The 57,671-nt window shown below is 43.8% G+C and carries 60 protein-coding genes and 1 riboswitch (1 of these 61 running past the window's edge); of the genes, 15 read left to right on the forward strand and 45 right to left on the reverse strand.

Annotated elements, in window-relative coordinates; all coding sequences use genetic code 11:
- On the forward strand, nt 1–470 hold a 470-nt coding region (locus BN3456_RS06495; protein ID WP_141654503.1), incomplete at its 5' end, for a transposase.
- A 257-nt stretch (nt 471–727) separates the two neighbouring features.
- Here the strand turns inward: BN3456_RS06495 and trmD are convergent.
- The 7 genes from trmD to BN3456_RS06530 all read right to left on the reverse strand — a co-directional run bounded on the left by trmD (nt 728) and on the right by BN3456_RS06530 (nt 5,377).
- On the reverse strand, nt 728–1,411 hold the full coding sequence (gene trmD, locus BN3456_RS06500) for a tRNA (guanosine(37)-N1)-methyltransferase TrmD (RefSeq protein WP_089983332.1): 684 nt from the start codon (nt 1,409–1,411) through the stop codon (nt 728–730).
- A 16-nt stretch (nt 1,412–1,427) separates the two neighbouring features.
- The gene (rimM, locus tag BN3456_RS06505; protein ID WP_089983333.1) at nt 1,428–1,934 is read right to left on the reverse strand and encodes a ribosome maturation factor RimM; all 507 of its coding nucleotides are present in this window, start codon (nt 1,932–1,934) and stop codon (nt 1,428–1,430) included.
- 83 nt (nt 1,935–2,017) lie between these two features.
- Entirely contained in the window at nt 2,018–2,248 is a 231-nt protein-coding gene (locus BN3456_RS06510; RefSeq protein WP_089983334.1) for a KH domain-containing protein, read from the reverse strand.
- Between the two features lie 24 nt (nt 2,249–2,272).
- Nucleotides 2,273–2,518: a 30S ribosomal protein S16 gene (rpsP, locus tag BN3456_RS06515; protein ID WP_089983335.1), complete on the reverse strand. Its 246-nt coding sequence runs from the start codon at nt 2,516–2,518 to the stop codon at nt 2,273–2,275.
- Between the two features lie 82 nt (nt 2,519–2,600).
- A complete protein-coding gene (ffh, locus tag BN3456_RS06520; RefSeq protein ID WP_089983336.1) occupies nt 2,601–3,959 on the reverse strand; it encodes a signal recognition particle protein in 1,359 nt (452 codons plus the stop codon).
- Nucleotide 3,960: 1 nt separating this feature from the next.
- Nucleotides 3,961–4,311 (reverse strand): YlxM family DNA-binding protein, encoded by a 351-nt coding sequence (gene ylxM / locus BN3456_RS06525; RefSeq protein WP_089983420.1) that lies wholly within the window; start codon nt 4,309–4,311, stop codon nt 3,961–3,963.
- A 151-nt stretch (nt 4,312–4,462) separates the two neighbouring features.
- Complete coding sequence (locus tag BN3456_RS06530; RefSeq protein ID WP_089983337.1) at nt 4,463–5,377, reverse strand: S8 family peptidase; 915 nt, start codon at nt 5,375–5,377, stop codon at nt 4,463–4,465.
- Nucleotides 5,378–5,511: 134 nt separating this feature from the next.
- Between BN3456_RS06530 and BN3456_RS06535 the strand changes: the two genes are divergently transcribed.
- On the forward strand, nt 5,512–5,739 hold the full coding sequence (locus BN3456_RS06535; protein WP_089983338.1) for a chorion class high-cysteine HCB protein 13: 228 nt from the start codon (nt 5,512–5,514) through the stop codon (nt 5,737–5,739).
- A 150-nt stretch (nt 5,740–5,889) separates the two neighbouring features.
- Here the strand turns inward: BN3456_RS06535 and BN3456_RS15865 are convergent, their stop codons facing one another.
- Nucleotides 5,890–6,033, reverse strand: coding sequence for a hypothetical protein (locus tag BN3456_RS15865; RefSeq protein WP_176699123.1), 144 nt, complete (start codon nt 6,031–6,033; stop codon nt 5,890–5,892).
- Between the two features lie 192 nt (nt 6,034–6,225).
- Between BN3456_RS15865 and BN3456_RS06540 the strand changes: the two genes are divergently transcribed.
- On the forward strand, nt 6,226–6,810 hold the full coding sequence (locus BN3456_RS06540) for a hypothetical protein (RefSeq protein ID WP_176699124.1): 585 nt from the start codon (nt 6,226–6,228) through the stop codon (nt 6,808–6,810).
- Nucleotides 6,719–7,000 carry a hypothetical protein gene (locus tag BN3456_RS06545; RefSeq protein ID WP_089983339.1) on the forward strand — a complete coding sequence of 94 codons (282 nt, stop codon included), beginning with the start codon at nt 6,719–6,721 and terminating at the stop codon, nt 6,998–7,000. Before BN3456_RS06540 ends, BN3456_RS06545 begins: the two co-directional genes overlap by 92 nt.
- Here BN3456_RS06545 and BN3456_RS06550 read toward each other — a convergent pair.
- The gene (locus BN3456_RS06550) at nt 6,997–7,470 is read right to left on the reverse strand and encodes an acyl-CoA thioesterase (RefSeq protein WP_089983340.1); all 474 of its coding nucleotides are present in this window, start codon (nt 7,468–7,470) and stop codon (nt 6,997–6,999) included. The two genes, BN3456_RS06545 and BN3456_RS06550, sit on opposite strands and share 4 nt — an antisense overlap.
- A 214-nt stretch (nt 7,471–7,684) precedes the next feature.
- Between BN3456_RS06550 and truA the strand changes: the two genes are divergently transcribed.
- Nucleotides 7,685–8,419: a tRNA pseudouridine(38-40) synthase TruA gene (truA, locus tag BN3456_RS06555; protein ID WP_089983341.1), complete on the forward strand. Its 735-nt coding sequence runs from the start codon at nt 7,685–7,687 to the stop codon at nt 8,417–8,419.
- 63 nt (nt 8,420–8,482) lie between these two features.
- Nucleotides 8,483–9,397 carry a putative ABC transporter permease gene (locus tag BN3456_RS06560; protein WP_089983342.1) on the forward strand — a complete coding sequence of 305 codons (915 nt, stop codon included), beginning with the start codon at nt 8,483–8,485 and terminating at the stop codon, nt 9,395–9,397.
- Between the two features lie 23 nt (nt 9,398–9,420).
- On the opposite strand, the gene BN3456_RS06565 is transcribed toward BN3456_RS06560, so the two are convergent.
- The 6 genes from BN3456_RS06565 to BN3456_RS06590 form a co-directional block, all read right to left on the reverse strand.
- Nucleotides 9,421–10,449: a LacI family DNA-binding transcriptional regulator gene (locus BN3456_RS06565; RefSeq protein WP_089983343.1), complete on the reverse strand. Its 1,029-nt coding sequence runs from the start codon at nt 10,447–10,449 to the stop codon at nt 9,421–9,423.
- The gene (malQ, locus tag BN3456_RS06570; protein ID WP_089983344.1) at nt 10,436–11,980 is read right to left on the reverse strand and encodes a 4-alpha-glucanotransferase; all 1,545 of its coding nucleotides are present in this window, start codon (nt 11,978–11,980) and stop codon (nt 10,436–10,438) included. Before malQ ends, BN3456_RS06565 begins: the two co-directional genes overlap by 14 nt.
- A gap of 36 nt (nt 11,981–12,016) precedes the next feature.
- Nucleotides 12,017–12,889, reverse strand: coding sequence for a carbohydrate ABC transporter permease (locus BN3456_RS06575; RefSeq protein ID WP_089983345.1), 873 nt, complete (start codon nt 12,887–12,889; stop codon nt 12,017–12,019).
- Entirely contained in the window at nt 12,889–13,731 is an 843-nt protein-coding gene (locus BN3456_RS06580; RefSeq protein WP_089983346.1) for a carbohydrate ABC transporter permease, read from the reverse strand. The genes BN3456_RS06575 and BN3456_RS06580 overlap by 1 nt, the downstream gene beginning before the upstream one ends.
- Before the next feature lie 77 nt (nt 13,732–13,808).
- A complete protein-coding gene (locus BN3456_RS06585) occupies nt 13,809–15,146 on the reverse strand; it encodes an ABC transporter substrate-binding protein (RefSeq protein WP_089983347.1) in 1,338 nt (445 codons plus the stop codon).
- A gap of 203 nt (nt 15,147–15,349) precedes the next feature.
- Complete coding sequence (locus BN3456_RS06590; protein WP_089983348.1) at nt 15,350–17,602, reverse strand: glycogen/starch/alpha-glucan phosphorylase; 2,253 nt, start codon at nt 17,600–17,602, stop codon at nt 15,350–15,352.
- 124 nt (nt 17,603–17,726) lie between these two features.
- Between BN3456_RS06590 and BN3456_RS06595 the strand changes: the two genes are divergently transcribed.
- Nucleotides 17,727–18,611, forward strand: coding sequence for a helix-turn-helix transcriptional regulator (locus BN3456_RS06595; protein WP_089983349.1), 885 nt, complete (start codon nt 17,727–17,729; stop codon nt 18,609–18,611).
- 11 nt (nt 18,612–18,622) lie between these two features.
- On the opposite strand, the gene BN3456_RS06600 is transcribed toward BN3456_RS06595, so the two are convergent.
- Both BN3456_RS06600 and BN3456_RS06605 read right to left on the reverse strand, forming a co-directional pair.
- Nucleotides 18,623–19,102: a prepilin peptidase gene (locus tag BN3456_RS06600; protein ID WP_176699126.1), complete on the reverse strand. Its 480-nt coding sequence runs from the start codon at nt 19,100–19,102 to the stop codon at nt 18,623–18,625.
- A gap of 86 nt (nt 19,103–19,188) precedes the next feature.
- Nucleotides 19,189–20,007, reverse strand: a complete 819-nt coding sequence (locus BN3456_RS06605) for a PHP domain-containing protein (RefSeq protein WP_089983351.1) — start codon at nt 20,005–20,007, stop codon at nt 19,189–19,191.
- Between the two features lie 292 nt (nt 20,008–20,299).
- Here BN3456_RS06605 and asnA point away from each other — a divergent pair, with 292 nt between their 5' ends.
- Nucleotides 20,300–21,310, forward strand: coding sequence for an aspartate--ammonia ligase (gene asnA / locus BN3456_RS06610; protein ID WP_089983352.1), 1,011 nt, complete (start codon nt 20,300–20,302; stop codon nt 21,308–21,310).
- 33 nt (nt 21,311–21,343) lie between these two features.
- Here the strand turns inward: asnA and BN3456_RS06615 are convergent, their stop codons facing one another.
- The 8 genes from BN3456_RS06615 to BN3456_RS06650 form a co-directional block, all read right to left on the reverse strand.
- The gene (locus BN3456_RS06615; protein ID WP_089983353.1) at nt 21,344–22,330 is read right to left on the reverse strand and encodes an inorganic phosphate transporter; all 987 of its coding nucleotides are present in this window, start codon (nt 22,328–22,330) and stop codon (nt 21,344–21,346) included.
- Between the two features lie 13 nt (nt 22,331–22,343).
- Entirely contained in the window at nt 22,344–22,958 is a 615-nt protein-coding gene (locus BN3456_RS06620; RefSeq protein ID WP_089983354.1) for a DUF47 domain-containing protein, read from the reverse strand.
- A gap of 169 nt (nt 22,959–23,127) precedes the next feature.
- Nucleotides 23,128–23,862 carry an ABC transporter ATP-binding protein gene (locus BN3456_RS06625; protein ID WP_089983355.1) on the reverse strand — a complete coding sequence of 245 codons (735 nt, stop codon included), beginning with the start codon at nt 23,860–23,862 and terminating at the stop codon, nt 23,128–23,130.
- 26 nt (nt 23,863–23,888) lie between these two features.
- Complete coding sequence (locus tag BN3456_RS06630; RefSeq protein ID WP_089983356.1) at nt 23,889–24,881, reverse strand: ABC transporter substrate-binding protein; 993 nt, start codon at nt 24,879–24,881, stop codon at nt 23,889–23,891.
- Between the two features lie 26 nt (nt 24,882–24,907).
- Nucleotides 24,908–25,693: an ABC transporter permease gene (locus tag BN3456_RS06635; RefSeq protein ID WP_089983357.1), complete on the reverse strand. Its 786-nt coding sequence runs from the start codon at nt 25,691–25,693 to the stop codon at nt 24,908–24,910.
- A gap of 22 nt (nt 25,694–25,715) precedes the next feature.
- On the reverse strand, nt 25,716–26,012 hold the full coding sequence (locus BN3456_RS06640) for a thiamine-binding protein (RefSeq protein ID WP_089983421.1): 297 nt from the start codon (nt 26,010–26,012) through the stop codon (nt 25,716–25,718).
- Nucleotides 26,013–26,133: 121 nt separating this feature from the next.
- Nucleotides 26,134–26,245, reverse strand: a riboswitch (TPP riboswitch).
- A 79-nt stretch (nt 26,246–26,324) separates the two neighbouring features.
- The gene (locus BN3456_RS06645; protein WP_089983358.1) at nt 26,325–26,582 is read right to left on the reverse strand and encodes a heavy-metal-associated domain-containing protein; all 258 of its coding nucleotides are present in this window, start codon (nt 26,580–26,582) and stop codon (nt 26,325–26,327) included.
- Nucleotides 26,583–26,816: 234 nt separating this feature from the next.
- The gene (locus BN3456_RS06650) at nt 26,817–28,295 is read right to left on the reverse strand and encodes an aldehyde dehydrogenase family protein (RefSeq protein ID WP_089983359.1); all 1,479 of its coding nucleotides are present in this window, start codon (nt 28,293–28,295) and stop codon (nt 26,817–26,819) included.
- A gap of 293 nt (nt 28,296–28,588) precedes the next feature.
- Here BN3456_RS06650 and pepI point away from each other — a divergent pair, with 293 nt between their 5' ends.
- Nucleotides 28,589–29,470, forward strand: coding sequence for a proline iminopeptidase (gene pepI / locus BN3456_RS06655; protein WP_089983360.1), 882 nt, complete (start codon nt 28,589–28,591; stop codon nt 29,468–29,470).
- Nucleotides 29,471–29,536: 66 nt separating this feature from the next.
- Here the strand turns inward: pepI and BN3456_RS06660 are convergent, their stop codons facing one another.
- Nucleotides 29,537–30,415, reverse strand: a complete 879-nt coding sequence (locus tag BN3456_RS06660; RefSeq protein ID WP_089983361.1) for a DMT family transporter — start codon at nt 30,413–30,415, stop codon at nt 29,537–29,539.
- Between the two features lie 23 nt (nt 30,416–30,438).
- On the reverse strand, nt 30,439–31,338 hold the full coding sequence (locus tag BN3456_RS06665; RefSeq protein ID WP_089983362.1) for a LysR family transcriptional regulator: 900 nt from the start codon (nt 31,336–31,338) through the stop codon (nt 30,439–30,441).
- Nucleotides 31,339–31,521: 183 nt separating this feature from the next.
- Between BN3456_RS06665 and BN3456_RS06670 the strand changes: the two genes are divergently transcribed.
- Complete coding sequence (locus BN3456_RS06670) at nt 31,522–32,529, forward strand: YeiH family protein (RefSeq protein ID WP_089983363.1); 1,008 nt, start codon at nt 31,522–31,524, stop codon at nt 32,527–32,529.
- Here BN3456_RS06670 and carB read toward each other — a convergent pair.
- The 6 genes from carB to BN3456_RS06700 form a co-directional block, all read right to left on the reverse strand.
- Complete coding sequence (gene carB, locus BN3456_RS06675; RefSeq protein WP_089983364.1) at nt 32,501–35,725, reverse strand: carbamoyl-phosphate synthase large subunit; 3,225 nt, start codon at nt 35,723–35,725, stop codon at nt 32,501–32,503. The two genes, BN3456_RS06670 and carB, sit on opposite strands and share 29 nt — an antisense overlap.
- Nucleotides 35,725–36,795 carry a carbamoyl phosphate synthase small subunit gene (locus BN3456_RS06680; protein WP_089983422.1) on the reverse strand — a complete coding sequence of 357 codons (1,071 nt, stop codon included), beginning with the start codon at nt 36,793–36,795 and terminating at the stop codon, nt 35,725–35,727. Before BN3456_RS06680 ends, carB begins: the two co-directional genes overlap by 1 nt.
- Nucleotides 36,796–37,126: 331 nt before the next feature.
- Complete coding sequence (locus BN3456_RS06685) at nt 37,127–37,888, reverse strand: ABC transporter ATP-binding protein (protein WP_089983365.1); 762 nt, start codon at nt 37,886–37,888, stop codon at nt 37,127–37,129.
- On the reverse strand, nt 37,885–40,338 hold the full coding sequence (locus BN3456_RS06690) for a hypothetical protein (RefSeq protein WP_141654504.1): 2,454 nt from the start codon (nt 40,336–40,338) through the stop codon (nt 37,885–37,887). The genes BN3456_RS06685 and BN3456_RS06690 overlap by 4 nt, the downstream gene beginning before the upstream one ends.
- A gap of 250 nt (nt 40,339–40,588) precedes the next feature.
- On the reverse strand, nt 40,589–40,840 hold the full coding sequence (locus BN3456_RS06695; RefSeq protein ID WP_089983367.1) for a hypothetical protein: 252 nt from the start codon (nt 40,838–40,840) through the stop codon (nt 40,589–40,591).
- A gap of 257 nt (nt 40,841–41,097) precedes the next feature.
- Entirely contained in the window at nt 41,098–42,330 is a 1,233-nt protein-coding gene (locus BN3456_RS06700) for a transglutaminase domain-containing protein (protein ID WP_089983368.1), read from the reverse strand.
- Nucleotides 42,331–42,447: 117 nt separating this feature from the next.
- Between BN3456_RS06700 and BN3456_RS15870 the strand changes: the two genes are divergently transcribed.
- On the forward strand, nt 42,448–42,624 hold the full coding sequence (locus tag BN3456_RS15870) for a hypothetical protein (RefSeq protein ID WP_176699127.1): 177 nt from the start codon (nt 42,448–42,450) through the stop codon (nt 42,622–42,624).
- Nucleotides 42,625–42,707: 83 nt separating this feature from the next.
- Here BN3456_RS15870 and BN3456_RS06705 read toward each other — a convergent pair whose 3' ends face one another.
- From BN3456_RS06705 to BN3456_RS06750, 10 genes are all read right to left on the reverse strand, one after another.
- Nucleotides 42,708–43,964 (reverse strand): peptidoglycan-binding protein, encoded by a 1,257-nt coding sequence (locus BN3456_RS06705; protein WP_089983369.1) that lies wholly within the window; start codon nt 43,962–43,964, stop codon nt 42,708–42,710.
- A gap of 89 nt (nt 43,965–44,053) precedes the next feature.
- Nucleotides 44,054–45,088: an RIP metalloprotease RseP gene (rseP, locus tag BN3456_RS06710; RefSeq protein WP_089983370.1), complete on the reverse strand. Its 1,035-nt coding sequence runs from the start codon at nt 45,086–45,088 to the stop codon at nt 44,054–44,056.
- A gap of 3 nt (nt 45,089–45,091) precedes the next feature.
- Nucleotides 45,092–46,234, reverse strand: coding sequence for a 1-deoxy-D-xylulose-5-phosphate reductoisomerase (gene dxr / locus BN3456_RS06715; RefSeq protein ID WP_089983371.1), 1,143 nt, complete (start codon nt 46,232–46,234; stop codon nt 45,092–45,094).
- Nucleotides 46,235–46,256: 22 nt separating this feature from the next.
- The gene (locus BN3456_RS06720; RefSeq protein WP_089983372.1) at nt 46,257–47,066 is read right to left on the reverse strand and encodes a phosphatidate cytidylyltransferase; all 810 of its coding nucleotides are present in this window, start codon (nt 47,064–47,066) and stop codon (nt 46,257–46,259) included.
- Entirely contained in the window at nt 47,059–47,775 is a 717-nt protein-coding gene (locus BN3456_RS06725) for an isoprenyl transferase (protein WP_089983373.1), read from the reverse strand. Before BN3456_RS06725 ends, BN3456_RS06720 begins: the two co-directional genes overlap by 8 nt.
- 136 nt (nt 47,776–47,911) lie before the next feature.
- Complete coding sequence (frr, locus tag BN3456_RS06730; RefSeq protein ID WP_089983374.1) at nt 47,912–48,463, reverse strand: ribosome recycling factor; 552 nt, start codon at nt 48,461–48,463, stop codon at nt 47,912–47,914.
- A gap of 13 nt (nt 48,464–48,476) precedes the next feature.
- On the reverse strand, nt 48,477–49,172 hold the full coding sequence (gene pyrH, locus BN3456_RS06735) for a UMP kinase (protein ID WP_089983375.1): 696 nt from the start codon (nt 49,170–49,172) through the stop codon (nt 48,477–48,479).
- Between the two features lie 33 nt (nt 49,173–49,205).
- Nucleotides 49,206–50,777, reverse strand: coding sequence for a ClC family H(+)/Cl(-) exchange transporter (locus BN3456_RS06740; protein WP_089983376.1), 1,572 nt, complete (start codon nt 50,775–50,777; stop codon nt 49,206–49,208).
- A gap of 35 nt (nt 50,778–50,812) precedes the next feature.
- On the reverse strand, nt 50,813–51,490 hold the full coding sequence (locus BN3456_RS06745; protein ID WP_089983377.1) for an LrgB family protein: 678 nt from the start codon (nt 51,488–51,490) through the stop codon (nt 50,813–50,815).
- Nucleotides 51,490–51,855 carry a CidA/LrgA family protein gene (locus BN3456_RS06750; RefSeq protein WP_347457931.1) on the reverse strand — a complete coding sequence of 122 codons (366 nt, stop codon included), beginning with the start codon at nt 51,853–51,855 and terminating at the stop codon, nt 51,490–51,492. The genes BN3456_RS06745 and BN3456_RS06750 overlap by 1 nt, the downstream gene beginning before the upstream one ends.
- A gap of 215 nt (nt 51,856–52,070) precedes the next feature.
- Here BN3456_RS06750 and aroF point away from each other — a divergent pair, with 215 nt between their 5' ends.
- The 4 genes from aroF to pdaA all read left to right on the forward strand — a co-directional run bounded on the left by aroF (nt 52,071) and on the right by pdaA (nt 56,007).
- Nucleotides 52,071–53,084, forward strand: coding sequence for a 3-deoxy-7-phosphoheptulonate synthase (aroF, locus tag BN3456_RS06755; protein WP_089983378.1), 1,014 nt, complete (start codon nt 52,071–52,073; stop codon nt 53,082–53,084).
- Between the two features lie 81 nt (nt 53,085–53,165).
- A complete protein-coding gene (gene aroB / locus BN3456_RS06760; RefSeq protein ID WP_089983379.1) occupies nt 53,166–54,221 on the forward strand; it encodes a 3-dehydroquinate synthase in 1,056 nt (351 codons plus the stop codon).
- Nucleotides 54,222–54,252: 31 nt separating this feature from the next.
- Entirely contained in the window at nt 54,253–55,077 is an 825-nt protein-coding gene (gene aroE / locus BN3456_RS06765; RefSeq protein ID WP_089983380.1) for a shikimate dehydrogenase, read from the forward strand.
- Nucleotides 55,078–55,179: 102 nt separating this feature from the next.
- A complete protein-coding gene (gene pdaA, locus BN3456_RS06770; protein WP_089983381.1) occupies nt 55,180–56,007 on the forward strand; it encodes a delta-lactam-biosynthetic de-N-acetylase in 828 nt (275 codons plus the stop codon).
- A gap of 97 nt (nt 56,008–56,104) precedes the next feature.
- Here pdaA and BN3456_RS06775 read toward each other — a convergent pair whose 3' ends face one another.
- Complete coding sequence (locus BN3456_RS06775) at nt 56,105–57,091, reverse strand: diaminopimelate dehydrogenase (protein ID WP_089983424.1); 987 nt, start codon at nt 57,089–57,091, stop codon at nt 56,105–56,107.
- Between the two features lie 72 nt (nt 57,092–57,163).
- Nucleotides 57,164–57,671 carry the 3' portion of a ketopantoate reductase family protein gene (locus tag BN3456_RS06780; RefSeq protein ID WP_089983382.1) on the reverse strand. 410 nt of this gene lie beyond the right edge of the window, so only the last 508 of its 918 coding nucleotides appear in the window; its start codon lies off the right edge, out of view; it ends in the stop codon at nt 57,164–57,166.

Raw genomic sequence — 57,671 nt, forward strand, 5'->3', positions numbered from 1 at the left:
AATTTCGAATTGTCCGTATCCTTCTTGATAACGGAACCTATATTTGTATTGCAACCAATCTTTCTGAGCAAGATTTTCCTTTAGAAGAAATCAAAAAACTTTATCGAATGAGATGGAGCGAGGAAACAAGTTTTCGAGAGCTTAAATATACGATTGGTCTGATCAACTGGCACAGCAGTAAGTATGATGGAATCCTTCAGGAAATCAACGCACGCATGATATTATACAATTTCTGTGAGCTGGTAACAGCTCATGCAGTGGTAAAAACAAGGGATAATACCAAACACACTTATAAAATAAATTTCGCCACCGCAGTCAATATATGCAGAGCATATTTAAAACATGGCAGTGACGAAACAGAGACCATGCTTCTCATACAAAAGCACCTGACACCAGTCAGAGGCAACCGTAAATATCCTATCAACCTCCGTCCAAAGAGAAATAGGGATTTCATGTATCGAGCCGCTTAAATCTCGTCACTATTATACTTCTATTTTAGGCAGGTTGACAATCTGTCTTTTTGGTATACGCAAAATTATTTTTTGTAATTCAGAGTCTGTTCTTTTTGTTCAAAATTCAAAAATATTCGTGCGGGCTTTCTTAACTAAACAGTGTTTCAATGATTTACAGTATATGATATACTGCTTTCATCTAGAAAAGGCTTAACTAAATGACATTGAATATAAGATATGTTGTAAAACAATTCTGAAAACGGTGCCCAAAAGGGTCAGTCCCCTTTTAGTAAATCTGGGCGCCGTTCTTTTGTTCTCAGAAGAGACTGCTCCCGACGCCATTTTTCTATATTTGCATGGTGTCCGGAGAGCAGTACTTCTGGGACTTTTTTCCCATGCCACTCTTCCGGACGGGAATACTGGGGATATTCCAGCAGGTTGTCCTGAAAGGATTCAAATTCGGCTGACACGTCATTGTGGAGTACACCCGGCACAAGGCGGGATATTGTATCTACCATGACCATAGCGGGGAGTTCTCCGCCGGTCAATACATAATCTCCTATAGAAACATAGTCAGTTACAATCTCCTCAAGCACGCGCTCATCAACGCCCTCATAATGTCCGCAGAGAAGAATCAAATCCTCTTCCTGTGCCAGTTCTTCTGCCATTTGTTGGGTGAATGTCTGCCCCTGGGGTGACAGGTATATCACTCTGGCTCTGTTCTCCAGTTTTTCTGCAACTGACTCATAGGAAAGGTAAACCGGTTCAGCCTGCATCAGCATACCAGCTCCACCCCCGTAAGGGTAATCATCCACACTTTGATGCTTATTGAATGCATAATCACGGATATTTACAGCTTCAATAGACAACAGGCCGCTGCTGATGGCACGTCCTATAATACTCGTGTTCAATCCGTTCATTACCATATCAGGAAATAGTGTTAAAATATGAAAATTCATGCCTCTTTTGCCCTTTCTAGGAAATCAGACCCTCCAACAGGTGTACCTTCATCACCTGCTCTTCTATATTAATATCAAGAATGCACTGTCGTATGGCGGGGATCAGTACCTCACCGTACTTATCCGAATCCACCACATAAACCTCATTGGCACCGGTCTCAAGTACATCCTTTAAAACACCCAGTTTTTCCTCTTCGGTAAACACCTGCATGCCTATTAAATCAGCAATATAATATTCACCCTTTTCCAGACTGACTGCATTTTCTCTGTCTACAAAAAGACCTTTTCCTTTATATTTCTCTATATCATTTATATTATCAATTCCCTTGAATTTTAAGATAACAAACTGTTTGAAAAACTTTACATTCTCTATGTCCAGAGGAATCTGTTCTTTTCCCGTATTCAAAATGATTTTCTTTAGTCTTTTAAATCTAAGTGCATCATCCGTAGTGGGAAATACTTTGACCTCCCCACGGATTCCGTGGGTAGAGGAAATAACCCCTACTTGTAAAAACTGTTCCATCTTTTTCCTCCGCAAACAATAAATATATAAAAGAAAAGGGCAGACCCTTTATGCAGCTGCATAAAGGCTGTCCCTTTGTCCTGCTATTGCACAATGTCAACAACAACTCTTTTATCTTCCTTGGCAGCCGCCGCTTTTACTACAGAGCGGATTGCCTTTGCAATACGGCCCTGTTTTCCAATAACCTTGCCCATATCGCTGTCGGCCACACGTACTTCAATCACAGTGGTCTTGCCGTCCTGTCTCTCAGAAACGACAACGCTGTCAGGATCGTCAACTAATGCTTTCGCAATTACTTCAACTAATTCTTTCATCTAAGCCACCTCCACAAAAACAGCTTATTTCTCAACCCCTGCTGCTTTTAAGATTTTACCTACTACTTCTGTAGGCTGAGCTCCGTTGTTTAACCACTTCTTTGCGGCTTCCTCATCAACCTTAATTACGCTTGGCTCCATGTTCGGATCATAAGTTCCAATTTCTTCGATAAATTTACCGTCTCTTGGAGATCTGGAATCTGCAACTACGATTCTATAGAAAGGAGCTTTCTTCTGTCCCATTCTCTTTAATCTGATTTTTACTGCCATCTTTTTCACCTCATCTTTTCTTTTTTATTTATATTGTAGTTCCTTTCGCTAAGCTCGAAAAAACCTTGCTAAGTACTACCGGTCAAAAAGGAAGTTTAAACTTACCTTTCTTACCACCTCTGCCACCCATCATGCCCGGAAGCTTCTTCATCATCTTCCTGGCTTCGTTAAATTGTTTTACCATGCGGTTCACTTCAGAGATATCCACTCCTGCACCTCTTGCAATACGGTGCTTTCTTGATGGATTGAGTAAATCCGGATTGCTGCGTTCTTCCAACGTCATAGACTGAATCATAGCTTCCATCCGTGACATTTTCTTCTCATTTTCTTCAGAATCGAAGTCAGGCATCTTACCACCGCCTATGCCGCCTAACCCCGGCATCATGTTCATCACACTTGACAGACCGCCCATCTTCTTCATCTGGCTCATACTCTCCAGATAATCTTCGAAGTCGAACTGGGCTTTTTTCATCTTCTCTGTCATCTTTTTAGCTTTTTTTTCGTCCAGCTCTTCCCCTGCCTTTTCAATCAGGGTCAGAACATCCCCCATTCCAAGAATACGGGAAGCCATTCTGTCGGGATAAAACTGTTCCAGATCAGAGAGCTTTTCTCCCATACCGACATAAAGCACCGGTCTTCCTGTCACGGCTTTAATTGACAATGCAGCGCCGCCCCGGGTATCACCGTCAAGCTTTGTAATAATTACTCCATCAATACCTATCTTCTCATGAAAACTTCCTGCAACATTAACTGCATCCTGCCCGGTCATTGCATCCACTACCAATATGGTCTGATGCACCGTAACCGCTTCTTTGATTTCCTGAAGCTCTGCCATCATGTCTTCATCAATATGAAGACGGCCGGCTGTATCTAATATAACAATGTTGTTGCCGTTCTTCACAGCATGCTCATATGCTGCCTTTGCGATATCCGCAGGTTTGTTCTTATCTCCCATGGAAAATACTTCCACACCCTGCTTCTCTCCATTAATCTGCAATTGCTTTATCGCTGCAGGCCTGTATACATCACATGCAACAAGCAGTGGTTTCTTTCCCCTGAGCTTAAACTTTCCGGCAAGCTTTGCGGTCGTCGTTGTCTTTCCGGCACCCTGAAGACCGGCCATCATAATAACAGTAACAGCACTTCCGGGCTGTAATGTAATCTCGGTAGTCTCTGAACCCATCAATCTGACCAGTTCTTCATTTACAATCTTGATTACCATCTGCCCCGGGTTCAGGCCATTCATTACATCCTGACCAACCGCGCGTTCCTGTACATCTTTTATAAAGCCCTTAACTACCTTGAAGTTGACATCCGCCTCAAGCAATGCCATCTTTACTTCCTTGAGTGCCGCCTTTACGTCATCCTCCGTTAGCCGCCCTTTACTGCGGAGATTTTTAAATACATTCTGAAGTTTTTCACTTAAGCTGTCAAATGCCATTCTACAACTCCTCTATTATTGTATGAGAAATCCGTCTGATTTCCCCGACCATTTCGATAATGTCTGTACCTTGCTTCTCATAAGCGTCCAGTACCTCATTAATCTCCTGCACTTTCTCTTTCACAGAAAGGAACTTCTCCACAAGATGGAGCTTCGCCTCGTATCCTTCCAGAATCTTCTGGCAGCGTCTTATCAAATCATGTACACCCTGCCTGCTGATTCCTTCCTCCTGGGCAATTTCGCTTAAAGATAAATCCTCCAGCATAAACTGCTCATAAATCTCCTTTTGGTGATCTGTGAGAAGTTCACCATAAAAATCATATAATAATGTATGTTCTAAAATCTCATTCACATTTATCACCTCAGCTATTATACTAAAAAAAGGAGCGGGTGTCAAGTATTTTTTCTTGACAGCCGTTCCTTTAAAGAATAATGTAACAAAATTATATCGATTTTTTATTTGAATTTGAATCATAACAAAATTTGCGTGGGAAGATCAAAGATCAGGGAGAAAGAAGTTTTCCCACATTGAGCAAGCCCCAGCCCTGACTAGCGTACATTGTCCTGACACAGGAACTTCTCAGTTTCAGTTTCACCTCCACATTATCCATGTCCGGATATTTTGAGAGCAGACAGGCAATAGCACCGGATACAATGGGCGTTGACATAGATGTGCCGCTTTTCATAATATAAGGCTTTTGCCAACGGTTCGTGTAGTCACCATTGCAGCTCATAATATTTGTCCCCGGCACCAGTACATCAGGCTTCACGACGCAGTCCCCGGTAGGACCGTTTCCCGAAAAATTCCATTCTCTTCCGGCACTTCTGTTGCTCACAGCTGTACCCCGCTCCGCCAGAGCCCCTACTGTAATAACTTTTCTGCTTGTTCCCGGAACAGCTACCGTCCCCACCCCGGGTCCGTAGTTTCCCGCTGACACTACAACGACCAGTCCTGCATCCCATAGTTTTTCCACAGCATCTGTCAGCCGGTTTTCCTGTCTTTTCTCTACTCCAGGCTGAGTCCCCACAGAAATGTTTACGATCCGCACCCCTGTTTTTTTGTGCACATTCAGCAGCCAGTCAATTCCTTCAACCACCGTGTTCACAGATCCGTTCCCCTTATTGTCCAGCACTTTGCCCATCAGAATTTCCGCCCTGGGTGCCATGCCTGCATACACACCGTCCGACAGTTTCCCACTGCCTGCCAGGATGCCTGACACATGGGTTCCGTGTTTTCCGTCATCGTATATGTCTTCTTTATAATTTATAAAATCCCGAAAGCCTATAATTCTTCTATCAAAATCAGGATGAAGAGTAATGCCTGTATCTAATACAGCTATACAAACACCCTGCCCCATATATCGATTAGATATGATGTCTCCGCACCAATAACCTACTGTCTGTTTTACCCATTTCATATAATTACCTTTTTTACTATAGTATTCATGGAAACGGGTTTTGCTTACTTTAAAATTTTTTCTAAAATCTTATCACACTTTTCCTCCTAACACATATTATGAACTGTAATCAAACATAATATGGAGGATTTAACATGAGTGAATTAAGTGCTACAAATTGCGGATGCGACAATAGTTGTGGGGGATACGGGAATAATGGTATGTCTTCGTGCCTTTGGATTATTGTTTTGCTGTGCTGCTGTGGAGGCGGATTCGGTAATAGCGGCGGCGGCTGCGGTAATAACGGCTTTGGTAATGACAATTGTCTCTGGATTATTGTTCTGCTGTGCTGCTGCGGCGGATTCGGTAGTGGCGGATGCTAATTGTCGGTGGACTCGAAGAACTTCTGAGTGCAATAAAATCGTAATAATATCCCGGTGCAGCGAGCTGTACCGGGTATATTTTTGAAACTAAACCAGTCCTCTGATTCGACCGCATATCCGGCCAGAGCCTGGCAAGCCAGACTCTCTGCCTTATTCCGGCTGATTCCGATTCTCTTCCTTATTGTTTTCTTTCTTTTTCTTCTCTTCCTCGCTGTGGTCCATTCGTTTCCTCAACATACATTCCTCATCTATCTCATATACTGCATTTCCTTCAATAATCAGCTTTCTTCTCATTTTATATCACCATTGCCTTTCTTATCCTTACTATATTATATGATACCAGGGTCAAAAAGGCATGTGGGAACACAAAGTGCTTAGCAATCCGCAGGTATCATATATCTAGGATCCCCGATTTTAGCTTTACCAATCTTCATAATTTCATCTTTTGAATCATATATATTTACAACGTTATTAATAGGAGTGCCTATGGAAAAGAAGCCGTCCAAACCAATGATACCCTTTGATGAACTGGTGAATCCTCCCATGCTTCAGATGCTGAAACTTTTCCTTCCTTACACTCCTGCTTCTAACCAAAAATTTTTAGGTATATTTGCCAAATTTCTGGAGTTTAAGGAGACCATATCCTTTTTTCAGGGATCAAATTATGATTTACAGGCACAGAGCCGGAATGAAAATCAGTCTTCCTCCCCGCTGGAAATGTTAACGGAACTAAAACCATATCTTCCTCCCCGGGAAGCAGAGATGATAGAAACACTTTTGAATATGATGAATATGATGGAAGTGATGCGCACATTTACAGATAACCCGGAGACTGCCTCCTCCGGAGAAGGCAATCCCATGGATATGGCAATGGGCATGCTCACCCCCGAACAGCAGGATATGTTTCAGATGTACAATAGTATGTTTTCCACTGAAGGGGATTCCAATAAAGAAGATTTGAAGGAAGGAGATGATGTAAATGAACGAATGGATGAACAATCCGGCGATGAAGGATCTGGATCCCGTCAAGCTTCAGCTGATTCAGATGGCAGCTTCACAGACCAACGGTAAGTCCGGCAGAGATCTTGCTCCTGTTTTGCTGGCACTTATATCAAACGCCAACCAGAAAGGAGTCCGTTTTTCCGAAGATGAAATATCCTTAATACTGGAAATCTTAAAAGAGGGTAAGCCGAAAGAAGAGAAGGCACAGATTGATCAGACAATCAATATGGTCCGCTCACTTATAAAGAAGAAGGCTTAAAAGCCTTCTTCCTTCCGCCTCATGCGCATTTCTTTTCTCTTTTCCGCAGCTTCCCACTCCGCTCTTTCTTCCTCTGACTCCAGAATCAACCGTGGAACCCGTCTTGGTTTATCATTTTCATCTATGGCAACCATACTGAAATAGGCTCTGTTGATTGGTCTTCGCATTCCATCTATGCTCTCTACGTAAGTATCTACCCTGACTTCCATAGATGTATTCCCCACATAAGTCATTTTACCAATAATGACAATCACATCTCTTTGATAGGCCCCGTGTATAAATCTAAGGTTGTCCACAGATGCCGTTATAACATTGGTTCTCGTATGACGCTTTGCCACCAATCCTGCCACCTCGTCTAACCATTGCATTAAAGTCCCGCCGAACAGGCGCCCTGCCCCATTCAAATGATTGGGGCGCACCATATGCACCGTCTCCACTCTTGAATCGGAAACCTTTCTCTCCTCTGTCACTTTTAACAACTCCATTCTGCGTTAGTATTTTTTTTATTATAATATGATACCACAAAGTGCGTAGCAATCTGTAGGTATCAAGGGTCAAAATACCCTTTGACCCTTACATCATAATATTAATCACATTAAGAAAGCAACTATTGAATTCATCTTTCTCTTATTGTAAGATAAATATCGGTAACTGTTCAGATTACATACAAAGGAGAATACCTTTATGCACAACATTAAATTGACTCTGGAATACGATGGCTCCCGCTATCAGGGCTGGCAGCGCCTTGGCAAGGACGAGTCTGTAAATACTGTATCTAATAAGCTGCTGCAAGTCATTCATAAGATGACTGCTGAGGAGGTCGAATTGTTCTGCGGAGCCAGGACAGAGGTAGGAGTCCATGCCCATGGTCAGGTTGTAAACTTTAAGACTACATCGGATATGAAACCTTATGAAATTCAGCACTACCTGAATCGGTATCTTCCTATGGACATTGCTGTCCTATCGGCAGAAGAAGTACCCCTGCGATTCCATGCGGCGTTAAATGCCAGGTCAATTACCTATGTATATCATATCGCCACAGGCACAGTACCCAGTGTGTTTGGCCGCAAATATACTTACTATGCCTTTCGGACACCTGATATTTCGGTTATGCGGCAGGCTGTACTTTCCTTGGTGGGAAAGCATGATTTTAAAAATTTTTCCACTGTAAAAAAGAATAAATCCACTGAAAAGGAACTTTATGATATTATAATCTGCGGTGACTCTGAGGGCATACAGATTACACTGAAAGCAAAAGATTTTCTCCATAATATGGCACGCGTGATTATCGGCACCCTGCTGGACATTGGATTGGGAAAACGCAAAAAAGAATGCATTGAGGCAATCTTGGCCGGAAATGATTCTCCCAGCGTCCCCTGCGATCCCAAAGGTCTGTTTTTGGAGAAAATTGAATACTAACATACTGACAAAATTCCTTGCATTTGCACATTGATGTACGAGGAACGAGAGAGGATAACTTCAATGCATATTTATTACATTTTGCTTTATTTTTATATATATAGTTTTTTAGGGTGGTGTACAGAAGTCAGCTATGCCGCAGTTGTAAATCACAAGTTTGTAAACCGTGGATTTCTAAATGGTCCTGCCTGCCCTATTTACGGTGTAGGAATCACTGTCGTTGTCGCACTGCTGGAGCCTTATAAAGAAAATTTAATACTTCTGTATGTATCTTCTGTCGTGGTAGTCACACTTCTGGAAGGCGTCACAGGCTGGGCCATGGATAAAATTTTTCACAATAAATGGTGGGATTATTCAGATAAGCCGCTCAACATCGGGGGGTATGTCTGCCTCTCTTTCTCACTTATGTGGGGAGTTGCCTGTGTAATCGTCATGGATTTCGTCCACCCCTTGCTGCATACACTGCTCACCTTCATTCCACAGGTTCTTGGCATTGTGCTCCTTTCCGTGCTTGGCGTTATCTTGCTTATAGACCTCTGTGTAACTTCCTCCGCAATATTTAAATTCAACAAGAGATTGTCCAGTATGGAAAAAATTGCCGGGGAGCTGCACGAGATTTCCGACCAGATTGGGGAGGATATCTACGAAAAAGTAGTCTTCGCCATGGAAAAGAGCGAGGTGCCCCGGCAAAAGCTGGATAGAGCCGCCTTAGAACTGCGCGAAAGGACACAGGGAACTGCTGCCGAATTGCGTGAGCGGACACAGGAAACTGTCGCCGAATGGTCTGGAAAGAGACAGGAGGTATCTGAAGAAATCAGCAGCCGTATCACAGAATTAAAATCCCGCTATCAGGAATTAGGGAATAAAACACCACGAATCAGCCGCCGTCTTGTAAAAGCATTTCCAAAAATGGAATCCAGAAAACATAAGCATCAGTTAGAAGAATTCAGGAAAAAATTCAATGAAAAGCGTAAATAAAAAAGGGGTGTCCCCCCTTTTTTCTATATTTCCCATGTTGATTCTCTCACAAGGAGTTCTCCGGGAAGTACTACCTTTTTGTGCTGCCCGTTCTTCCGGATAATATTAAACAGCAAATCAATGGTTACCTTCGCCATCTCTTCCACTGGCTGACGGATTGTCGTCAGGGAAGGGGTGTAATAGGTCCCAATTTCCAGGCCGTCGAAGCCTGCCACCGAACAGTCCCGCGGTATCACAGCTTTCGTCTCCGTAATAGCACGGCAGGCTCCGATGGCCAGGCTGTCCGCGATGGCATACACCGCTGTAAACCTGTCCTTTTTTTTCAGAAGCTTTTTCATCAACCGGTAACCCGTCTCCATAGAATAGCTGTCCTCTTTCCTGTTCATGTGAAGAATAATACTATCGTCAGGCCGGATGTTATTGTCCTCCAGGGCCTTCAGATATCCTTCAAACCTGAGTTTCCCAACACTTTCATCTTCTTTTCCGGCTGCTATAATAGCAATCTTTCTGTGGCCTGCTTTGCATAAATAGTCTGTCATTTTATAGCTCTCGGCAAAATCATCTACCGACACTGAGGACCACAGCGGTGCTTTTCCTTCTTCTTCATTTACAATGTCGGAAGTGCTGAGCACAAAAGGCACATCCAGCTGGGAAAAGCTTTCACTGGAGTGGGTAATGATTCCTCCTAAAAAAATAATTCCTTTTAACTTCTTCTCCTTCACAAGCTGAATGGCCACATCCAGCTCATTTTCATTTTCTTCTACACGCTGGAGTATAAAAGAATACTTCTTCCTCTGGGTCTCCTGCTCAATAATGCCGATCATATCATTAAAAAAAGGATTTGTAATGCCTTTTACCAGAGCTGCAATCGCCTTTGCATCCGAACGTTTCAGATTCCTGGCGCTGTTATTTGGGAAGTAGTTGTGCTCCTTGATAACCCGCATAATCATCTCTTTCGTCTCCGGATTGATATCCGGATGATTATTGATGGCACGGGACACGGTACTGACTCCAACACCGCATATCTTTGCAATATCTTTAATTGTTTCCATACTGATTCCTGCCTTTACAGTGTAATGTAAACCTGCTCTCTTTGCCAGTCTGTGCCCGGCCATAAAGCCGGGTTATCCAACCTATTTCTTTTACAAGGTTATCACTAATTTCGTTTTTTTTCAACCGCCACACCCAATTATTACCTAGCGTGGAGGGTGTATTGATTCTGGCATCGCTGTCCCTGCAAAGATAATCCTGTATAGGAATTACACAGAGCTCGGCAACGCTGCCCATGGCCATAGCTATGAAATCCCATGCCAGATTATTTTCATCTAGTGCATTTTTATGCAGGTATTCCTTGGCAAAGTCACGGCATTTTCTATCTGCATTATGGTACCACCCCCGTGTCGTGTCATTATCATGCGTCCCTGTGTAGACAACACAGTTGGGGGTATAAGTATAAGGGAGATAATTGGATGATTCCCTTGAGTCGAAAGCAAACTGTATAACTTTCATTCCTGGGAAACCGGTCTCCTCCAGCAGCTTCAATACGCTGTCTGTGAGAAACCCCAGATCCTCTGCGATAATATTAAGCTTGCCCAACCTGTTCTCCATAGCTTTAAAAAAATCTATTCCCGGTCCCGGCATCCATTTTCCGTTCACTGCTGTCTCTTCCTTGTAGGGCACAGCATAGTACTCGTCAAAGCCTCGGAAATGGTCAATCCGAACCATGTCATACAGCTTCAGGCAATGATCTACCCGTCTCATCCACCACTCATACCCTGTCTTTTTGTGGTATTCCCAGTCATAGAGGGGATTCCCCCACAACTGTCCCAGCTTGGAAAAACCATCCGGCGGAACCCCCGCAACTGCAGCAGGGTTATTTTGCTCATCAAACAGAAACAGCTCCGGGTTCGCCCACGTGTCTGCGCTGTCAAAAGCCACATAAATTGGAATGTCTCCGATAATCTGTACTCCATTTTCATTGGCATAGGTGTGAAGTTTTGTCCACTGCCTGTCAAACTCATACTGTTGAAAACGGTAAAAATCAATTTCATCTGCCAGTTCTTCTTCTGCCTTTTTAAGAGCATCTGGATGCCGGTCTCGGTAAGGTGCCTCCCACTCTTTCCAGCTTACTCCTTTATGGTTGTTTTTCAGTGCCATAAACAGACAGTATTCGTCCAGCCATTCTCGGCTTCTTTCTAGAAATTTCCGGTAGTCTCGAGTTTCCTTAGGATTAAACCGTCTGTATGCCTGCCACAGCACCTTAAATCTTGACAAATACAGTTTCCCGTAATCTATCCTGTCTTCTTCTGTTCCAAAATCATAAGATATACACTCTTTTTTTGTCAAAAGTCCATCTTGAATCAATGTTTCCAGATCTATGAAATATGGATTTCCCGCAAATGTGGAGAAAGACTGGTAGGGAGAATCTCCGTACCCTGTCGGCCCCAGCGGAAGAATCTGCCACTTGCTTTGTCCCGCAGCCTTTAACTGATCTACAAATTCATAAGCCTCTTTTGAAAAGCATCCTATCCCATATTCCGAAGCCAGCGAAAAAACCGGCAGTAATATTCCACTTTCCCGCATCAAAGTTCCCCCTTTCTTTCCGTACGTTCACAGCACCTAGCCTTTTACCGCTCCCGCTGCCACACCTTTGATAATATACTTCTGGCAGGACAGATAGAATATAATAATCGGCAGGATTGCCAGAACAAGCATTCCCATCATGGCTCCCATATCCACAGAACCATAGCCGCCCCGCAGATACTGCACAGCAATGGGGATAGTCTGATAATCGCTTCCCATCACAAGCACAGGAAGCAGATAATCATTCCATATCCACATGGCATTCAAGATTGCAACTGTAATGGCTGTGGGTTTCAGTACCGGAAGCACCACGCTAAAAAATGTCTGTAAAGGCGTACAGCCGTCAATCATAGCAGCCTCTTCCAGAGAAATAGGAATGGACTTGACGAAACCGGAGAACATGAACACCGAGAGTCCCGAGCCAAATCCCACATATACCAAAATAATACCCGCCGGGTTCCCCAGATTTAATGTATCTGTCACCTTGGATAAAGTAAACATTACCATCTGAAACGGCACAATCATGGCAAATACAAATGAATAGTACAAAACTGATGACAGCCTGCCTTTTACACGAGTCAGCCACCACGCTGTCATAGCCGTCAAAAGTACAACCAGGGCAACAGCAAATACCGTAATAAAGATAGAATATCCTGCCGCCTTAATCAGACCTGTTTTCGCCACTCCGTCTATATAATTGCTCATTCCGACAAAGGTTTGGCTGTCAGGCAGTGAAAAGGGGCTGTCACTGATATAGAGCTTACTTTTAAAGGAGTTTATAAATACCAGAACAATCGGAAAAATAAACACCAGAGCTAAAATGGAGAATATAACGGTCATTATGATTCCGGTCTCTTTTGAGACTTCCATTGTTCGAACTTTTTTTTGCTTTGTTTTCTTAACAGCCATTAATTCTCCACCTCCTTATTCCGTGTGAAGTAAAGTTGTGACAGTGCCAGAACACCTACAATAATAAAGAAGATAACTGCCTTTGCCTGTCCTACACCTTCCCACCCGTTTCTATTGTAGAAAGTGGTGAAAATGTCAAGAGCCATCAGAGCGGTCTTCTTGGATGGTGCACCCGCAGTCAGTGCAAGGTTCTGGTCAAAGAGCTTAAACGAATTAGTCAGTGTCAGGAACAGGCATATTGTAACAGAAGACATCAGCATTGGAATTGTCACTTTAAACAGTGCCTGCATCCTGGTCGCACCATCAATTTTGGCAGCCTCCACCAGTTCTGTAGGGATATTTTGAATACCCGCAATGTAGATAATCATCATATACCCGATCTGCTGCCAGTTCATAAGAATCACCAGCCCCCAGAAACCATATTTCGGATCCGTGGTAATCGTGGCCCCAAATCCGGAGAGTACTCCGTTAATCATCAGCTGCCAGATATATCCCAGTACAATTCCGCCGATTAAATTCGGCATAAAGAATGTAGTGCGGAACAAGTTCGTCCCCTTAATTCCTCGCGTCAGGGCATAGGCAAATATAAAAGCAATTACATTAATACTGATAACGGATACAACGGTAAACTTTACCGTAAATCCAAGCGCATTAAGAAAATCTTTATTGGAAAATGCCTTCACATAATTATCCAGTCCGACCCATCTTGCATTTGTCACTGTTGTGAACTTACAAAATGATAATCCGATACCGAATACAAATGGAATTACAAAAAACAATATAAACGCAATCAGTGTTGGGAGTACGAATATCCAAAAGTATTTTTTATATGTTTTCTGCATAATGTTCCTCCTTTCTTACAGTTAGTGCAGTAAGGGTGAGCCAGATCAGAATTTCTGCGCTCACCCTTAGTTTATTTTTATTCGGCCGTTGCCTCTTTTTCTGTCTTCCAGTCTGCAATGCAATCGGAAACTACTGCTTTCCATTCCTTACTTCCAGAAGCATATTCCAGAAGGGACGCACCCAGATTATCCTTGAATGTCTGGCTGGGGAATGTCTGGAAATCCCAGGAAACACTTGTTAGATCTTTATTTTCCATGTAGCGGATAACTTCCTGTGCCAGTGGGTCTGTAGGTTTCTCATCGTCTTCAAATGTGTTGAACGGTGTGATAAATCCGAGTTCATTGGTAACTTTGTCTTTTCCCTCATCGGTTCCGAACAGCCACTGGAGGAACTCGAGAGATGCTTTCTGATCAGCCTTCGAAGCCTCGCTGTTAATGCAGAAATAGTTCTCTCCGCCTACGCACAGACCTTGTTTTTCCTCACCGTCCACACCTGTGTAAATGGGCAGATATTTTACTTTGTCTTCTTTTACTGTATTGCCGTCAACTCCATTGATGTCTCCCCATGCCCAGTTGCCGTTTTGTACCATGGCAGATTTTCCCAGAGCAAATTCTGCCATAGAATCAGCCACTGTCTTAGAACCTAACATAGAAGGCTCTGTAACAGAATTATGCAAATACAAGTCAAAAGTGTTCTTAAACTCTTTGTTATATTTAAATGTAATCTCATCTTCATCCGAAACGTCTGCATCCTTATATTCGTAATAAATTGGAAGATTCATCAGATGTGTCTGCCATCTCCAGTCTTCTCCAGGCGAAAATGAGGTGGAGGAAAATACACCGCCTATGCCCAGCTGGTCTTTCTTTGCTGTCATGTCCTCAACAACCTCTTTCAATATCTCAAAGTTGTTGATATCGTCCATAGATTTCACTTTTGCGCCGTCCAGTGCAAAGTACTTGTCCATTATCTCCTGATTATAAATAATGCCGTAACCCTCCACTGCATAAGGAACAGCAAATACTCCGCCGTCCTCGCCTTCAATTGCCATGCTCTTGTCATTGAGCCAGGAATACAAATCTGAATCGGACAAATCTGCACAGTAGTCTTTCCAGTTCTGATACCCAACTGGTCCGTTAACCTGGAAAATTGTAGGTGCATCCTTCTTGGCAATCTCTGATTTTAGCGTCTGCTCATAAGTTCCCGATGCCGCAGTCTGAACCTTTACTTTTACACCTGTTTCTTTGGTATACTCCTTAGCGATAGCCTCCCACTGCTCCGCCTGCTCTGGTTTAAAACTCAGATAATAAACTGTACCTTGATCTGATGAATCGGACTTGTTGCTTTTGCATCCGACACTAAGGCCTGCAACCATCGTAACTGCCAAAGCAGCAGCTAAAAATTTCTTCATCTTCATAGCTCACTTCTCCTCTCCTCTAATTACCTTAAATAGTTTCGCCGGGTTTGGGAACGGTCTCGGTAACGTTTCCAAACCATATTTTTAATATACACCTGCTGTGCAGCAATTGCAATCGTTTATTGGTACTTTGTTAAACATCACGATTTTTCATGCGTTTTATTGTGCACATTGTACAAGTGTATTTTTTGCCCCTGATATTTTTATAATTTCCAAATGTCCCGATTATATTCTTCTATTGTTCTATCAGAAGAAAAATAACCGGATTTTGCAATGTTTACCAGCATTTTCTTTGCCCATCCTTCTCTGTTCTCATAAACCTTCAGGGCCTTCTCTTTTGTCTTTGCATATGTCTCGAAATCCAGCAAGGACATAAACCAGTCTTTGTTCAAAAGTTCCTGCTTCAGCCTGTTTAGACTTTCTTTATCTCCGACTGCAAGCATTTTGTCACTGGTAATGAAGTCTACCGCCTCTCTGATATCCTCATCTCTATTATAGAAATCCCTGGAAACATAATCCTTATTTTCATAATGCCGGATAACCTCATCGCTAGAAGCACCAAATATAAAAATATTATCGTCTCCTGCCAGGCGATGAATCTCCACATTTGCTCCGTCTTCGGTCCCCAGAGTAACTGCGCCGTTTAACATAAACTTCATATTGCCTGTTCCGCTGGCTTCCTTGGAGGCCAGGGAAATCTGTTCAGAGATATCACATGCAGGTATTAGTTTTTCTGCCATGGTTACATTATAGTTTTCCACCATTACAACCTGAAGATAGGGGTTTACCTCTGGATCCTGGTTAATGACTTCCTGCAGGCACAGTATCAGGTGGATAATATCTTTTGCGATCACATAAGCAGGCGCGGCCTTTGCCCCAAATATCACCGTTACAGGAATGTCTGGGACTCTTCCCGCCTTAATCTCCAAATATTTGTGGATCACATACAGCGCATTCATCTGCTGCCGTTTGTACTCGTGGAGACGTTTTGCCTGGATATCAAATATGGAGTCCGGGTTCAATTCCACTCCTTGCATTTCCTTAAGGTATTGGCAGAGTTCCTTTTTATTTTCCCTTTTGATTTTCAGCAGACGCTCCAGTACAGCCTTATCTTCCTTGAAGTTCATGAGTTGTTCCAACTTGCTGGAATCCAGATGATATTCTGTGCCCAGTACATCATCCAATAGTCCGGTCAGCAGAGGGTTACAGTGTAACAGCCAGCGGCGGAATGTAATTCCATTTGTCTTGTTATTAAATTTTTCAGGGTATATTTTATAAAAATGGTTCAGTTCATTTTTTTTGAGTATTTCACTGTGCAGCGATGCCACACCATTCACACTAAAACCATAATGAATATCTATATGCGCCATGTGGACTGTATCGGCTGCATCTATAATATAGACTTTCTCATCCGCATATTTTCTCCTTACCTTGTCATCGAGTACTTCTATAATCGGAACCAGTTGAGGAACCACTCTTTTGAAATATTCAACAGGCCATTTTTCCAGTGCTTCCGCTAAAATAGTATGGTTCGTGTATGCACAGGTGCGGGACACCACATCAATGGCATCATCCATCTCCATTCCCCGTTTTGTCAGCAGGCGGATCAGCTCCGGGATCACCATAGTCGGATGGGTATCATTAATCTGAATCACAGCATAGTCGGGCAGGTCATAAAGATTAGAGCCCCTGGCCGTACATTCATCAAGAATCAGCCTTGCGCCATTGCTTACCATAAAATATTGCTGATAGATTCGAAGCAGCCTTCCGTCCTCGTCGCTGTCATCAGGATATAAAAATAAAGTCAGGTTTTTTGCAATGTCTTCTTTGTCGAAAGTGATTCCATCTCCTACAATCCCCTCATTCACTGTCTCTACATCAAACAAATGAAGTTTATTGGTGATGTTGTTATAGCCGGTGACTTCGATATCGTACATCCTTGAGTTCAGGGTCATCCCTTTAAATGTAACGGGATAGGTCACTTCTGTTCTGATAAGCCAGCTTTTTTCCTCCATCCAGGGGTTGGGAACCTCCTTCTGACATCTGTTTTCAAATTCCTGTTTAAAAAGGCCCAGATGGTAATTTAAACCAATCCCATCTCCATTGAGTCCAAGAGTAGCCGCAGAATCCAAAAAGCAGGCTGCCAGGCGTCCAAGTCCGCCGTTTCCCAGTGAAGGCTCCGGCTCCGCCTCCTCAATCTCACAGATGTCCTTGCCGTTCTCCGCAAGCAAATCTCTTACTTCATCATATAGCCCCAAGTTAATCATATTATTGGACAAAAGTTTCCCAATCAGAAATTCAGCCGAAATATAGTACAGCTTCTTTTTACCGCCGCCTCTCTCTTTTTCTCCGGCCATTTCCTGTACAATTTCTAAAAGTGAATAGTAAATCTCCTTATCTGATGCGCCGGCAATTTCTTTTCCCAGTTTTTGCTGCAACTTTTCTTTTATGTCCATATCTTTACTCCTTTCTCCTATCTACCTGTAAAATAGTGTAGTACGATTTCTTTCTCTTTTCTTGCAAGATAGTCTTATGTTATAGTACAATACTATCATTACCAAAAGAAGACAGGGGAAACCTATGAATATTGCAGAATATCAAAATTATCATGAAAGAAAATCACACACAGACATGAACTTTCCTTATAACACTTATCTTTGCTCCATGCCTCTTGATTTTACAGTGGTCCCACTTCACTGGCATGATGAAATAGAACTGATTGTCATTAAAAAGGGACAGGGCTATGTTTCGGTGGATTTTGAGACCCGAACTGTCACTGCCGGAGATATGGTCTTCGTCCTGCCGGGTCAGCTTCATTCCATTGAGCAAAGAGCTGAAAATGTCATGGAGTATGAAAATATCATTTTTAAACCAGAAATACTTATTACAAAAGGAAATGACTATTGTGCCGATAAATTTATATCTCCCATGCTGCGGGCAGAATGCTCTGTCCTAACCTTTATCACTCCCTCCTGTACTGATTATCCGTGCCTTTTAGGATGTATCAGTCACATTGATCAATTGTGCGCGGCTAGACCTAAGGGATACCAGCTGGCATTAAAAGGTTACTTATTCCAGTTCTTCTTTCTTCTGATTTCGGCACAGGGTAACAAAGAACCTTTGCAAAAGGCCAGACAGAAGCCTCTAAAAAAGCTGAAAATCCTGTTAAAATACGTAGAGGAACACTATGCAGAACCCATAACTGTAGAGAAAATGGCCGACGTCGTGTTTTACAGCAAATCCCATTTCATGAAGTTTTTCAAAATCCACATGGGAACCGGATTCATAGAATATCTTAACGATTACCGGCTTACAATGGCAGCCCGCCTTCTTGTCACAACGGAAGATTCTATACTGGAGATTGCGTCTCAGACCGGTTTTGACAACCTCTCCTACTTTAACCGGCTGTTCAGACGCAAATATGCCCAGACTCCAGGACAATACCGAAAGGCGGCCTCCTCTTAGGCATAAGTACACTATTTATACAAAAACCAGTCTGTCAGGTAATTACCAAATAATATAGACGCGATTATACCCACACACAAAAAGGGACCAAAAGCAAAACTGTGTTTTCCACTTTTTCGGTTCGCAGACAAGGGAGACGGCCGTTTGGGGCAGACATAAATCCCAGCTGTCAGTACAGCCAGCACAAAAGCCCATATATTCAGGTTTAAACCCGTCAAAAATCCGGTGGCCGCCATCAGCTTAATGTCTCCCCCTCCGAAGGATCCTGGTCTGATCAGAGAAAGGACTAATAAAATTCCACTGACTACAGCCCCTCCTGCCATCCTGTCCGGCATGGAAAGTGCCGGATAAAAGCCTGCCCACAAAATACCCCAAAGCAACAGAGCCACCGTATATTTATCCGGTATTCTTCTCGTTTTATAATCTGTCCAGGCAATATAAAGCAAAAGAGCCAGGAATAGGATAATTCCGGCTCCTTTAAGGTGTTCCATATAAATAAAGCTCTGCATGTGTCTTTACTGCGATCTGCTTTCCCCATCCATGGATTGCGCAGTGCGGTTACACTCAGAAAAAAATTCTACCCTCCTGTATAGTACATTTCAATAGGATCAATGGGGTCAATCGGATTCTCTACTTCTATTTTCTCATTTCTTCCGTGGCGTTTGAGCAGCTCCCCACCTTTATTGTATAGCCAGAAAGAATATACTAAAACCTTATTGACCTTTCCCATCTTTTCCTTTGTTGTCTTGTTATACAAAGTCCCGCCTGTCTCAAACTTGTTCTTTTTGTGAATCATAGAAATCAGCTCTGTCTCACATGTGACAGGCTCGGGGATAACTGTGTAGGCTCGTCCCACACAGTCCGGCTTGTGAGCATCGCTCCCTCCCACTGTGACTTTATCATATTTTTCAGCCAGTTTTCGTGCACCCGCATTAGAAGCTGCCGACTCACAGCAGTTGTAAGCCTCTACAAAGTCAAACCTCTTCATTACCTCCGGGTTTGTGTAAAACCGCTTGGTATTCGTGATGCTTAGATACTTTTCTCCACAGGGATGGGCAGGTCCGAGAACTCCCCCGTTGCGGTGTACCAGATCAATCAATACAGAAACCGGTAGTCCCCTCATCTCGAGAATCCTCATCTTCACTCCTTCCGGCATAATCACCAGAATATGTCCGGCGTCTCTTGTATCATATTCGATTCCTTTCAGCACAACAAAGTCGGTATGGACTTTCCCCTTCAAATTATTCTTCCAGTAGCGATAACCCTTATATGTGTTGTGGTCTGTAATAATCATTCCCTGAAAACCTTTCTTTTTTAAAAGAGTGATATATTCATCCACGGTTACTTTGCTGTCAATGGAGCCTTCCTTTACATGACAATGCATGTCTATCTTCATAAGCAAACCCTCTTTTCTTTTACTTACTTGTACCTCTATTATATAACTTCACCCAGACGCCCGCAACATATGTAAGAAATTATAATAAAGTTATCTGTTATTTAATATTTTTTTCTGTTCTTCACAGAATTAATTTCAGTTTACTTTTGGTACTGTGTCCGGAAATATCAGCTGTAAGAAGAACATTGACTTCTTTCACGTCAAACTGTAAAATAGGAACATCAGCAGTTTTTCTGTATTTTATCGTACATTTATGCAGTCAGACTGGGACAAAATAAAAGGAGCTTATACTATGGAACAATTGACAATTCCCCAGGGATACCACTCTCCCCTTACCATACGGGAAACTGAAGTTGCCATTAAAGAACTCAAGGATCACTTTGAACGTTCTCTTGCAAAAGCGCTTCATTTAACCCGTGTATCTGCGCCGCTTTTTGTGCGCCCCGAATCAGGACTCAATGACAACCTAAACGGAGTGGAACGCCCCGTGTCTTTTGGAATTAAGGAACAGGAAGATGCCCCGGCGGAGATTGTTCATTCTCTTGCAAAATGGAAGCGGTATGCACTGAAACACTATGGATTTCACTCCGGTGAAGGTCTGTATACAGACATGAGTGCCATCCGCCGTGACGAGGATACCGATAACATTCACTCAATTTACGTAGATCAATGGGACTGGGAAAAAATTATATCAAAAGAAGAGCGCAATACAGAAACTCTGGAATACACTGTGCGGAAGGTTTACAGTGCCTTAAAGGAAACAGAAAATTACATATCCAGACGCTATAATTATATTGAGTCTCTGCTCCCCGATGATATTTTCTTTATTACAACGCAGGAGCTGGAAGAGATGTTCCCTGACAAGACACCAAAGGAAAGAGAACACCGTATTGCAAGGGCCAAAGGAGCAGTTTTCATCTCCCAGATTGGAAAAGAGCTTGCCTCCGGTGAAAAGCACGACGGCCGCGCACCCGACTATGATGATTGGGAATTAAACGGAGATATTATCGTCTACTATCCTGTTCTGGACATCGCACTTGAATTGTCCTCCATGGGTATACGTGTGGATGAAGATGCACTGAGAAGGCAGTTAAAGCTTGCCGGCTGCGAAGAACGCGCCAGCCTGCCCTTCCAGAAATCCCTCCTGGAAGCAAAACTTCCTTATACAGTAGGAGGCGGTATTGGGCAGTCCAGAATCTGTATGTACTATCTCCGCAAGGCACATATCGGTGAGGTGCAGTCTTCCATTTGGCCGAAGGAGATAATGGACTGTGCGTTAGAAAATGGCATATATTTGTTGTAATAAATGGGGGGCTTGCAAAGGCCCCTGATTTTTTTATAAGAATAATCTAAATATGGTAAAGATTCCCGCAGATATGATAATTGTGACCGGAATTGTTGTAAACCACGCTGTCACCATGGTCTTGGCTGTGCTCCATTTTACTCCTTTTATCCGGTTTGCGGCACCTACCCCCATAATAGAAGAAGATATCACATGGGTTGTGCTTACAGGCATTCCGAAATATGTGGCCGCCTGAATGACCAGGGCTGATGAAACATCTGCCGCTACAGCATTTACAGGCTTCAGCTTCATAATCCGCGTGCCTACAGTTTTAATAACACGCCATCCGCCGATAGAAGTACCTAGGGCCATAGCCAGCGCACACAAGATCTGTACCCAGTGAGGAATTACTAGCTTGTCAAGATACCCATGTGCCACCAGTGCCATTGTAATGATACCCATCGATTTCTGGGCATCATTCGTTCCGTGTGAAAAAGCCTGTACCGCGGCAGTCAATATCTGAAGTCTGCGGAAAATAAAATTTGCTTTCCCCAGATTTGCTTTTTCAAATATTACTTTAAAAATGGAAAACACTACATAGCCAACTGATATGGCTGCAATAGGAGAAATGATCAGGAATAAAACCACCTTTCCCAAGCCCTTAAGTTCCACCGCAGAAGCACCTGCATCCGCCAGCGCCGCACCGGCCAGGGCTCCGATCAATGCATGGGAAGAGCTGTTTGGAATTCCAAAATACCAGGTAATCAGATTCCAGATAATTGCCGATAAAATAGCTGCAATCATGACCATGGAAGCATTAGAAATGTGGTTCAGATCCACAATATCTGTAGCAATCGTCTGCGCAACATTTGTAGAAACATTTGCCCCAATAAAATTCATAACAGCAGCAATGATAATTGCCTTTTTCAAAGTCAGGGCCTTTGTAGATACAGCTGTTGCAATTGCATTCGCAGTATCGTGAAACCCATTGATAAAATCAAATAGCAGAGCCAGCAGTATAATACAAATAACAATAGCCATCCTGTGCTGCCTCCTATAAATTCTTCATAATGACAATATCAAGCGACTTTGCAACCGCCTGACATGCGTCAACAGACTCTTCCAGCACCTGATACAAATCCTTGTACTGAATAATTTTAATAGAATCGGAATATTTTTTAAACAGACTGCGGATAGCCTTGCGCTCCAGAGTATCGCCCTCTTCTTCACTGGTCTTCACATTGATGGTGTGCTCCCTGACACACTTAAGCCGCCTCTGCACAAGAAGATCAATGGCAGTGTATAGTTCTGCGGTGCAAAACCCTATATGGATTCTGAAATCAGACATATAATTGTCCTCATCTGTCAGGCGGTACATATAATAGTAAGCAGAGGTTTCTTCAATACAATCTACAACATCATCCATTTTCTCTGCCAGTGTCAGTATATCTTCAGGATCGATAGATGTGATAAACGCTTTGTTTAGCTCCACATTAATCTTATGTAAAATGGTGTCCCCATCGCTCTCAAAATCTTTCACTTTTTCAGAAAAGACTTTCAAGTCTGATGGGGAATTGATTTTAAATTTGCTGAAATACTCCCCGCATTCTTTCATATTCTGCGCAAGGTCAAGCAACAGACTCATTATTTTGTCTGGTTTTTTCTTCATTCTTCCTTTATCCTCCGATAATCTTACCCAGAATATGATGTGCCTGCCTCAAAATTTCCACTAGTTTCCGGGTATTTTTCCAACGTAAAATGCTCTGCGGCGTTTCCAATTTTAGCACAAATTTCACGTAACTTCAATCGTTAGTATTAGAAGATGTATTGGGGAAGTCTTATAATTTCCCGAGAATTTGTCTTTTGTATTCCAGAAACTCCTCTGACAATGTAAAATCTTTTCTTCTTGGTTTTTTTTCCCGAATAATAATCTCGTATGTTATCCGCCCCGGCACGCCGGTCATAAGATAGATTCTGTCCGACAGCAGGATTGCCTCGTCAATATCATGCGTGATAAACAGCGTTGACAGATGAATCTTATCCATCACCTCGAGATACCAGCTGTGCATATCGCTTTTTGTCAGAGTATCCAGTGCGCTAAATGGTTCATCCAGCAGGGCTACATCCCGGGAAAACATGTAAGTCCGAAGCAGGGCAGCCCTCTGGCGCATCCCGCCGGAGAGCTGATAAGGATATTTCTTCTGACTGCCCTCCAGTCCAAATTCCCTGAAATATGGGTTTACCTTTTCCCTGGCCGCTTTCTTCTTTTCACCTTTAATCAGCAGGGGCAGAGCGGCATTATCTTCAATGCTTTTATAAGGCAGAAGCAAATCCTTTTGTAGCATATAACTGATATGTCCTGGCTGTCCGGTAATGTCTGTCCCATTTAATATCACATTTCCTTTATCCGGCAAATGCAAACCGGAAATTACATTGAACAGAGTTGTCTTTCCTCCACCGCTGGCGCCCAGAAGACAGACCAGTTCATTTTCGTGGAGTTCAACAGAAATGTCTTTTATTACGGGCTGTTTTTCATAGGAAAGCGTTACATTGTTTACAATCAATTTCGTCATTTCACCACCCCCTTAGTGTTTGGCTCTTATTCCAGATAGGCATTGGTAAACCCAGTGTTCTCAGGAATCCTTATCTCAGACAGATCATTTTCACTTATCCAGTTGTAAAATCTATTCCATCTGTCCGGATCTATATATCCCCACTGCTCTACCTCTGCCTTATATTGTTCATTTAAATAAGCCTGGCTTGCTGCTATCAGCTCCTTATCCAGCTCAGGGGCTGCCTTACTAAGGATATCCACTGCTTCCTCCGGATGGTTGATTGTAAACTCATAGCCCTTTTTTGTGGCGTTTAAGAAAGCTTTTGTCGTATCCGGATTTTCATTCATCCAATTTGTATTTCCAATGATAACCGGTGTATAGAAATCAAAGGTACTCTTAATATCTTTAAATGCGAAATAATCGGTGCCGAAATCTGCCAACTCTGAGGCAATGCCTGTCCAGCCGTAGAAAATCCAGATAGCATCCACAGATTTACTCTCCAATGCCGACACCTCATCCGTCACAGTACTCGGTATCAGTTCCACTTTGCTGAATTCCCCGCCATCTTCTTCCATCACGTTTTTTATCATTGCTTTTTCCAGGTCCTTGTCCCAGGTAGCGTATTTTTTACCCTCCAATCCCTTAGGTCTGTCCATTCCTTCGCCTTTTCGGGAAATAATTCCCGATGTGTTGTGCTGCACAACCGCTGCCACTGCTTCCACGGGTATGGCATTATCCCCGATTAATGCAGGCATCAGGCCATCCTGAGAGGAAATACCAAACTGAGCCTTTTTTGCCCCCACCAGCATTTCCGCACCGTCCTCCGGAGGCTGTACAATCTCCACATCCAGACCCTCATCTTCAAAGTATCCTTTTTCCTTTGCCACATATATTCCTGTATGATTCGTATTCGGAACCCAGTCTAGCACAAATGTGATCTTTTGTAAGTCACTCGATGGCTTTTCCTTCATTGCGCACCCCGCCATACTTCCGGCCAAAGCAGCAGCCAGCAGCACAGATAATATATTCTTTTTCATTTAGTTCTTCTCCTCTCAAAGTATCTCTACTTTCTCTCTTCCCACGGCATACATTTTTTCTGTGCAAGATTGACCAGTCCCATCAGCGCCAGACTGATGGCCGATATAAGGAAAATCACCGCAAACATTTTATCAAATGAAAATCCTTTCTTTACCCGGGTCATGTAAACTCCAAGCCCGTTAAAGCCTCCGAGCCATTCTGAAATCACCGCACCCACTACTGCGTAGGATGCCGAAATGCGGAGACTGGCAAAAAACTGCCCAAGAGCCCCCGGAAATTTAACTAATCTGAAAACCTGTATTTTGGATGCCCCCATGGAGCGCATCAGACTGATCATTTCCTTGTCTGCAGACTTGAAGCCATTCTGAAGACTTACTGTAATCGGGAAAAAGGTCGTAATTACAATTAAAATAACCTTGGGCAGCATTTCGTAGCCGAACCAAAGCACCAAAAGAGGGGCTATAGCAACCGTGGGGATTGTTTGTGTAAGAACAATAAGGGGATAAAAGGCCTGGTATAGTTTTTCGAATCGATCCATCAGCATTGCTATCACAAAGCCCACAGCCACTCCCATTCCAAGACCGATGAAAGCTTCCACAAGTGTCACCTTTGCGTTGCTCATCAAAAGCGGAAAATCTGAAATAAAAGCTTTTACCACATCCACCGGGGTGGGCAGCATAAATTTGGGAATAATTCCACTGCTGCCTGCCGCCTGCCATGTGGTTAATAACAAAAGAACTGTCAGTGCAGGCCATATCTCTGCCGGCCATGTATAACCGGCAGAAATCCTTTCTGTTGTTTGCTTTTTCATATTTTGTTTTTCCTTATCCCGTCTACTGGTGATGTTTCGTGATCTTTTTGTCTATGGTCAGTACCTCCCCTTCCGGCTTATATGACACTTTAATATACGCCGACACCGACGGTGCCCCTGCACGGACTGCGATGTGCTGGCATTCTTTTACAATTTCCATCAGTTCATCATAATCTCCCTCTATGGCCGTCTCACATGGACCCACATAGTAATTTAAACCTGTGCTTTTGATATAAGCAATTACCTCATCTACAATACGGATTACCTCTTCATCACCTGCCACACCTGGCAGAACCTGGATTGCTACACTTGCATTCATTTTGTCTCCTCCTGAATAATGATATTTTTTGGTAACTGTTCCGAATGAATAAAATCTGGCCTGACCTTTTTTAGCATAAAGAAAAGCCCCATCAGATAACCTGATGAGACTCGCATTCGTAAATTTATGTATTGCACTTTCCTACGCTGGCATTATCCAGATCAGGTTATAAGGTCAAAGACGCATATAGTCTTAATCTCAGCCGGCTTGCACCAGCCCCCTTGTTGCTTATTCAATTCTTTATTCAGTTTATCCCTTTTAGGGGATAAAGTCAAGATTTTAACCGTATACCTTTCCTGCTATTTTGAAAAGTTATTTTCGGAAGGAAGAAAAGAGCCCCTTTTTCTTATAAGTTGCCTTAGAAACAGCCGCTACATCATATCCGGTATCACCGATTACTTTCCTTAAGTCTGCATCATCAATATCCTTCTCCGACAGAATCACCGTCTGATTTTTACTGTGAGAAGAAGTGACCTTCTTTACCGAAAAAGCTTTCCTCACCGCATCATTGATATGTGTTTCGCACATGCCGCACTGCATGCCATCTACCTGCACCTTTATCTCAATCACTTTAAAACTTCCTTTCTATATATTTCTGCTGCTTATTTTGATTTCCTGCCTCAGTCTTGTGGTTAGCGTTTCCTAACATCCTTATGGTAGCACATATAGATTCTTTTTGTCAACAATTCATGCAGAAAGAGAAAAGCAAAGATGCTAGGATTGATAAAGTCCCGGCACCTTTGCCTTTAGAAAAAGAACTTTAAGAATATTCTGAAAATGGTGCTCAAAAGGGTCAGTCCCCTTTTAATACAGTCCAGATGGTTCTTCGCTGAGGTTAATCAGAATACTCTTCATCTGGGTGTAGTGATCCAATATGACCTTGTGGGTCTCTCGCCCGATACCGGAAGCTTTGTAGCCGCCGAAAGGTGCTCCCTCGGGAATGGAGTTATATGTATTCACCCACATACGTCCTGTCTCGACTGCTCTGGCAACGCGTATGGCACGGTTGATATCTCTGGTCCATACAGCTCCGCCCAGTCCATACTCGCTGTCGTTTGCCATTGCAATGACATCTTTTTCGTCCTTAAATTTGATGACACATGCCACAGGTCCGAAGATCTCCTCCTGTGCCACTCTCATGTCGTTTTTAACATCACCGAGAAGCGTAGGCTGCATGAATGCTCCCTTATCCAGACCGTCCTCTCCGATTCTTTCACCGCCGCAGAGTACCTTGGCTCCTTCTTTTCTGCCGACTTCTACATAACCCAGAATTTTATCCAGCTGTCTTTCATTGACCTGGCTCCCCATCTGAACATCCTGCTCCCACGGAACGCCTACTTTCACCTGATTAAAACGTTTTGCAGCCTCCTCTACAAACTTATCATAAATGCTCTCCTGAACAAATACCCTGGAACCCGCACAGCATACTTGACCCTGATTAAAAAGAATGCCCATCTGCAGTCCGTCCATAGCCATCTCCCAGTCGCAGTCTTCAAAGAAGATATTGGCTGATTTACCGCCCAGCTCCAAGGTAGAAGGAATCAGCTTTTCTGCCGCTGCAAGAGCAACATTTCTGCCTACTTCTGTTGAACCTGTAAATGCCAGTTTCCGAAAGCCTTTATGCTGCAGCATATATTCTCCTGATTTAGAACCTGCCCCTGTAATAACATTGAATACACCAGCAGGGATTACGTCCTCCACCAGTTTTGCCAATTCGAGGATACTAAGAGGTGTGGAACTGGAACTCTTAAATACAGTACAACAACCGCTTGCCAGAACAGGTGCCAATTTCCATGCGCCCATCAAGAATGGGAAGTTCCACGGAACTATCTGCCCTACAACTCCCAGTGGTTCTCTCAAAATAATACTCATAGTATGCTCATCCAACATCTTGGCACTGCCTTCCTCTGCCATAATACACCCTGCAAAATAGCGGAAATGCTGCGCTGCCATAGGAATATCAACACCCAGAGTCTCCCGGACAGGTTTCCCATTGTCCACAGACTCAATCATTGCCAGCCTTACTTTGTTCTCATCAATGATATCTGCAACCTTATTTAGAATAGCAGCCCTCTCATTGACCGATACATGTTTCCACGATTCAAATGCCTTCCAGGCCGCCTGGACCGCTTCGTCCACGTCCTCCTTTGTTGCCTCTGCGCACTCTGCCAACACTCTGCCATCAGCCGGACAGGTGGTTTTAAAAGTCTTTCCATCAGAAGCATCCTTCCATTTTCCCCCAATAAATAACTGATATTTTTCTTGAAGTCCTAAATCCTGCATAATAACCTCTCCTTTCTCAGTCAACGCACTACATTTCAGTAAAGCCCTTATCTCAAAGCAAAAACGTTTGTACGTCGCAATTGTTCTTAGACTTCAGCATCTTTTTAACTGATGTTATACTTTCATTATACTTAAGAATTTAAGTCTGTCAATTTAAATAATATTTTAACATAGTCTGGAAATTATGTTGATATTTTCTTAACACTTTATCTTAACCTGAATTGAAAGAATTCAGAAAACCTGTTATACTTGAAGAACAATAAAAAGCCGTAAAAGGCAAGGAGGTACATAGTATGAATGTCATTGAAGGTTATATGCCATATCGTGGATACAAGACCTATTACCGCATTGTTGGGGAATGCAAAGGTAATAAAAAGCCGCTGGTTTTACTTCATGGAGGTCCCGGTTCCACCCACAACTATTTTGAAGTACTGGACAGGCTTGCTGATGAAGGCCGCGCAATTATCTTTTACGACCAGCTTGGCTGCGGCAACTCTTATGTGGAGGGACATCCGGAACTCTGGTGCTCCGATACATGGGACAACGAGCTGATTGAACTGAGAAAACATCTGAAACTGGATCAGGTTCATCTGCTGGGACAGTCCTGGGGAGGCATGCTGGCAATTGAATATCTCTGTGATTACAAACCGGAGGGTGTTCAATCTGTAATCCTTTCCAGTACCCTGCCTGCCGCAGAGCTCTGGGCTCACGAGCAGCACCGCTTAATTAAACTAATGTCCGGGGAAGACCAGGAGGCCATTGCAAAGGCAGAAAAATCCGGCAACTTTGACGACCCGGATTACCTGGCTGCAAATGACAGATTTATGCTTCTTCACTGTGCAGGTGAAGTGACAGAGGATTCTCCCGAATGCCTGCGCCGTCCGAAAAAATCGGGTGCAGAAGCTTATGTAGCAGGATGGGGTCCAAATGAATACAATCCAACCGGAAGCCTGGGTGGATGGGATTACCGGGATAAAATCGGCGGTATCAAAGAACCAGCCCTGATTATCAGCGGAACAAATGATCTGTGCACACCGCTTGTTGCAAAGACAATGTACGATGCTATTCCGAATTCCAGATGGGAACTGTTTGACGGATGCAGACATATGTGCTTTGTAGAAGAAAATGATAAGTACTGCAGGCTTGTCAACGAATGGATGGAAAAATACGATTAAAGAAAAGGCAGGTGAACCGCTCACCTGCCCTTTTCTTTAATAAATTATCTTCTAAGCATCTCCCATTCATTCATTTGGAACCTTTTCACCGTGATTCCGGTGATTATATATAAACATAATAACCGCCATCGAACAAATTACCAGATATCCTGCCCAGCTCAGAACGTCTGGAATCTGTCCGAAGATCATAAAGCCTAAGAGGGCTGAAAAAATAATCTGTGAGTAGTCGTACACAGAGATTTCTCTGGCCGGAGCATGGAAATATGCTGCAGTAATAGAAAACTGTCCTCCGGCTGCGCTCAGGCCCGCCAAAAGTAGATATACAAGCTGCATTCCACTCATCGGGTGATAGTTAAAAGCCATCAATCCCAGAGATACAAGGCAGGAGACAGAAGAGAAAACGAAGACAACAAAGGGACCGCTTTCTCCATTTTCCCCCAGTACCCTTACAAACGTGTAGGCGACGCCTGCCCCCAGGCCTCCCAGCAGTCCAATCAGTGCCGCAGGAGACTGAAAAATCGCTGTAGTTGGTTTGATGATTAAAAGACTTCCAAGGAAAGCTGTCACTACAATTGCCGCCTGAGCAGGCTTTATTTTTTCTTTCAATAGAAAATAACTAAAGACAATTGCAAAAAACGGTGACATCTTATTCAGCATAGAAGCATCCGCTAAAACCAGCCTGTCAATCGCATAGTAATTGCAGAAAATTCCTAACGTACCGGCTATCGAGCGAAGCAGCAGATATTGAATGTTTTCTTTTTTACCAGAAAACCAAGTCCTTTCTTTTTTCAAAATAATCAGTGCAAATACGACCGCTACCAAATTTCTGAAAAAACTTTTCTGCACGAAGGGCAAATCCCCCGACAAACGCACAAACATATTCATCATGGCAAAACAAAATGCCGATATTACAATATAAATAATTCCCAAATACTTTTTCTTCATGAACCTTTTTTCCTTTCACAATATCACAGCCGTTCTGAAGGATTGATGCCTGTAAATTGGCAGAACAGATTTCTGTAAAATTCTGCGTAAATACTTCCTCGGGGCCAGATAAAGGTAAAGTCATGATAAATCTGGCAGTTCTTCAGATTTATCAGCTTTAGCGCGCCCTCTTTTAATTCCTTTTTAACTGCAGTTTCATACAAAAATGTGATTCCTAACCCTGCCTTTACCAGTTCTTTAATTGTGTGGAGATTTCCAATTTCTGCTGTTTTTTCAAAGTCCTTCAGCCCATAATTCTGGGAATCCAAAAAGCGTTCCAGTACTTCCCTTGTTCCGGAGCCCGGTTCTCGTAAAAGCAGGCGCTCACCAAATAAATCCTCCAGACGCTCTATCTTCCTTTGAAAGTAGTAAGAGAAACCGCATACTGCCACAAACTTTTCTGTGGAATAGTGAAGAAAATCATATTCTGTCTTCTTAAAAAAACCTTCGACTACAGCAAAATCTATTTTCCCTGTATCCAACCTTTTCAAAAGCTCCTGTGTATTTGCCACCTCCATGTGGAGCTGCACTTCCGGAAAGGCCAAAAGATAATCTTGAAGTACTTTCGGCATCACTACTTCTCCCACTGTCATTGTGGCTCCAAACCGAATCTCTCTCTTTCCCCCGGGCAGATGTGCCAGCCTGCTTTTCAAGGACAGTTCATCATGCAGCATAGTCAGTGCCGCACTGCGCAGCATCTCCCCTTGCTCTGTCAGTCTCAATTTCTTTCCTTCATAGGCAAACAGTCGGACCTTATAATATTTTTCCAGATACCGCACATGCTGGGACACCGCCGGCTGTGTAATATTCAGTTCTTCCGCCGCTCTTGTAAAATTCATACAATCGCAGACTTTTAAAAATGTTTTCATGCGAAAATCCAGCATAACTTTACTCCTCACACTACAATTCCCTAAAACGCTTTCTTCAAGACAAGTTTCCTTTATTGAAAACCCCAGTAATAACTATAACATATTTTTATCTTAAAATAAATATATATAATTTTAGATTATACTCAAAATATGATATCATACTTTTGGTAACTATAACAGAAAGTGAGGATTTCAAGTATGAACTTTATAAAACAAAAGGGCCCTGGTATTTTATTTTGCCTTATCATCGCACTGCCTTCCTGGTTTCTAGGTCAGGCGGTTCCGGTAGTGGGCGGGCCTGTGTTCGCCATATTGATCGGGATGATTCTGACCCTGATCATCCACAAAAAGGATTCCCTGCAGCCGGGCATTACCTTCACCTCCAAAAAGATTCTGCAAACAGCCGTTGTATTTCTTGGATTTGGCATGAACCTGGCAGAAATTCTTGCAAAGGGCCGGCAATCCCTTCCCATTATTATTGCAACAATCAGCACCTCCCTGATTATTTCCTTTATTTTATATAAGGCACTGAAGCTTCATCCCAACAGTGCAGTATTGGTGGGGATCGGTTCTTCTATCTGCGGCGGATCCGCAATCGCCGCTACAGCTCCTGTAATTAAAGCGACAGATGAAGAGGTTGCTCAATCCATATCGGTCATCTTTCTGTTCAATGTAATCGCCGCGCTGATTTTTCCCGCACTGGGCGGACTTCTCCACCTGAGCAATGAAGGGTTCGGTCTTTTCGCAGGTACAGCCGTCAATGATACTTCATCCGTAACAGCTGCTGCGGCAGCCTGGGACGGCATACACGGCAGCAACACACTGGAAGCCGCCGCAACAGTAAAAATGACACGTACTCTGGCTATTATTCCCATTACGTTGATACTGGCCGCCTACAAAGGAAGAAAAGAAAAAGAGACTGAAGGATCCACCTTCAGCCTCAAAAAAACATTTCCGTATTTTGTTCTTTTCTTTGTGCTTGCCTCCATTGTCACCACAGTATTTCGTCTCCCGTCTGAGACAACTGCTCCGCTGAAAGATTTAAGCAAATTCCTGATTATAATGGCAATGGCGGCAATCGGGCTCAATACAAACATTGTAAAGCTAGTAAAGACAGGCGCAAGGCCCATATTTACAGGCTTTTGCTGCTGGGTCGGCATAGCATTTGTAAGCCTCCTTATGCAGCACCTCCTGGGGGTATGGTAATATCTGCAATATCCACCAGCGTCAGCTTGTGTATATCTGTATTTTCCAGACTGGTGATCAGTGCCCGGGCCGTATCTATGGCCGTCAATACATTCACCCCCGTCTCAATGGCATTTCTCCTGATAACAAATCCGTCCTTCGAGTGCTCCGCTCCCTGGGCGGGTGTATCAATTACCAGGTCTATTTCATGCCCCAAAATCAAGTCCAGAAGGTTGGGGGACTCCTGTTCTATCTTGCGGACCGGGATTGCCTTCATTCCGCCTGCCTGTAAGGCCTTGGCCGTATTCCTTGTGGCAAAAACGCGGTAGCCTATTTTTTCAAACCTGCGCCCCAATTCCACCGCCTCCGGCTTGTCCTCGTCACGCACAGTCATAATCATATTTTTATATTTCGGCAGACGGATTCCGGCTCCCAGAAAAGCTTTGTACAGGGCTTCATCAAAGGTTTTTGCAACCCCTAAGCATTCTCCCGTTGATTTCATTTCCGGCCCTAAACTGATGTCCGCACCCCGGATTTTTTCAAAGGAAAACACGGGCATTTTAACTGCAACATACTCTCCTTCCTTCTGAAGTCCCGGCGTATAACCCAGTTCTCTGATTTTACTTCCGATGATAACCTTTGTTGCCAGAGGCACAATAGGAATTCCTGTCACTTTGCTGATATAGGGCACAGTGCGGCTGGAGCGCGGGTTTACTTCAATCACATATACATCGTCTTCCCCGCAGACAATGAACTGAATATTGATCAGCCCTATGACATGGAGAGATTTTGCCAGCCGCCTTGTATATTCGGCAATCTTTTCCTTCGCCTTCTTTGTCAGACTTTGAGCAGGGTAAACAGAAATACTATCGCCGGAATGGATTCCCGCACGCTCCATATGTTCCATAATTCCCGGAATCAGGATATCTTCACCGTCACACACGGCATCGACCTCAATTTCTTTCCCCTCCAGATATTTGTCTACCAAAATCGGATGGTCCTGGGCTATCCTGTTGATAATGCCGATAAATTCATCAATATCGAGAGCACTGATAGCAATCTGCATCCCCTGTCCGCCCAAGACATAGGAGGGACGAACCAGCACCGGATATCCCAGCCTGTTTGCCACCTCTTTTGCTTCATCCGCAGTAAATACAGTTCCTCCTGTGGGACGTGGTATCTCACATTCTCCCAAAATTTTATCAAATAATTCTCGGTCTTCAGCCTTATCTACGTTCTCCGCAGATGTCCCCAGAATAGGCACGCCCATCTTCATCAGGCTTTCCGTCAGTTTAATAGCAGTCTGTCCGCCAAACTGTACCACAGCTCCGTCAGGCTTTTCCAAGTCTACGATACTCTCCACATCCTCCGGTGTCAGAGGTTCAAAATAGAGCTTATCAGCGATATCAAAATCTGTGCTTACAGTCTCCGGGTTATTATTTATAATGATTGTGTCATAGCCTTCTTTAGAAAATGCCCAGGTACAGTGTACGGAGCAGAAATCAAACTCAATTCCCTGCCCGATGCGGATGGGACCGGAACCGAGCACCAGTACCTTCTTGCGCCCGTCTGTTTCTTTTACTTCGTTCTCTCTGCCGTATACAGAGTAGTAATAAGGTGTTGCGGCTGCGAACTCTGCAGCACAAGTGTCCACCATTTTGTAGGCTGCCACAATGTTGTTCTCCTGGCGCATATCATGGATTTCTCTTTCTGTCTTTCCTGTGAGCTTTGCGATTACATCGTCCGGGAATTCTATTTTCTTTGCATCTAGCAGTAGTGCTGGAGTAAGCTCTTTTATCTTCAGGGCCTGCTCCATCTCCACAATAATGGCAAGCTTGTCAATGAACCAGTTATCTATCTTTGTAATATCATGTATCGTATGATAGCTTATGCATCTCCGGACCGCCTCTGCAATCCGCCAGATGCGTATATCATCCACAATCTCCAGCTCTTCCAGCAGTTCTTCTTCCGATAGTCCTGTGAAATCATAGGACATGAGACTGTCCACATGCTGCTCCAGGGAGCGGATTGCCTTCATCAGTGCTCCTTCAAAATTGTCACAGATGCTCATCACCTCACCGGTCGCTTTCATCTGAGTTGTCAACGTTCTTTTTGCACTGATAAACTTGTCAAAAGGAAGCCTTGGAATCTTTACCACACAGTAATCCAGCATAGGCTCAAAACTTGCATAGGTCTTGCCTGTAATGGCATTTTTAATCTCATCCAGTGTATAGCCAAGAGCAATCTTTGCCGCCACCTTCGCTATCGGATACCCGGTAGCTTTGGAGGCCAGTGCAGAAGAACGGCTGACACGGGGATTCACTTCAATCACACAGTACTCAAAACTCTCCGGATTTAGAGCATATTGTACATTACAGCCCCCGGTGATTTTCAGTTCACGGATGATATTTAATGCAGAAGTACGCAGCATCTGGTACTCCTTATCTCCCAGAGTCTGGGACGGAGCCACTACAATACTGTCCCCGGTATGAACACCCACAGGATCAATATTTTCCATATTGCAGACAGTAATACAGTTGCCTCTGCCGTCACGCATCACCTCGTATTCAATTTCCTTCCAGCCGGCAATACAGCGCTCCACCAGGACCTGCCCCACCCGAGAAAGCCGCAGCCCGTTTTCCAGAATTTCTATGAGCTGGTTCGGAGTCGCTGCAATGCCGCCGCCGCTTCCGCCAAGAGTATAGGCCGGACGAAGTACAACAGGATATCCTATTTCAGCCGCAAATGCAAGCCCGTCCTCTACATTTTCCACAACAAGAGAGGGGGCTACAGGTTCCCCGATTTTTTCCATAGTGGCCTTAAATTCCAGACGATCCTCCGCCTTCTTAATTGTATCTGATGTAGTTCCTATGAGACGGACATCATTGTTCTTAAAAAATCCTTTCTCATCCAGTTCCATTGCCAGATTTAAACCGGCCTGTCCTCCAAGCGTTGGCAGCACACTGTCCGGTTTTTCCTTTTTTATCAGCTGTTCCACTACCTCCACGGTAAGAGGCTCAATATATACTTTATCTGCAATATCCTTATCCGTCATAATTGTGGCCGGGTTTGAATTGAGCAGAACTACCTCAACCCCTTCTTCCTTCAGGGAGCGGCAGGCCTGGGTTCCTGCGTAATCAAATTCTGCTGCCTGACCGATGACAATCGGACCGGATCCAAGGACTAGAACTTTTTTAATACTGTTATCTTTTGGCATTATTCTGCTCCCTCCATCATATCCATAAATCTGTCAAACAAATAACCCGAATCCTGTGGACCCGGACATGCTTCCGGGTGAAACTGAACGGTAAATATATTTTTTCCTTTATACTCAAGGCCTTCATTCGTCTTGTCATTTACATTCACAAATGCCGGGGCAGCAATATTGGGATTCATGCTCTTATCATCCACCACATAACCGTGGTTCTGGGAAGATATGTATACCCTGCCTGTCTTCAAGTCCTTAACCGGATGGTTGCCGCCTCTGTGTCCGTACTTTAGCTTATAGGTGGACGCACCTAAAGCAAGGGCCATCAGCTGATGTCCCAGACAAATTGCAAAAATAGGAATATTCGTTTGATATAGCTTCTTGATTTCTTCGATAATAGAAATGCAGCCTGCCGGATCTCCCGGACCGTTGGAAAGCATGATACCGTCAGGATGAGCTGAAATGATTTCTTCTGCAGTTGTATGAGCGGGGTAAACGATCACCTCACAGCCCCGTTTATTTAAAGACTTGGCAATATTATTTTTGGCACCTAAATCCAAAAGCGCAACTTTCTTCCCGCTCCCCGACAGTACATATTTCTCACTGCTGGTTGCCTTTGAAACCACATCCCCCATTTGATAAGCTTTCAGTTTTGGAAGGATTTCTTCCAGATTATAGTTCTCATTGGTGGTAATCATCCCGTTCATTGTACCCTTTTCCCGCAAAACCTGAGTGAGCGCCCGGGTATCTATATCCGAAATTCCCGGGATACCCTGCTCTATCAAGAAATCTTGAAGGGTCTTCTCACAGCGGAAATTGCTGGGCAAACGGGACAATTCCCGCACTATGTAACCATCCGGCCAGACCTTCTTTGATTCCATATCCGGTGTGATCCCGTAATTTCCAATCAGCGGATAAGTCATAACCACAGCCTGCCCCGCGTAAGAAGGATCAGTTAACACCTCCAGATAGCCGGTCATAGAGGTATTAAATACAATTTCACTTATCATATCTTTATCTGAACCCATATGCTTCCCTTCAAACACTGTTCCATCTTCCAGTATCAAAAACGCTTTCATATATGCACTCATTCCTTCCTTTTATGCTGCTTACACAGTACTTGCCTAAATTGTCAAGATTATACTACAAATGAGCACAGAATTCAACAAGTTTTTATAATATATCGAAAGTTGAAAATACGCAGGCATCCGGTTGTTACCGCCACTTCGAGACAATCGTTCGTTTTCAGCACAGACTCGAACAGGAATCCTATGAATACAACCATCTCGTTATAAAACCCCTGGAAATATGCGTTTTCCAGCAGCATTCATGATGCGGTTAATTCTTTCCTTCTCATACCCATAAGCTAAAACGGTCTCATTCCTTTAGATATTATAACGTACCCTTTTCTTATAATACTTCCATCTTCTCCAATATCCGCTGATAAAAGGACTCATCTGTTTCGTTCTTTTTTAATGTTTCCAGTATGACTCCGTCTTTCAGTAATATAATCTTCTCACAGCGTGACGCCATCTTGGGATCATGGGTCACCATAACAACTGTCTTCTCATATTCCTGATTGATTCTCAGCAGTGCATCTATCACTATCTTTCCTGACTTTGTGTCCAGATTTCCCGTAGGTTCATCTGCCAGTATCAAATCCGGATTGTTGATGAGTGCACGGCAGATTGCCACTCTTTGTTTTTCTCCGCCTGACAGCTCATAGGGATCCTTTTCGAGTAATGTATCAATCTGGAACTGCTCTGCCATTCGTTTGGTTCTTTCAGCCATTGTCTCTGATTTTTCCTTATCCAATATCAAGGGGAGCATAATGTTTTCCTTTACGGACAGACTATCCATCAGATAGAAGTCCTGAAACACAAACCCTATCTGCTTTCTTCTAATATCGGCAAGCTCATCTGAATGAAGGCCCTCTGTATCTTTTCCCATAAACTTCAAAGTGCCGTCTGTCTGCCTGTCAATTAAACCAAGCACCTTCAGTAAGGTTGTCTTGCCACACCCGGATTTTCCCATAATCCCGAGGAAATCCCCATTCTCCACCTGGAAGCTGATGCCTTTCAATACCTTGATATCGTCCCTCTCTCCATTCGAAGATTGCTTCTCATAATTTCTTATTAGCTCATTTACCTCCAGCACCTCTGTTTCTCTCATTCCGCCTGCCTCCATATCCATTTTTTCATCTGAAAGTACCAGAATATCCATATTCCCAGATAAATAAAATACACAATCATGCCTGTGTGTATAAACATACTCACCTCTGCGGCACTATAAAGTCTTGCCTTCACTGTGAGTGCTGCAAACACTGCTCCCCCGCAGGTTCCAATCAGTAGAGGGAACGCCACAAACGGTTTCATCTGCCCTGCCAGTGCACGCTTTATTTCTTTTTCCCTCATGCCAAGCTTTTTCAGGAAAGTGTTCTGCCAGCTTATTTCCTTTATTTCAGACTCCAGCTTCACATAATATTGGAACAATCCCATAACAGTCAGTAAGAGTACCGTAAACAGGTATACCAGCTTCCTGAAAAATATTTCCGTTCCGGTATCCACCATCATCTGCTGTTTCCCGTAGAATTGATGAATGGATTCATCCCACTCTCTGTCATACGCATATTTCTTTTCCAGGTACTGCATACTTTTAAGCAGGCCGGCATATTCCTTTTCCGGCACAGAAAAGCAAATTAAATTGGTCGGACCCTCCGTCATATTGGAAGTATGACTTGCTGTATAGGTTTTCCATTCATCCCAGGAAGCATTCTCCCGCTCACTCCACTGCTTGCCATTATAGGAAGTAATTTTATGATACTCCTGTTCAAAATAAGCGTCATTAAAGACAATCAGACTATCCTCCATCCCCTGATGAAATGCACCGGTCAATATATCCCGTTCCTCACTTTTCACCTTCCAGATTGGGAAAACATTGTCTATATCATCTGTATTATAAAATGTAAGGGGTTGTCCAATTCTCAATCTCTTTTCAAGCCTGGCCGTATCCCAGTCAATGGTATGGGCTTTCACAGACAGATCCTGCTGATATACTACATGTATCTCTGGACCGGACAAATTCAGATCTTTCGGAACCTCTCCCACAGCCTCCTTCAGATCCCGGTAGGTTGATTCAGAAATAGCTATATGCTGCCCCTGAGGCCATTGGATTGGCCGTGCTGGTCCCCAGGATTTCAATTTGTCGCTCCCGTACACGGAAGTCATACGAAACATAGGATACACTTCTTCTTTCGCATTATGCTTCCCCGCTATATCCGCAAGGGTTTCCGTGTCCGCATCATAAGCGGTACAGACAATATCGTAGGGATATAGATCTGCTGTATTCTGTTTCACAAAAGCTCCTGTGAGCTGCACAGCAAATACAGCCAATATAAAAAATTGGATTACGGATAGATAAAACAAATTCAAAAAACTCTTCTTATACCTGTAGTAAAAGGGACGGCTGGAAATCAATTTCTTATTGTATCGGTTCCTGTCTCTTTCTAACCTGTTCAAATAAAGTATTATACCTCCGGCCAAAAGAAATAAAATCCCCAGCACACTGAAAATATGGATATACATACTTTCTGCCCAACTTCTTAAAGAGTACCACAATATTCCCATAGCAGCAAATGCAATACCGATGCCAATGAGCAGCGGGGCATACTTCCTGCTGCGCTTTTCTCTTTGTACTTCTGCATTCATGTCCGTAGAACGGGCAAGACTCAATATATTCTCCTGATTTAAGCCCAGTGCCAGAATCAGGGCAGTCAGATATCCCGCTATGCCAAGACCAATTGCTTTGCCGCTGACTACAGAGCCAAGCACAGTTTTCACTCCATTATGAAAAAGACTGGTCTGCCAGATTTCCTTGATAAGATAAGATATGCTGCCTCCAAGTACCAATCCGGCTGCACCCGACAATAAAGCATTTATCCCAAATACAATAGCAGACATCAGATAAACTGTGCTGCTGCGCATCCCAAGAATCGTAAACAGACGAATGGACTTTTTCTGCTCCCGGATATAGCAGGAAACAATCATCGTCAGCATCAGAATCAGAAGAACAAACATCAAAATCCCTGCGTGCAGAAAAATCTTCACAAGCCCATTTCCGAACAGAATGTCTTCTTTTTCGTGAACGCCTGTAAACAGGCTGTACATTGTCAGCATGATATAGATGCAGGCTGATGAAAGAACTCCGCCTGCCTGCAGGATTCTCTTACCATACTTTCCGTAAGTATCATTCTTTCGAACGATTCTAAAAAACTCTGCCGGATACCTTCCTGGGAAGTAGCGCACCCTTCTTTTCTCTTCCTTCTCTTCCCGCTCCCGTGTTTTCTGCTCCTCATAGGCTGCATTGATTACATCCCGCTCCTCCAGCCAGCGTCCACCCATATAATCAACAACAGTCAATAGGACATTTATCAGCAACCAGGGTTGAAGTGAGATATACATAGGCAAAACATATCCCAGCAATCCTGCCATTGGCAGAAATGTAAAGACCCGTTGATTTTTCTTCTTGATAAGCCAGAGAGAGCGGATCAAATAAAGAGTACTAATGGCAAAAGCGGGAATTAATAAATACAGACTTATGCTCTCTTCTCCACTTTTGAACATAGAGCCTCCTTCTCGGAGGTTAAAAATTATATCCCATGTAGAATAATACCCGTCAAATATTTCATATTTTTCGAAAAAAACACTTAAAAAAATTAAAAACCCAACGACAATCCTGAAACGCCGTGCCTTTTGTTCTGCCTTCATTTTTCCCCATTCCTGGCAGCACAATGCCCCTTTTCAATAGGATCAATCCTGCTAAAATTCCTATAAAAAAGGAGCCTTGCTTTTTACCGCCTGTTAAACTTAAATACTATACCGATCTGCCAGTCCTCTGTTTCTTTTTATCCGGATTTATAATTCTGGCCGAAATACACAGTACCATAACCAATAAAAGTATCGTAATCATGCCTGCTATTACAAACGTAGGAATCACTCTTTGCCCCGGCATTTGTGGAATTCCGGACCATGCAGCTGCAGCTAGAAAAACCCCAAATAAAGTGAGCAAACCATATATCCATCTCATAAGGACTGCATGCGTACTTCTCTTCTTGTCATCAGACATTTCTCCACCTCCAAACTTGTAAGTGTTTCGAGTTAACTTCTATAGGATAATTATACTCTAAAACTCTGATTTGCATAGTAAATTACGCAGTTTTTGAAAAATATATATTTGACACTGCTTGAAAGCGGTAGGCGGCTGGTCCTTCTTCAGAGGGACTGAACCCTCTGATTACATAGAACTCTCCGAAAGGGGAAATCTGAGAAAGGAGGGCCACTTTTATGCGTGATTTTGACTTTATTTTAATGTTCTTTCTTTTTCTACTGGTAATTCCAGAAAATGGTAATCTTATCCATCACGTCATCTTCCACATAAGTATACTGCACTGTCTCCAACTCATAGTGCTCCAGCAGATTCTGGGCTGCATTCTGCACCAGACCGTTAAGGATACCGTCGTGGGCCTGCTGATACAGTGTGTCACTGGCAAATTTGCATGTGAAGGAGCTCTCCTTTTTATAGATAGTCTGGTTCATATCCTCGAGAAGCTGTTCCGGATGAAATTCTTCGTAATACATACCGTTTAATTTATAGTAATTTAGATCCATAGAACTGCAGGCCGGATAGCTGACTTCTGTGTCCATGGTATGATTTTTCAAAATCTCCGCGTCACTGCAGCAGAGGTAATCGTAATTGGTGCTTTTATCAGGTATATTTTCCCCGCTCTCGGCCTCAAGAAACACAGGATCTCCAAAGGTAACATCCATCTGATAATACTGCCCGCCGCATTTCACGATATTCCATGCATGTGCTCCCTGTTCCGGAATCGTTCCGGTCACGTAAATGCATTCTATACCCAGCTTTTGCAGAAGGTACTGGGCTGCACGGGAATAGCCGGCACACACAGAAGATTTTCCCACAAGGGCGCTGTAAATATTCTGATTGTCCGGGGCTTCCAGATTGTAGCCTACCGTATCCACAAGATACTCAAAAATATATCTTACCTTATCATACTCTGTCATTTCACCGGTGATTCCGGATAGGCAGTCGTTTACTGCTTTATCTATCCGCGATTGTCTCTGTTTCTTTTCCTCCCCCGTATACAGGTACACCGGCTGGATTTCCGAATAGTCCGCATAGCTTGTCATTTGCATTTCACCGCCGCACCAAAACAGCTCCGGTCTGTCGCAAAAAATGAAACTGCTGACTTTCTTGAGAGTCTCCACATTCGACGAATGCACATATATGGAGTCTGAAGATTCCAATATTCCCTGATAAATTTCAGTATAAAGCTTCTGCTCCTCATTGGTCAGCTGCTGATAATAATACCCGCCTGTCATGACATCATCGGGTACTTTGATTTCTTCAAAGGGTACGCTCTCTTCATGTCCCGCCTGCAGCTTCACAGTCTCAACAACCTCTTTTGCGGATATAAATATTCCGGGAAACTGTTTTAACGCTGCTGTTCCCATACCTGATAAAATGCAGATTATAAGTAAAGCTCCAAGGAATGTCAGCATTTCTTTTCTTTTTCGTCTTTTTCTTCTATTCGCCATTTTTCGTCCTTTTCTTTCCCGTTATGCACAATTATGTGTTATGATATTAATGCGTTGTTTTTTGACATTCAGCAAAATATCAATGAGATAGTGCACTAGGCAGGGAGGGTGATGCAAATGATGCATGTATTTTATTGCATAAAATGTAAAAGGTACCGCTTTACCAATAACCAGTCAAACGCATTTTGCTGCGGTCAGGCAATGTATCTTGTAGATGTCGCATTTACGGAATTTGTTCAAATGAATAAAGAAGAAAGGGAGAATTACCTTAAAATTTACTCCCTGGCTGAGTAAACGCACAGGGAGGCCGCCACATCAGTGTTCATGTGGCAGCCTCGTCAACAATATACCAACATCCCTCTGACTGCTATCAGTTTTTAAGCCAACTCTGCTATTCTGGATACAGCAACATATATCTCGGATATTTTATACCATGTACTGTAGTCTACCGTCCCTGACTGGGGCAATCCAAAAATAGACTGAAATACTCTTACAGCATCTGCCGTTGCCGGTCCGTATACCCCATCCGCAGTTACTCTGGGGATCGCGGGATACGCCCCAGCTATAGTATTAAGCTGCTCCTGTATCTGTCTTACTTTGTCTCCGCTGGCTCCATTTTCCAGCAAATATCCCGGCCAGGAGGACGGAACCCCCGATACTTCCGGCGCTAAGTTGATATACATATCATCTCCGTAAAAATGACGCAGTATCTCAATCGCTGAATATCCCTCCTCACCGAGAGACATGGAACCCCACTGTGTAAGCCAGCCGGGGCAGGTTACACGGCGCCCGTCACAGTATTGTGTCAGGATAGGCTGCCTGACATTTGGCCTGGACAAATAGTTTGCGAATACCTCATCCACAATCAGCGAAATCGTATTGAAATAATTTCTTCCGGACATCCACTTGTGGTCGAATGCCGTGGAGGATGTAATTGTAAAGTTGTATCCTTTGTTGCGATACCACTCAGTGTAAACACGATTCAATGTAAAGGACATAATCGCCAGGACATTTGCCCGTATACTATTTTCCGGCCAGGTGGCATAGACTTCACTGGAAGCTACATTTTTAATGTAATCTCTATATCTCACATAGTAGTTCTGTGCGGTAGTATCCGAAGGTACACCGTCATGCACAACGATAAATTCCGGCACCACAACTCTGCTCAACACAATTTCACCAGTTTCATTTACGGGCTTTATCTCGTCCTCCGGGATCTTCGGTGGGTATTCCTCATACAAGGTGTGCCCCGGTATCACAAAAATTTCTGGGTTTTCATTTTCCGGACGCATACTTATGTTCTGAAGTGCCGTCACATTCGCCAGAATCTGTGCACCTGATATACTTATAGGTTCGAAGCCAGGAGCCGTGATATTCAATGTATATTCCGAATAAGGCTGCTCCTCCACTGTAGGGTCAAGGCTGTACTCCACAGGAGGTGTGTTAAGCTCCAGTGTTTCCGTCTGTCCGGAAGAATCTGTTGAAACCTGTTCCAGTGTGCTGTCCGGATCGCCTGTGTAAGATATGGCTACTGTTGCATCTGAAATGGGAAAAGATGTGCTTTCCGATGTTACATTTACCTGCAGCTTTCCCTTGTCAACAGCATTTTCCTGCATCGCTTTTAAAGCATTCATTGCTTTCCTCACAAATAGAATCATCTCTATTATATATATGCGGGATTCTAAAAAAAGTGCAGAAAACTTTACTCTGTGTGCCCCAACTTTTAGAACAATCGGCGGATGTCATTAAACATAATTACCGCCATCAATACCATCAACAGTGCGAAACCTGCAAAATGTACCATACCCTCTTTCTCCGGTGATACTCTTTTTCCGCGTATAGCTTCTATGATTAGAAACACCAGCCTGCCCCCGTCCAGTGCCGGTATAGGAAGTAGATTCATAACTCCCAGGTTGGCCGAAAGCAAAATGGAAATATTCATTAGATTCAGTATGACAACGGACCAGCCTGCCGGGGCGGATTCTTTGTACATATCATCCATAACATCCACAATCCCTACGGGTCCAGACATCTGCTTAATTCCCACTTGCCCCGTCACAAGAAGTCTTAATGAATCAAATGTATAATCTATCCAGTATTTTACTGTATACCCGCCATATTGGAGGGACTTTATTACGCCTGGCCTGGTATTGACACCACTGCTTCTAATTCCAATTCTTTTAAATGAATCGCCTTCCAGCTGCCTTTGTTCCAGAGTTGCCTCATGCTCCTGCCCGTCTCTCTCATAAGTAACTTCCACAGAGTCTGCATCTGTATGCATTAGGTTGTACAGGCTTACCTCACGCCAGAGATGAATATTCTTTCCGTTTAGCTCCGTGATCACATCGCCTTTTTGCATTCCCTGCTCTGCAGCCGAGTAGCCCTTGTCTACCCCGTCAACCACCGGAGCATCATATCCGATCCAGGCAACCATAATTACAGAGAGTACAAATGCCATGATAAAATTAAATATCGGGCCTGCTGCAATAACCGATATTCTCGCCCAGACAGACTTGGAGTTAAAGCTCCCCTCGGATTTGTCGTCCTGGTCGTCCTCCCCCATCATACATGCTCCGCCAAAAGGCAGAAGCTTCAGGGAAAACATTGTTCCTCCGATTTCTTTTCCTATGAGTGTAGGACCAAGTCCCAATGAAAACTCATCCACACGGATGCCATTTAATTTTGCCAGAGTGAAATGTCCCAGCTCATGGAATATAATAATCACACTGAACAAGATAATTGCTAAAAATATGCCCATATATTACCACCTGTTTTTAATAAATTCATATGTTGCCTGTTCTGTTTTTAGTATCTCTTCTACAGAAGGGTTCTCAAGATTCTTATGTTCTTCCATACATGCCTGTATGATTGCAGGAATCTGCAGGTAAGGGATTTTCCTGTCCAAAAACAGGGCAACCGCCTTTTCATTAGCTGCATTTAAGACTGTTGGAAGAGAGCCTCCCTTTCTTCCTGCCTCAAAGGCCAGCTTCAGCCCATAAAATGTCTCCATATCCGGTTTTTCAAAAGTAATCTGGGATAATGCTCCAAAGTCCAGCCTTTTTCCAGGCAAATACCGTCTTTCAGGGTAATACAGAGCATACTGTATGGGCAGCTTCATGTCCGGCGTTCCCAGTTCTGCGATAATCGCACCGTCCTCATATTCCACCATGGAGTGAATGATGCTCTGAGGCTGGACAACCACCTCCACCTGATCTGCAGTTACACCAAAGAGCCACTTTGCCTCAATGACTTCCAGCCCCTTGTTGACCATTGTGGAAGAATCTATTGTGATCTTGCGGCCCATTTTCCAGTTGGGGTGCTTTAAAGCATCCTCCACCTGAATATTTTCCAATTCAGCCCTTGTCTTTCCTCTGAAGGGTCCTCCCGATGCAGTTAGCAGAATCTTGTGAAGGGATTTTTGCTGCCCCCCCTGAAGGGATTGGAAAATGGCGCTGTGTTCGCTGTCTACAGGGAGAATTGAACTCCCATACTCCCTGGCAAGAGGCATAATAATGTGCCCTGCTGTCACCAATGTCTCCTTATTGGCCAGAGCAATATCTTTCTTTGCCCGAATAGCCTCGATTGTAGGAAGTATTCCAATCATCCCCACAATCGCCGTCACCAGAATCTCTGCCTCCGGTTCAACAGCCACCTCGAGAAGTCCATCCATACCTGATACCACCCTTACGTCTATATCTTTTACTTTTGTTCTCAGCTCACCGGCCTTCTCTTCGGTCCATACTGCGGCCAGTTTCGGATGGAATTCCCGTATCTGCTCTTCCAAAAGGGCAATATTGCTTCCTGCTGCCAGTGCACAGACTTTAATATCTTTGTTTTCCCGTACAACTTCCAACGTCTGGGTACCGATAGAACCAGTGGAACCCAGTACCGCAATCTTCTTCATATGCAAAACCTTTCTCCTGCATTTACAGCAGGATTGTCAAATAGTAAATCATCGGTGCGGTAAATATTACACTGTCAAATCTGTCAAGAATCCCGCCGTGACCCGGTATCAGTTTCCCGTAGTCTTTTATATTATGATTTCTCTTAATTGCGGAGGCCGCCAGATCTCCAATCTGTGAAACAACGCCTCCGATTCCGCAGATAACCGCAAATCTCCACACCTGTGTGCCTGCACCTGCCCATGTATTGATAGCCATTGCATAGAGTGCACCAAGCAAAGCTGCTCCTGCGATACCTCCAAGGGCCCCTTCAACAGATTTCTTTGGACTTAGTTTAGGTGCCATTTTGTGCTTCCCCATGAGCATCCCCACGCAGTAGGCACAAGTGTCACATCCCCAGGAGCATATAAATACAAGCCACACTGTAAATATCCCCCGCGGAAGTATGCGGATCTGATAGATGTAGGACAGCATGACCGCCACATAGAACATACCGAAAAATGCCGCAAGTATCTGTTCTGTCCTGTATTTTGGAAAGGAGAACACAAACACTCCCATGGTGCAGATTAAGAATATCATGAACAGGAAAATAAACCAGTCTAGATTTCTTGACAGTACAGGATTTAAATAAAGCAGAATATAGTAAACCATAGCCGCCGCATATCCGCAGATTCCAGGCGCTTTTGTCTTAATATCAAACACCTTGTAGAATTCCGTCAGGCCTATGAGGCTGATAATAAACATTGTGCCAAATAAAATGTTGCCGCCGGTAACCACTGTAATCAGTGCAAGGATTATCAATAGTATTCCACTAAAGAGCCGTGTTTTAAACATGCTGTTCCTCCTTTACTCCTCCAAAGCGTCTGTCTCTGCTATTATACTGCTCAATAGCTTTTTCCAATTCCTTTTTTGTAAAATCCGGCCACAAAACATCTGTAAAATAAAATTCCGTGTATGCCAGCTGCCAGAGCAGATAGTTGGAGAGCCGCAGTTCCCCGCTTGTGCGGATTAAAAGATCGGGGTCAGGGATTCCGTGAGTATCCAGATATTCTTCATATAGGGTTTCATTGATATCTTCTGGGCAGACCTTACCCTCCGCACAGTCCTGGGCAAGTTTTTTCATCGCCCTTATCATCTCATCACGGCTGCCGTAATTAATCGCAATGGTAAAGTTCAGTCCGTTGTTATGTTTACTTGCTTCTTCAAGTTCTGCAATTCTGCCCTTAATATCCTCATCCAGAGCAGCAATATCTCCGATCACCCGAACCTTCATATCATTTTTCTCCGCTGTTTTCAGACTCGTCTTCATATAATTGCGGAGCAGTTTCATCAGTGCGTCCACTTCTTTTTTGGGACGGTTCCAGTTCTCTGTAGAAAATGCATACACTGTCAGGTACTTTATTCCCATGCGCCAAGCTTCTTCACAGATTTTTTCCACGTTTTTACTTCCCTGTGCGTGACCGTAGTTTCTCGGCATCCCCCTGGACCCGGCCCAGCGGCCGTTGCCGTCCAATATGATTGCCACATGCTGTGGTACTTTCATCTGTATTTCCTCCCCATCAACAAAAGAGAGGCTGTGTATCACGAGCCCCTCTTATCTTATAACCTGCCCGCTAGTGTATTGTCTCATTGACTTTTGGTAAGCAAGCTATTTTGCGAAATATCAATGAGACAGTGCACTAGACAGTCAGTACTTCTTTGGATTTCACTTCCACAGCTTTATCCACTTCAGCAATGTATTTATCAGTAATCCTCTGGAGTTCCTCTTCCAAATCTTTGATACCGTCCTCAGATATCTCACTGCCTTTTAATTTTTTCAATGTTTCATTACCGTCCCGGCGGATATTGCGTATTGCAATCTTCGCAGCCTCGCCTTTTTTCTTCACATCTTTTACAAGTTCTTTCCGCCGCTCCTCTGTCAATTCCGGGAATATAAGTCTGATCGTACTGCCGTCATTGGTCGGGTTAATTCCAATATCGGACATTAAGATTTCCTTTTCAATTGCCTTGAGAAGGCTCTTCTCCCAGGGCTGTATCTGAATCATGCGGGCTTCCGGCACGGAAACATTGGCAACCTGCTGCAGCGGGGTAGGTGTTCCGTAATACTCCACAGTCAGCTTATCCAACACATGAGGATTGGCGCGGCCGGCTCTGATTGAAGCCAGTTCACTGTTCAGATTGCTGATTGTCTTTGTCATCTTCTCATCATACACTTTTAATTTTTCATCCATGTCCATGTCCTCCCTATACAGTTACTTTCGTTCCGGTAAATGTCCCGCTCATAGTCTCAACAATACTGTTCTCTTCATTCAAGCCAAACACAAGCATTGGCAGCTTATTCTCGAGACAGAGAATCGAAGCTGTCAGATCCACTGCCGCCAGTTTCTGGTCAATGACCTTCTGAATGGAAATCACGTCATACTTCTTTGCCTCCGGATTCACCTTTGGATCACTGTCGTAAATCCCATCGATGGCTTTTGCAAGCAGCATGGCGTCTGCCTCTATCTCAATTGCGCGCAGCACGGCTCCGGTATCGGTTGAAAAGTACGGATGTCCCGTTCCCCCCGCAAAAAAGACCACTTTCCCTTCCTCCAGTGCAGCATTTGCCGCATCTTTGGAAAATAATGTGGTAAACGCACCACATACAAAGGGTGTAAATATCTCTGTCTTCATGCCGACATGGCGGAAAATATCAGATACATAAATGCAGTTCATAACCGTAGCAAGCATTCCGATCTGATCTGCCTTTACCCGGTCTATTGTCTCGCTGGTGCGGCCTCTCCAGAAATTGCCTCCTCCGGTCACTACAGAAACCTGGATTCCCTCATCCACAAGCTGTCTGACCTGCCTGGCCACACCGATGCAGGTGGCTTCATCAAAGCCTGTCTTCTTATCCCCTGCAAGTGCCTCTCCACTCAGCTTTAACAATATTCTTTTCATAGATTCTAACTCCTTCAAATTCTGTTGTATAACCTAATAGGAAGTATAACATAACTTTTCCATTTTGTCATGCATATATCCGGCATCTGTTTCATCTGTCATCACCGTCAGTACATCCCCGATCATCAGCTTTGTCTTTCCCTTTGGAATCTGCTCTTTTCCATCTCTTTTAAGTGCAATCAGAAGGCAGTTGTCCGGCCAGTTAATATCCTGCACCCTCTTCTCCGCCAGTACGGAACCGTTCATAATTTTAAATGCATCCAGTACCTTCTGCCCGGAACCTTTCACATTGGATACCGGCTGTTTTCCCTGATTCTGCAAAATACGATCCAGAAGGCTTTCGTATATGGGTTCAGATTTCAGCAAAGTTGCCACGATATAGGCTGTGACGGACACCACAGCCAGGGACAAAAGCTGACTCACCGAGCCGGACATTTCAAAGAGGAGTATAATGCCCGTAATAGGTGCTCTTACAATGGCTGTAAAGTATCCCGCCATGGCAAGCAGAATAAAGTTATTTATATAGACCGGATCTAGTCCGAAAAGTTCCACTCCTGTCATAGCAAAAGCACCGCCTATCATGGCTCCCATTATCAGCAGCGGAAAGAAAATGCCCCCCGGTGCACCGGAGCCGAAGCTGACTGTCGAAAACAGGAATTTTATGACAAAGGTCAGTACAATCAGACTCAGGATCATTTTCCCGTCTGTAAGTGTGACAATCAATTCATGCCCGCTGCCCAGAACAGATGGCATAACAAGACCTAAAATTCCCGCAGCCATAAAAGCAATGATGATCCTGCCTGTCTCATTTAGAAATTTAGGCTTCTTATATAAATCCTGTACTTTGAGCATGGCCCAGTTGTAAAAGACACCCATGACGCCGCAGATAATACCAAGCAGAAGAAGCATCCAGTAATAGTTCTGCGGCAGTGCTTCCTTTAGCTTGAATCTGAAGACCGGATCCAGACCGATTATGTGAGAGCATATATAATCAGATGTAACGGATGCCGTCATAACGGATATCATAATGGATACAGAAAAGCCTTTGTGGATTTCCTCCAGAGCAAACATCATGCCGGCCAGAGGTGCGTGAAACGCAGCCGCAAGTCCGGCACTGGCTCCGCAGGTCATTAGAAACCGCTCTTCTGTCTTATCCCTGCCGAGGAGCCGGGATAATCCTTTTCCCGTCATTGCTCCCAGCTGGATGGAGGGACCTTCCCGGCCCAGAGACAGACCGGCAAACATGCAGAGAAAACCGCCGATAAATTTTGCCGGAAGTACCTTTTCCCACTTTTGAATAAATTTTCCCGTCACTTCTCCCTCCACCTGAGGGATGCCGCTTCCAGAAATCATGGGCTCCCATGTCACAAGTCTGCCGACAATACATGCCATGATAAGTAATGCCAGAAACCATACAAAAACTCGTGCAGGATGCCCGCTGATATATTCCAATATAGCGCTCAGCCATCTGCCTCCGTAGGTGAGGGCAACGCGGTATAAAAGCACAAGCAGGCCGCCTACAGCTCCTGTCAGAAGTCCTTCGCCGATTAGAATGATCGGAAAGCGCTGCGCCCTTTTTATTGTATATGAGGTATTGTTTTTCAAAATATTCTCCTCCTCTCAAATCATATCCTGGTTTGTCAGATGAACATGGTAAATATTACCGTTGTCACTCCGCAGATTCCGATGGCGAGTCCACTCATGGCTCCTTCCACCTCACCGATTTCAACGGCTTTGGAGGTTCCGATTGCATGGCTGCATGCACCGATTGCCAGTCCGGCCGCCACAGGGTCAACCACTCTGAAAATCCGGATCAGCAGGGGGGCCATAATACTTCCCAAAATTCCCGTGATAATTACCGCAACCACAGTTACAGGCACAACTCCCCCATGTGCCTGAGCCACACTTACCGCTATGGGGGTAGTAACCGATTTGGGCAGCATAGACATCGTTAGTTTTTGATCCAGTCCAAACAGCCTGCACATACCATAGACACTTGCCATAGATGCAAGTGAACCTGCGATACACCCCATTATAATAGGAAACCAATATTTCTTCAGGATAGTAAGTCTTGTATAAACAGCAACCGCCAGGCATGCTGTTGCAGGTGCCAGAAACATGTTGATAACCTGACCTCCCTCGTTGTAGGATTCATAAGGAATTTTAAAAATAAGAAGCACAGCGGTGACAAGTACAATGGCAATAATCAAGGGATTACAGAGTGCAGACTTTGTTTTCTGCTGAAGTTTTACCCCGATTCCAAAGGCGATTACACTCAGAGCCACACCGAAATAAGGGGATGTACATAAAGCCAGCATTATTTTCCCCCCCGATCTACCAGTTTCATGGTCCACTTTACCGTATATGCAGTTACGGCAAAAGTGATCACGGTAGATACAATACAGATGAAAATGAGCTGCACCACACTGCCTTTTAGTACGTTAAAGTAGTTTATTATACTTACTCCCGCCGGTATAAAGAAAAAAGCCATATTTTCCAGCAGGAAATCTGCTTTTTCCTGGATATGCTCGATTTTGAGATTCCCTGTCAGCAGGCAGATGAACAAAAAAAACATCCCCACGACACTTGGCGGAAAGTCAATCGGAAGCCTGTCCGCAATAACCTCACTGAGCCAGCAAATCGTAAAGATGATGCCGATTTGTTTAATAATTTTCATTTCCATTCCTCAATTCTCTTGTTTTTCATGCGTAATTTTATGCAACAGTTCAGCCATGTGAACTGTTACAAGTTTACCTCGCCCAAGCTAAATTGTCAACGCAGGAGTATTGACATTCAGCTTGGGATGTTTTATGATACAGATGTTTTCACGCTTTAAACAACTAAAATTTTTACTTGAGTTATGCAGTATAAATCCATTGAGATTGGAGGCTATAGATTATGATTATTGTATTAAAACCACATACGCCTGAAGAAAGCATCAAGCGTGTTGAGAATCTCATCATTAAAAAGGGCCTGGAAGCCCATATTGTCAGGGGCCAGGAAATGACAATCATCGGCTGTATCGGCGATACAACCGCTATCGACCCGAAATTATTTGAAGTAGATGAATGGGTGGACAAAGTGATGCATGTCCAGGAACCTTATAAGCTGGCAAACCGCGCCTTTCACCCCGAGGATTCCATCATTGATATATCCGGCGTAAAGGTCGGAGGAGGCCATCTTGCACTGATTGCCGGTCCCTGCTCCGTAGAGTCTTCTGACCAGGTTATGGAGATTGCAAAAGCGGCAAAAGCTTCCGGGGCCAACCTGCTTCGCGGCGGTGCTTTCAAGCCGCGCACCAGCCCTTACTCATTCCAGGGGCTTGGACTGGACGGTCTGGACATCCTTTATGAGGTAAAACAAGAGACCGGACTACCCATTGTTTCAGAATTAATGTCTCCCCAATATCTGGACGTTTTCAATGAAAAGGTAGACTTAATTCAAATAGGAGCAAGAAATATGCAGAATTTCGATCTGCTCAAGCAGCTCGGACAGGTTGACCGTCCCATTCTCTTAAAACGGGGACTAAACGCTACTTATGAAGAATGGATTATGTCCGCAGAGTATATCCTGTCTTCCGGCAATAAGAATGTCATCCTCTGTGAGCGAGGAATCCGCACTTTTGAGACCTATACAAGGAATACCTTAGATTTGCAGAGCATACCTGTTCTGAAGAAAAAGACACATCTTCCGGTCATTGCAGATCCAAGCCATGCCGGTGGAAAGTGGTGGCTAGTGGATCCAATGGCGAAAGCTGCAATTGCAGCCGGAGCTGATGGGCTAATGATTGAGGTCCACAATGATCCGGAAAACGCATTGTGCGATGGAGTACAGTCCCTAAAGCCTGGAAAATATGAAGAATTGCTGCAGCAGGTTAAGCAAATTGCTGCACTTGTCGGAAAAACTGTGTAGATGGTTCGCAAGGGGGGGCAGACCTTTTTCAATGGGGTCTGACCCCCTTGCAGGTCTTTTTGTATAGGAGGGAGAATTTTTTTGGAATTAACAGTTAATTTAGGGAAAGAGAGTTATTCTATTTATGTTGAACCTGGAATTTTAAGAAATGCAGAATTATATATTTCTCACATTTTTAAGGGAAAGCGCATGATGATTATATCTGATGATCATGTTTATCCGCTGTACGGTGAATCTTTGATTAAAGCTCTTTCTTCCTATGAGTGTCACAGCCTTGTCCTGCCCCACGGGGAACTGACAAAGAGTTTTCAGACCCTACCACAGATATACAAAGCTTTGCTGGAAGAAAAGATTTCCCGCAGTGATCTGGTCATCGCCCTGGGAGGCGGTGTCATTGGGGATTTGGCAGGATTTGCGGCAGCAAGTTATTTGAGAGGGGTTATGTTTGTACAAATACCCACTTCACTTCTTGCACAAGTGGACTCTTCAGTGGGCGGGAAGGTTGCCGTAGATTTGCCACAGGGGAAAAATCTGGTGGGTGCCTTTTATCACCCAAGATTAGTTTTAGTAGACCCGGAAACGCTGGACACGCTGCCTGAGCGTTACATTACGGACGGCATGGGCGAAGTTATTAAATATGGTTGTATCAGGGATGAAGCCTTATTCAACCTGTTAAATTCTCACACTTCCTTTGCGGATTTAAAAAGTCAGCTTACCTCCATTATCTGTCGCTGCATTGATATTAAACGTTTCATTGTGGAGGCCGATCAGTTTGATACCGGAGAACGCATGCTCCTGAATTTTGGACATACTCTCGGCCATACAATCGAGCAGTATTATCACTACAAAAGGGAAAGTCATGGGGAAGCTGTTGCGATTGGAATGTATCAAATCACAAAAATAGCTGAAAAAGCAGGGTTGACACCAACCGGACAGGCAGAAAAAATTTATCGCATTTTAAAAACTTATGGTCTTCCCTATGAATGCGGACTGCCTGTATCTGTACTTACGGATGCCATCAAGCTTGACAAAAAAAATCTGGATGGGCGCTTAAACGTAGTGCTCCTTCATAAAATAGGCGACAGCTATGTGTATCCCACCAGTCTTGATTTTTTCAAAACAGATGGAATAATTTAAAGCAAAAGTAATTTAAAGCGGAGCGATTAATATGAAAACGAAAAATGTATTACATTTTGGATTAATGGGGGAAAAGCTGGGACATAGTCTTTCCCCTGAAATCCATGAGGATTTATTAAGGCAGCAAGGCATTGCCGGAACTTATAAAAAGTATGAGATGGATCACCGGGAGACCCTTCATGTAATGGAGTTTATGGAAGAAAATCATATTCTTGGCATGAACGTAACAATTCCATATAAGGAAGTAGTCTGTGGGCTGCTGGATGTGCTGGATTCCCATGCAAAGGAAATAGGTGCTGTCAATACAATTCTCCTCAAAGATGGTATCTCCTGCGGCTACAATACCGACTACCTTGGGATGATCAGTATGTTTTCCAAGGCCGGGATTGCTTTAGAAAACCAAAGTGTCGTAATTCTCGGCTCCGGAGGGGCCGCAAAAGCTCTGGTCTACGGTTTTCATATTGCCGGGGCTGCCTGGATAACAGTGGCTGCCAGAAATAAAAGAGCAAAAGAACAGCTGCAGAAACATTTTCCCTATATTCACACCTGCAGTTTAGAAGAAATTCCGGCTGGTGATATTATAATCAATACCACCCCTGTCGGGATGTATCCCAACACAGGGAAAAGTCCTGCAGATGCCTCCGTTATCAAGAAATTCAAAGTTGCCGCAGATATAGTATATAATCCTTTGGTAACCGAGTTTCTTAAAATTGCCCGGGATGAAGGCCTGCAGACTGTGACCGGATTAATGATGCTGGTTGATCAGGCTATCGGCTCGGAAGAAATCTGGCTGAATAAAAAGCTAGATTACAATATGGGAAATCATATACACGATGAATTAGCCAGAAAATTCTGACAATGAACAGCAAGGGGGTCTGACCCTTTTGCGGTCCGTTGTCAGAATTTTTGCATTGTTTTGGGCATACACTGTAATAATAGTTAAGATTATGGTGATGCAATGAAAATTAAATTAAAACACACACGACTTCTGAAGCGAGGGGGGAAATTGGTTCTTCTCTTTGCCGCCGCATTCCTCGTCGGGCATGGAGTCGGAAAAGTACAGGAGCACTTTTTCCCGGAAGCGATTGCTACTTCTGCAAACGGGGAGGGAAACTGGGGCTTAAGCTTTCAGGAGGATGGAAAAGCTCCTGTTGCCAATGCAACTGCCGAAGATTTAAAAAAATTTGATGCATATTATATCGGAGATCCGAACGAAAAGGTACTCTATCTAACCTTTGATGCAGGCTACGAAAATGGCAACACTGCCCCCATACTGGATGCCTTGAAAAAGCATAATGCTCCAGCCACCTTTTTTGTGGTAGGAAATTTCATCTCCTCTGAACAGGAGTTAATAAAAAGAATGGCAGAAGAAGGACACACAGTAGGCAACCATACATACCACCACCCCGATATGTCCAAGATAGCCTCCAAAGAGGACTTTCAAAAAGAATTAGGAGATGTGGAATCCAAGTACAAAGAAATTACCGGGCAGGAAATGACTAAATATTACCGTCCGCCCCAAGGTAAATACAGCGAAGCCAACCTGGAGATGGCAAAAGAATTAGGATATAAAACCTATTTTTGGAGTCTGGCCTATGTGGACTGGTATCAAGATAAACAGCCTACAAAAGAAGAAGCCTTTGAAAAACTGTTGGGCAGAGTCCACCCCGGTGCAATCGTACTGCTCCACAGCACCTCAAAGACAAATGCAGAAATCCTCGACGAGCTTCTGAAAAAATGGGAAGAAATGGGATACACCTTTAAAGCACTGGATGAGATTTCTTAAAAAGGGAACCAATAGGGGGACTGACCCTTTTGAATGCCGTTTTTGCAATTGTTTCAAACAATTGCGAAAACGGAGCTCAAAAGGGTCAGTCCCCTTTTTACAGTAGTTCCGCTCTCAATTCTTCTGCTGTCTTCATGGAAAGCAGAGCCGGTGCGATATCGAATACCGTTTTTGCTCCGGACTCTCCTTTTTTTGACAGGCGGTATGCCGCCCTTGCGTAGCATACCAGGACACTGGCAGTGAATTCGGGATTTGAATCCAATTTTAATGAGTACTCTATTACATGCTTACTACCTTCTTTTCCTGTTTCCCCGCTTCTGATAACAAAGCCGCCGTGAGGCATTTTACTGTGATTTTCTTTCAGCTCTTCTTCTGTAATGAAGCTGACTGCCGTGTCATAATCCGAAAAATAGTTCGGCATGTTCTTGATTGTTTTTTCTATTTCTTTCAGGTCGGCTCCTTCTTCCGGCACAACATAACATTCTCTCCAATGTTTTTCTCTTGTTGTAAATTTCGGTCCGCAGCCGCCTCTTACTTTCTCTATGGCTTCCTCAACCGGAACAGTGTACTGGATCCCGTTCTTCACACCCGGCACCCGGCGGATTGCGTCGGAATGCCCCTGACTTACACCTTTACCCCAAAAGGTGTAAGTATCTCCTTGTACAAGGATCGATTCTGCATAAAGCCTGTTCAGTGAAAACATGCCGGGATCCCAGCCTACGGAAATAATTCCTACATTGCCGCCTTCTTTGGCCGCCGCATCTACATTTGCAAAATATTCCGGAATCTTTGCGTGTGTATCAAAGCTGTCAATTGTATTAAAGTTTTTCGCAAGCTCAGGTCCCATCACCGGAAGATCCGTGGCAGAACCGCCGCAGAGAACCAAGACATCAATATCCCCTTTCCAAGATGATATCTCATCCATATGCACGATCGGAACACCCTCTGTCATGATTCCTACTGTCTCAGGTGCACGTCTTGTGAAAACAGCTTTCAGTTCCATATCTTCGCTTCGCTCTACGGCAAGCTCAACTCCACGCCCTATATTGCCATATCCGGCAATTCCAATTCTTATTTTTTCCATTGTATACCCTATATATTTCCTTTCCATTAATTACGTTCATTGCAGTTCAGCCATCAGCTCGATTTCGCTGCATTACAAATATTTCTCCTCAAGCACTCGGATTCCCTGAAGGAACATCCAGCAAACAGGGGTTTCAATCCCCAGCTCCTGTCCCATTTTCACCATGGTTCCGGCAAACATTTCTACTTCCGTTTTTCTCTTAGCTTCTATATCCTGAAGGGTGGAGGGCCGGTTCTCATAAGGAATCCGGCAAAGCGACGCATGCTGCTTTTTCATCTGCTCATCTGTGATTATAACTCCCTTTGCTGCCGCTACTTTCTGAACTTCCTTCATTGCCGCCCAGCGGATCTCATTGGCTGGTTTACTCTCCCTGTATACTCCGAAGGGAATACCGAGCAGAGCACAAGTCATGTTCTCACCCACATTGCACATATATTTAAACCAGAGCCCCCACATCATATCTTTTTCCACTTTGTAGGGGATGTCACACTCTTCCATCACATTGCTGACTGCCTTTACACGCTCCGTCAGCTTATCATTTTTTTCTTCTCCAAAATAAATTTTTCCCCAGTACGGGTCG

Source organism: Clostridium sp. C105KSO13 (assembly GCF_001517425.1).
GTDB lineage: Bacteria > Bacillota > Clostridia > Lachnospirales > Lachnospiraceae > Muricomes.

Excerpts from the sequence above, each read along its gene's own strand:
- BN3456_RS06775 (WP_089983424.1), bottom strand. The coding sequence starts at position 57,091 with ATGGAAAAAATAAGAATTGGAATTGCCGGATATGGCAATATAGGGCGT.
- malQ (WP_089983344.1), bottom strand. The coding sequence starts at position 11,980 with ATGCGGGAAAGTGGAATATTACTGCCGGTTTTTTCGCTGGCTTCGGAA.
- BN3456_RS06620 (WP_089983354.1), bottom strand. The coding sequence starts at position 22,958 with ATGAAGAAAAAACCAGACAAAATAATGAGTCTGTTGCTTGACCTTGCG.
- BN3456_RS06745 (WP_089983377.1), bottom strand. The coding sequence starts at position 51,490 with ATGCTGGCTTTATGTACATCCCCTTATTTCGGTGTGGCTCTGAGTGTA.
- pepI (WP_089983360.1), top strand. The coding sequence starts at position 28,589 with ATGAATGTCATTGAAGGTTATATGCCATATCGTGGATACAAGACCTAT.
- BN3456_RS06690 (WP_141654504.1), bottom strand. The coding sequence starts at position 40,338 with ATGTTCAAAAGTGGAGAAGAGAGCATAAGTCTGTATTTATTAATTCCC.
- BN3456_RS06665 (WP_089983362.1), bottom strand. The coding sequence starts at position 31,338 with ATGCTGGATTTTCGCATGAAAACATTTTTAAAAGTCTGCGATTGTATG.
- pyrH (WP_089983375.1), bottom strand. The coding sequence starts at position 49,172 with ATGAAAAGAATATTGTTAAAGCTGAGTGGAGAGGCACTTGCAGGGGAT.
- BN3456_RS06720 (WP_089983372.1), bottom strand. The coding sequence starts at position 47,066 with ATGTTTAAAACACGGCTCTTTAGTGGAATACTATTGATAATCCTTGCA.
- BN3456_RS06600 (WP_176699126.1), bottom strand. The coding sequence starts at position 19,102 with ATGGAACACCTTAAAGGAGCCGGAATTATCCTATTCCTGGCTCTTTTG.
- rpsP (WP_089983335.1), bottom strand. The coding sequence starts at position 2,518 with ATGGCAGTAAAAATCAGATTAAAGAGAATGGGACAGAAGAAAGCTCCT.
- BN3456_RS06545 (WP_089983339.1), top strand. The coding sequence starts at position 6,719 with ATGAACGAATGGATGAACAATCCGGCGATGAAGGATCTGGATCCCGTC.
- BN3456_RS06560 (WP_089983342.1), top strand. The coding sequence starts at position 8,483 with ATGCATATTTATTACATTTTGCTTTATTTTTATATATATAGTTTTTTA.
- frr (WP_089983374.1), bottom strand. The coding sequence starts at position 48,463 with ATGGATGAAAAATTAAAAGTGTATGATGAGAAGATGACAAAGACAATC.
- BN3456_RS06590 (WP_089983348.1), bottom strand. The coding sequence starts at position 17,602 with ATGGACATAAAAGAAAAGTTGCAGCAAAAACTGGGAAAAGAAATTGCC.
- BN3456_RS06705 (WP_089983369.1), bottom strand. The coding sequence starts at position 43,964 with ATGAATGCTTTAAAAGCGATGCAGGAAAATGCTGTTGACAAGGGAAAG.
- rseP (WP_089983370.1), bottom strand. The coding sequence starts at position 45,088 with ATGGGCATATTTTTAGCAATTATCTTGTTCAGTGTGATTATTATATTC.
- truA (WP_089983341.1), top strand. The coding sequence starts at position 7,685 with ATGCACAACATTAAATTGACTCTGGAATACGATGGCTCCCGCTATCAG.
- BN3456_RS06595 (WP_089983349.1), top strand. The coding sequence starts at position 17,727 with ATGAATATTGCAGAATATCAAAATTATCATGAAAGAAAATCACACACA.
- BN3456_RS06575 (WP_089983345.1), bottom strand. The coding sequence starts at position 12,889 with ATGGCTGTTAAGAAAACAAAGCAAAAAAAAGTTCGAACAATGGAAGTC.
- BN3456_RS06535 (WP_089983338.1), top strand. The coding sequence starts at position 5,512 with ATGAGTGAATTAAGTGCTACAAATTGCGGATGCGACAATAGTTGTGGG.
- carB (WP_089983364.1), bottom strand. The coding sequence starts at position 35,725 with ATGCCAAAAGATAACAGTATTAAAAAAGTTCTAGTCCTTGGATCCGGT.
- BN3456_RS06585 (WP_089983347.1), bottom strand. The coding sequence starts at position 15,146 with ATGAAGATGAAGAAATTTTTAGCTGCTGCTTTGGCAGTTACGATGGTT.
- ffh (WP_089983336.1), bottom strand. The coding sequence starts at position 3,959 with ATGGCATTTGACAGCTTAAGTGAAAAACTTCAGAATGTATTTAAAAAT.
- BN3456_RS06530 (WP_089983337.1), bottom strand. The coding sequence starts at position 5,377 with ATGAAATGGGTAAAACAGACAGTAGGTTATTGGTGCGGAGACATCATA.
- aroF (WP_089983378.1), top strand. The coding sequence starts at position 52,071 with ATGATTATTGTATTAAAACCACATACGCCTGAAGAAAGCATCAAGCGT.
- trmD (WP_089983332.1), bottom strand. The coding sequence starts at position 1,411 with ATGAATTTTCATATTTTAACACTATTTCCTGATATGGTAATGAACGGA.
- BN3456_RS06670 (WP_089983363.1), top strand. The coding sequence starts at position 31,522 with ATGAACTTTATAAAACAAAAGGGCCCTGGTATTTTATTTTGCCTTATC.
- BN3456_RS06650 (WP_089983359.1), bottom strand. The coding sequence starts at position 28,295 with ATGCAGGATTTAGGACTTCAAGAAAAATATCAGTTATTTATTGGGGGA.
- BN3456_RS06700 (WP_089983368.1), bottom strand. The coding sequence starts at position 42,330 with ATGGCGAATAGAAGAAAAAGACGAAAAAGAAAAGAAATGCTGACATTC.
- BN3456_RS06685 (WP_089983365.1), bottom strand. The coding sequence starts at position 37,888 with ATGAGAGAAACAGAGGTGCTGGAGGTAAATGAGCTAATAAGAAATTAT.
- BN3456_RS06680 (WP_089983422.1), bottom strand. The coding sequence starts at position 36,795 with ATGAAAGCGTTTTTGATACTGGAAGATGGAACAGTGTTTGAAGGGAAG.
- BN3456_RS06625 (WP_089983355.1), bottom strand. The coding sequence starts at position 23,862 with ATGACGAAATTGATTGTAAACAATGTAACGCTTTCCTATGAAAAACAG.
- aroE (WP_089983380.1), top strand. The coding sequence starts at position 54,253 with ATGAAAACGAAAAATGTATTACATTTTGGATTAATGGGGGAAAAGCTG.
- BN3456_RS06540 (WP_176699124.1), top strand. The coding sequence starts at position 6,226 with ATGGAAAAGAAGCCGTCCAAACCAATGATACCCTTTGATGAACTGGTG.
- BN3456_RS06640 (WP_089983421.1), bottom strand. The coding sequence starts at position 26,012 with ATGAATGCAAGTGTAGCAATCCAGGTTCTGCCAGGTGTGGCAGGTGAT.
- BN3456_RS06615 (WP_089983353.1), bottom strand. The coding sequence starts at position 22,330 with ATGGCTATTGTTATTTGTATTATACTGCTGGCTCTGCTATTTGATTTT.
- rimM (WP_089983333.1), bottom strand. The coding sequence starts at position 1,934 with ATGGAACAGTTTTTACAAGTAGGGGTTATTTCCTCTACCCACGGAATC.
- BN3456_RS06510 (WP_089983334.1), bottom strand. The coding sequence starts at position 2,248 with ATGAAAGAATTAGTTGAAGTAATTGCGAAAGCATTAGTTGACGATCCT.
- BN3456_RS06635 (WP_089983357.1), bottom strand. The coding sequence starts at position 25,693 with ATGAAAAAGCAAACAACAGAAAGGATTTCTGCCGGTTATACATGGCCG.
- BN3456_RS15870 (WP_176699127.1), top strand. The coding sequence starts at position 42,448 with ATGATGCATGTATTTTATTGCATAAAATGTAAAAGGTACCGCTTTACC.
- BN3456_RS06630 (WP_089983356.1), bottom strand. The coding sequence starts at position 24,881 with ATGAAAAAGAATATATTATCTGTGCTGCTGGCTGCTGCTTTGGCCGGA.
- asnA (WP_089983352.1), top strand. The coding sequence starts at position 20,300 with ATGGAACAATTGACAATTCCCCAGGGATACCACTCTCCCCTTACCATA.
- dxr (WP_089983371.1), bottom strand. The coding sequence starts at position 46,234 with ATGAAGAAGATTGCGGTACTGGGTTCCACTGGTTCTATCGGTACCCAG.
- BN3456_RS06660 (WP_089983361.1), bottom strand. The coding sequence starts at position 30,415 with ATGAAGAAAAAGTATTTGGGAATTATTTATATTGTAATATCGGCATTT.
- BN3456_RS06750 (WP_347457931.1), bottom strand. The coding sequence starts at position 51,855 with ATGGAAATGAAAATTATTAAACAAATCGGCATCATCTTTACGATTTGC.
- BN3456_RS06695 (WP_089983367.1), bottom strand. The coding sequence starts at position 40,840 with ATGTCTGATGACAAGAAGAGAAGTACGCATGCAGTCCTTATGAGATGG.
- BN3456_RS15865 (WP_176699123.1), bottom strand. The coding sequence starts at position 6,033 with ATGAGAAGAAAGCTGATTATTGAAGGAAATGCAGTATATGAGATAGAT.
- pdaA (WP_089983381.1), top strand. The coding sequence starts at position 55,180 with ATGAAAATTAAATTAAAACACACACGACTTCTGAAGCGAGGGGGGAAA.
- BN3456_RS06605 (WP_089983351.1), bottom strand. The coding sequence starts at position 20,007 with ATGAAGATAGACATGCATTGTCATGTAAAGGAAGGCTCCATTGACAGC.
- BN3456_RS06580 (WP_089983346.1), bottom strand. The coding sequence starts at position 13,731 with ATGCAGAAAACATATAAAAAATACTTTTGGATATTCGTACTCCCAACA.
- BN3456_RS06565 (WP_089983343.1), bottom strand. The coding sequence starts at position 10,449 with ATGGAAACAATTAAAGATATTGCAAAGATATGCGGTGTTGGAGTCAGT.
- BN3456_RS06725 (WP_089983373.1), bottom strand. The coding sequence starts at position 47,775 with ATGAAAGTACCACAGCATGTGGCAATCATATTGGACGGCAACGGCCGC.